44 protein-coding genes (1 of these 44 running past the window's edge) are annotated in these 57,671 nt (G+C 69.9%); 17 read left to right on the forward strand and 27 right to left on the reverse strand.

The window, feature by feature from the left end; translation table 11 throughout:
• The first annotated feature begins 2 nt into the window (after positions 1–2).
• Positions 3–1,100, forward strand: a complete 1,098-nt coding sequence (locus ABD256_RS38120; RefSeq protein WP_344430180.1) for an HNH endonuclease signature motif containing protein — start codon at positions 3–5, stop codon at positions 1,098–1,100.
• A gap of 205 nt (positions 1,101–1,305) precedes the next feature.
• Here ABD256_RS38120 and ABD256_RS38125 read toward each other — a convergent pair whose 3' ends face one another.
• On the reverse strand, positions 1,306–1,782 hold the full coding sequence (locus ABD256_RS38125; protein WP_344430182.1) for a MarR family winged helix-turn-helix transcriptional regulator: 477 nt from the start codon (positions 1,780–1,782) through the stop codon (positions 1,306–1,308).
• Positions 1,783–1,944: 162 nt separating this feature from the next.
• Here ABD256_RS38125 and ABD256_RS38130 point away from each other — a divergent pair, with 162 nt between their 5' ends.
• Together ABD256_RS38130 and ABD256_RS38135 are read left to right on the forward strand one after the other, a co-directional pair.
• Positions 1,945–2,247: a hypothetical protein gene (locus ABD256_RS38130; RefSeq protein WP_344430183.1), complete on the forward strand. Its 303-nt coding sequence runs from the start codon at positions 1,945–1,947 to the stop codon at positions 2,245–2,247.
• Positions 2,248–2,621: 374 nt separating this feature from the next.
• Positions 2,622–5,990, forward strand: a complete 3,369-nt coding sequence (locus ABD256_RS38135) for a fibronectin type III domain-containing protein (protein ID WP_344430185.1) — start codon at positions 2,622–2,624, stop codon at positions 5,988–5,990.
• Between the two features lie 60 nt (positions 5,991–6,050).
• Here ABD256_RS38135 and ABD256_RS38140 read toward each other — a convergent pair whose 3' ends face one another.
• Positions 6,051–6,920: an esterase/lipase family protein gene (locus tag ABD256_RS38140; protein ID WP_344430187.1), complete on the reverse strand. Its 870-nt coding sequence runs from the start codon at positions 6,918–6,920 to the stop codon at positions 6,051–6,053.
• 126 nt (positions 6,921–7,046) lie between these two features.
• On the opposite strand from ABD256_RS38140, the gene ABD256_RS38145 reads away from it, so the two are divergent.
• Positions 7,047–8,204 carry a PucR family transcriptional regulator gene (locus ABD256_RS38145; RefSeq protein WP_344430188.1) on the forward strand — a complete coding sequence of 386 codons (1,158 nt, stop codon included), beginning with the start codon at positions 7,047–7,049 and terminating at the stop codon, positions 8,202–8,204.
• Between the two features lie 21 nt (positions 8,205–8,225).
• Here ABD256_RS38145 and ABD256_RS38150 read toward each other — a convergent pair whose 3' ends face one another.
• From ABD256_RS38150 to ABD256_RS38160, 3 genes are all read right to left on the reverse strand, one after another.
• A complete protein-coding gene (locus ABD256_RS38150; protein WP_344430190.1) occupies positions 8,226–9,515 on the reverse strand; it encodes an acetyl-CoA hydrolase/transferase family protein in 1,290 nt (429 codons plus the stop codon).
• Between the two features lie 103 nt (positions 9,516–9,618).
• Positions 9,619–10,806 (reverse strand): glycoside hydrolase family 64 protein, encoded by a 1,188-nt coding sequence (locus ABD256_RS38155; protein WP_344430192.1) that lies wholly within the window; start codon positions 10,804–10,806, stop codon positions 9,619–9,621.
• Positions 10,807–11,059: 253 nt separating this feature from the next.
• The gene (locus ABD256_RS38160) at positions 11,060–11,887 is read right to left on the reverse strand and encodes an SDR family NAD(P)-dependent oxidoreductase (protein WP_344430194.1); all 828 of its coding nucleotides are present in this window, start codon (positions 11,885–11,887) and stop codon (positions 11,060–11,062) included.
• 32 nt (positions 11,888–11,919) lie between these two features.
• Here ABD256_RS38160 and ABD256_RS38165 point away from each other — a divergent pair, with 32 nt between their 5' ends.
• Both ABD256_RS38165 and ABD256_RS38170 read left to right on the forward strand, forming a co-directional pair.
• Positions 11,920–12,267 (forward strand): hypothetical protein, encoded by a 348-nt coding sequence (locus tag ABD256_RS38165; RefSeq protein WP_344430196.1) that lies wholly within the window; start codon positions 11,920–11,922, stop codon positions 12,265–12,267.
• 444 nt (positions 12,268–12,711) lie between these two features.
• The gene (locus ABD256_RS38170; protein WP_344430198.1) at positions 12,712–13,962 is read left to right on the forward strand and encodes a hypothetical protein; all 1,251 of its coding nucleotides are present in this window, start codon (positions 12,712–12,714) and stop codon (positions 13,960–13,962) included.
• Here ABD256_RS38170 and ABD256_RS38175 read toward each other — a convergent pair.
• Positions 13,946–16,009 carry a hypothetical protein gene (locus ABD256_RS38175; protein ID WP_344430200.1) on the reverse strand — a complete coding sequence of 688 codons (2,064 nt, stop codon included), beginning with the start codon at positions 16,007–16,009 and terminating at the stop codon, positions 13,946–13,948. The genes ABD256_RS38170 and ABD256_RS38175 overlap by 17 nt on opposite strands.
• A gap of 120 nt (positions 16,010–16,129) precedes the next feature.
• Between ABD256_RS38175 and ABD256_RS38180 the strand changes: the two genes are divergently transcribed.
• The 5 genes from ABD256_RS38180 (at position 16,130) to ABD256_RS38200 (ending at position 22,984) form a co-directional block, all read left to right on the forward strand.
• Positions 16,130–17,356 carry a PucR family transcriptional regulator gene (locus ABD256_RS38180; RefSeq protein ID WP_344430202.1) on the forward strand — a complete coding sequence of 409 codons (1,227 nt, stop codon included), beginning with the start codon at positions 16,130–16,132 and terminating at the stop codon, positions 17,354–17,356.
• A gap of 219 nt (positions 17,357–17,575) precedes the next feature.
• Complete coding sequence (locus ABD256_RS38185) at positions 17,576–19,921, forward strand: molybdopterin cofactor-binding domain-containing protein (protein ID WP_344430204.1); 2,346 nt, start codon at positions 17,576–17,578, stop codon at positions 19,919–19,921.
• Between the two features lie 8 nt (positions 19,922–19,929).
• Entirely contained in the window at positions 19,930–20,406 is a 477-nt protein-coding gene (locus tag ABD256_RS38190; RefSeq protein ID WP_344430206.1) for a (2Fe-2S)-binding protein, read from the forward strand.
• A gap of 74 nt (positions 20,407–20,480) precedes the next feature.
• Positions 20,481–21,767 carry a DUF1800 domain-containing protein gene (locus ABD256_RS38195; protein ID WP_344430208.1) on the forward strand — a complete coding sequence of 429 codons (1,287 nt, stop codon included), beginning with the start codon at positions 20,481–20,483 and terminating at the stop codon, positions 21,765–21,767.
• Between the two features lie 5 nt (positions 21,768–21,772).
• Positions 21,773–22,984, forward strand: coding sequence for a DUF1501 domain-containing protein (locus ABD256_RS38200; RefSeq protein WP_344430210.1), 1,212 nt, complete (start codon positions 21,773–21,775; stop codon positions 22,982–22,984).
• On the opposite strand, the gene ABD256_RS38205 is transcribed toward ABD256_RS38200, so the two are convergent.
• Both ABD256_RS38205 and ABD256_RS38210 read right to left on the reverse strand, forming a co-directional pair.
• A complete protein-coding gene (locus ABD256_RS38205; protein WP_344430212.1) occupies positions 22,945–24,285 on the reverse strand; it encodes a sensor histidine kinase in 1,341 nt (446 codons plus the stop codon). The two genes, ABD256_RS38200 and ABD256_RS38205, sit on opposite strands and share 40 nt — an antisense overlap.
• Positions 24,282–24,956, reverse strand: a complete 675-nt coding sequence (locus tag ABD256_RS38210; protein WP_344430214.1) for a response regulator transcription factor — start codon at positions 24,954–24,956, stop codon at positions 24,282–24,284. Before ABD256_RS38210 ends, ABD256_RS38205 begins: the two co-directional genes overlap by 4 nt.
• Before the next feature lie 170 nt (positions 24,957–25,126).
• Between ABD256_RS38210 and ABD256_RS38215 the strand changes: the two genes are divergently transcribed.
• The 4 genes from ABD256_RS38215 to ABD256_RS38225 all read left to right on the forward strand — a co-directional run bounded on the left by ABD256_RS38215 (position 25,127) and on the right by ABD256_RS38225 (position 30,036).
• On the forward strand, positions 25,127–25,534 hold the full coding sequence (locus ABD256_RS38215) for a hypothetical protein (RefSeq protein ID WP_344430216.1): 408 nt from the start codon (positions 25,127–25,129) through the stop codon (positions 25,532–25,534).
• Positions 25,535–25,810, forward strand: a complete 276-nt coding sequence (locus ABD256_RS44560; protein ID WP_425546588.1) for an HNH endonuclease signature motif containing protein — start codon at positions 25,535–25,537, stop codon at positions 25,808–25,810.
• A gap of 786 nt (positions 25,811–26,596) precedes the next feature.
• The gene (locus ABD256_RS38220) at positions 26,597–28,639 is read left to right on the forward strand and encodes a M4 family metallopeptidase (protein ID WP_425546589.1); all 2,043 of its coding nucleotides are present in this window, start codon (positions 26,597–26,599) and stop codon (positions 28,637–28,639) included.
• 113 nt (positions 28,640–28,752) lie between these two features.
• Entirely contained in the window at positions 28,753–30,036 is a 1,284-nt protein-coding gene (locus ABD256_RS38225) for a M20/M25/M40 family metallo-hydrolase (RefSeq protein ID WP_425546590.1), read from the forward strand.
• A gap of 103 nt (positions 30,037–30,139) precedes the next feature.
• Here the strand turns inward: ABD256_RS38225 and ABD256_RS38230 are convergent, their stop codons facing one another.
• From ABD256_RS38230 to ABD256_RS38255, 6 genes are all read right to left on the reverse strand, one after another.
• Entirely contained in the window at positions 30,140–30,964 is an 825-nt protein-coding gene (locus ABD256_RS38230; RefSeq protein WP_344430221.1) for a hypothetical protein, read from the reverse strand.
• 66 nt (positions 30,965–31,030) lie between these two features.
• Positions 31,031–31,204, reverse strand: coding sequence for a hypothetical protein (locus tag ABD256_RS38235; RefSeq protein WP_344430223.1), 174 nt, complete (start codon positions 31,202–31,204; stop codon positions 31,031–31,033).
• 32 nt (positions 31,205–31,236) lie between these two features.
• Positions 31,237–31,410 carry a hypothetical protein gene (locus tag ABD256_RS38240; RefSeq protein ID WP_344430225.1) on the reverse strand — a complete coding sequence of 58 codons (174 nt, stop codon included), beginning with the start codon at positions 31,408–31,410 and terminating at the stop codon, positions 31,237–31,239.
• A gap of 40 nt (positions 31,411–31,450) precedes the next feature.
• A complete protein-coding gene (locus ABD256_RS38245; protein ID WP_344430227.1) occupies positions 31,451–31,990 on the reverse strand; it encodes a hypothetical protein in 540 nt (179 codons plus the stop codon).
• Positions 31,980–32,933: an alpha/beta fold hydrolase gene (locus ABD256_RS38250; RefSeq protein ID WP_344430230.1), complete on the reverse strand. Its 954-nt coding sequence runs from the start codon at positions 32,931–32,933 to the stop codon at positions 31,980–31,982. The genes ABD256_RS38245 and ABD256_RS38250 overlap by 11 nt, the downstream gene beginning before the upstream one ends.
• 10 nt (positions 32,934–32,943) lie before the next feature.
• Positions 32,944–33,123 carry a hypothetical protein gene (locus ABD256_RS38255; protein ID WP_344430232.1) on the reverse strand — a complete coding sequence of 60 codons (180 nt, stop codon included), beginning with the start codon at positions 33,121–33,123 and terminating at the stop codon, positions 32,944–32,946.
• 173 nt (positions 33,124–33,296) lie between these two features.
• Here ABD256_RS38255 and ABD256_RS38260 point away from each other — a divergent pair, with 173 nt between their 5' ends.
• Positions 33,297–34,037: a polysaccharide lyase family 7 protein gene (locus ABD256_RS38260; protein WP_344430234.1), complete on the forward strand. Its 741-nt coding sequence runs from the start codon at positions 33,297–33,299 to the stop codon at positions 34,035–34,037.
• 14 nt (positions 34,038–34,051) lie between these two features.
• Here ABD256_RS38260 and glgC read toward each other — a convergent pair whose 3' ends face one another.
• The 7 genes from glgC to glgX (ABD256_RS38295) form a co-directional block, all read right to left on the reverse strand.
• Positions 34,052–35,269 (reverse strand): glucose-1-phosphate adenylyltransferase, encoded by a 1,218-nt coding sequence (gene glgC, locus ABD256_RS38265; RefSeq protein WP_344430236.1) that lies wholly within the window; start codon positions 35,267–35,269, stop codon positions 34,052–34,054.
• Positions 35,262–36,410: a glycogen synthase gene (gene glgA, locus ABD256_RS38270; RefSeq protein ID WP_344430266.1), complete on the reverse strand. Its 1,149-nt coding sequence runs from the start codon at positions 36,408–36,410 to the stop codon at positions 35,262–35,264. Before glgA ends, glgC begins: the two co-directional genes overlap by 8 nt.
• 163 nt (positions 36,411–36,573) lie before the next feature.
• Positions 36,574–38,757 carry a 1,4-alpha-glucan branching protein GlgB gene (glgB, locus tag ABD256_RS38275; protein ID WP_344430237.1) on the reverse strand — a complete coding sequence of 728 codons (2,184 nt, stop codon included), beginning with the start codon at positions 38,755–38,757 and terminating at the stop codon, positions 36,574–36,576.
• A gap of 4 nt (positions 38,758–38,761) precedes the next feature.
• Complete coding sequence (locus ABD256_RS38280; RefSeq protein WP_344430239.1) at positions 38,762–40,141, reverse strand: maltokinase N-terminal cap-like domain-containing protein; 1,380 nt, start codon at positions 40,139–40,141, stop codon at positions 38,762–38,764.
• The gene (gene treS / locus ABD256_RS38285; protein WP_344430241.1) at positions 40,138–41,946 is read right to left on the reverse strand and encodes a maltose alpha-D-glucosyltransferase; all 1,809 of its coding nucleotides are present in this window, start codon (positions 41,944–41,946) and stop codon (positions 40,138–40,140) included. The genes ABD256_RS38280 and treS overlap by 4 nt, the downstream gene beginning before the upstream one ends.
• 92 nt (positions 41,947–42,038) lie before the next feature.
• Positions 42,039–44,018: an alpha-1,4-glucan--maltose-1-phosphate maltosyltransferase gene (locus ABD256_RS38290; protein WP_344430243.1), complete on the reverse strand. Its 1,980-nt coding sequence runs from the start codon at positions 44,016–44,018 to the stop codon at positions 42,039–42,041.
• A 298-nt stretch (positions 44,019–44,316) separates the two neighbouring features.
• Positions 44,317–46,452 (reverse strand): glycogen debranching protein GlgX, encoded by a 2,136-nt coding sequence (gene glgX / locus ABD256_RS38295; protein WP_344430245.1) that lies wholly within the window; start codon positions 46,450–46,452, stop codon positions 44,317–44,319.
• A 168-nt stretch (positions 46,453–46,620) separates the two neighbouring features.
• On the opposite strand from glgX (ABD256_RS38295), the gene ABD256_RS38300 reads away from it, so the two are divergent.
• On the forward strand, positions 46,621–47,499 hold the full coding sequence (locus ABD256_RS38300; RefSeq protein WP_344430247.1) for an SAM-dependent methyltransferase: 879 nt from the start codon (positions 46,621–46,623) through the stop codon (positions 47,497–47,499).
• Positions 47,500–47,729: 230 nt separating this feature from the next.
• On the opposite strand, the gene treZ is transcribed toward ABD256_RS38300, so the two are convergent.
• The 6 genes from treZ to ABD256_RS38330 all read right to left on the reverse strand — a co-directional run.
• Complete coding sequence (gene treZ, locus ABD256_RS38305) at positions 47,730–49,436, reverse strand: malto-oligosyltrehalose trehalohydrolase (RefSeq protein ID WP_344430248.1); 1,707 nt, start codon at positions 49,434–49,436, stop codon at positions 47,730–47,732.
• Complete coding sequence (gene treY / locus ABD256_RS38310) at positions 49,433–51,739, reverse strand: malto-oligosyltrehalose synthase (RefSeq protein ID WP_344430250.1); 2,307 nt, start codon at positions 51,737–51,739, stop codon at positions 49,433–49,435. The genes treZ and treY overlap by 4 nt, the downstream gene beginning before the upstream one ends.
• Complete coding sequence (gene glgX, locus ABD256_RS38315) at positions 51,736–53,862, reverse strand: glycogen debranching protein GlgX (protein ID WP_344430252.1); 2,127 nt, start codon at positions 53,860–53,862, stop codon at positions 51,736–51,738. The genes treY and glgX (ABD256_RS38315) overlap by 4 nt, the downstream gene beginning before the upstream one ends.
• A gap of 83 nt (positions 53,863–53,945) precedes the next feature.
• Positions 53,946–55,880, reverse strand: coding sequence for a 4-alpha-glucanotransferase (gene malQ, locus ABD256_RS38320; protein ID WP_344430254.1), 1,935 nt, complete (start codon positions 55,878–55,880; stop codon positions 53,946–53,948).
• A gap of 45 nt (positions 55,881–55,925) precedes the next feature.
• Positions 55,926–56,294: a hypothetical protein gene (locus ABD256_RS38325; RefSeq protein WP_344430256.1), complete on the reverse strand. Its 369-nt coding sequence runs from the start codon at positions 56,292–56,294 to the stop codon at positions 55,926–55,928.
• 168 nt (positions 56,295–56,462) lie between these two features.
• A protein-coding gene (locus tag ABD256_RS38330) for a cytochrome P450 family protein (protein ID WP_344430258.1) crosses the window boundary here: on the reverse strand, positions 56,463–57,671 show its 3' portion. It continues 6 nt past the right edge of the window; 1,209 of the gene's 1,215 nt are visible here — the last part of the coding sequence; its start codon lies off the right edge, out of view — the gene reads right to left on this strand; it ends in the stop codon at positions 56,463–56,465.

The following is a 57,671-nucleotide window of genomic DNA, read 5'->3' on the forward strand; positions in this document are numbered from 1 at the left end:
AACTGGGGTATGCGTCCACGACGGCGTTGGTGGCGGAGATCGCGCGGACCTCGTCGGCGGCGGTGCGGAAGATGGTCGCGCGGGCGATCGCCCTCAATCCCAGCCACGGTGTCGGTGGCGTGGAGATTCCGGCAGCCGCACCGTTGACCGGGCAGGCGGCGGCGGAGGGTGCGATCTCGCCACAGCACGCGGACGCGATCGTGGCGGCCCTGCGATCCATCCCGGTCACCGTGTCGGTGGAGGAGCGGGAACGGACCGAGAAGACTCTGGTCGACCTCGCCCGCCACGCCGGTATGTCCGAGCTCGCGCAAGGATGCCAACGACTCCGGGACACGCTTGATCCCGACGGCGCCGAACCCCGCGAGACTCCTGAACCGGCGCGGTCGATGCGGTGGCACACCCGCAAAGACGGCTCCATCAAATTCGACGGCTACCTCGATCCCATTTCCGGGGCGAAGACCCTTGCCTTGCTGGAACCGCTCGCGAAGCCCCGCAAGGATGATCCGAGTGACAATCCTTTGGTGCGCGGGCAGGCTGAGCGCAACGGGGACGCGTTCATGGAGATGGTCACCCTCGCCGCCAGCCACCCCGAGTCCCCCAACCGCAGCGGCACCCGCGCGGACCTCATCGTCACCATCACCCTGAACGACCTCAAAGCGAAGCTCGGCAAGGCTTGCCTGGACATGGTCACCGACATCACCGCCAGCGAAGCCCGCATCCTCGCCTGCGACTGCAAAATCATCCCCGCCATCCTCGACACTGAGGGACAGCCCCTGGAAATGGGACGAGCCAAACGCCTGGTCACCGAAGCGATCCGATACATGCTCGCCATCCGCGACTGCGGATGCGCCTTCCCCGGATGTACCCGCAAACCGCGCCACTGCGAAGCACACCACGTGCTGCCGTGGCACGCCGGCGGCAAGACCGACCTGGGTAATCTCGTGCTGCTATGCGGCTACCACCACCGCCTGCTGCACAACAGCGACTGGACACTCCGCATGGTCAACGGCCACCCCGAATTCACCCCACCAGCATTCCTCGACCCCTGGCGAAGACCCAGAACCAACACCATCCACACCGCCCAACCCCGCGCCGCCTGACCGGGAGTCCCGCCATACCGGCCGGGGTTCCGGCAAAGTCGTGTCGTTGCGGGCGAGCACGGCTCTGTCGTGGTGATCATGTGGTTGTCGAAGCCCATGATCCGCGAGAGAGCCGTGCCCGCTGTTGCATCGTCTCCTACGCGAACACTGGACCAACGCCTCCCAGCGCGTCCACAATGGACAACCGGCTCCCGCTACCCACACCTCAGACCGGCGGGCGGACGCGACGGCCACGGATGGCGTCGACGGCGTCGAACCGGGTCAGGACCGCGGCCAGCAGAACGGCGGCTTCGGCGACGCGGTCCGCGCCGAACTCCGCCGCCAGTTCCTTGTCGAGTGCCGCGCGGTGGGCGCGGGTCGCGCGCACGGCATCCTCGCCGTGTTCGGTGAGGCGCACCAGTTTCGCCCTGGCGTCCGCTGGCGACGGCTCCCGGGTGAGCAGGCCGCGGCGCACCAGGTCGCCGACGGCCTTGGACGCCGCCTGCTGGGTCACCCCCATGCGCTCCGCGAGCGCGGTGATCGACACCGGGCCCTCGATCACGTGCTGGATCACCACGCCGTCGTTGACGCGGAGTTCGCCATAGCCCTCGGCCGTGAGGCGCCGTTGCACCTCCCAGGCCATGGCCCACCCGGCGAACAGGGCGACCAGGGACAGGTCAAGCGAGGTAGACTTCACAACCATGGTTGTGGAATTTAGCAGACCTTCGGCGACGCTTCTCGACGACTTCGTCCGCATCGCGCACCGGATCGTCTGGTGCACGCTGGTCACCGTGGACCGGCGCGGGCGGCCACGGTCGCGGATCGTGCACCCGTACTGGGAGCGCACCGCGGACGGTGTGACGGGATGGGTGTTCACCAGGCCGACCCGCTCAAGGTCGCTCATCTCGGGTCGCGGCCGTACGTTTCGTGCTCCTACTGGGATCCCGCGCACGAGGTCGCGGTCGCCGAATGCGACGCGGAGTTCGACGGCGGCGAATCGGTCCGCCGCAAGGTGTGGGAACTGTTCGCCGGCGCGCCGGAGCCGCTCGGCTACGATCCGCGGATCCTCGGTGGGGACGACCACCGCGACGAGAAGATCACCGTGCTGAAGATGATCCCGTGGCGGCTGAGCACCGCGAACCACGTATGGCAACGGGCAAGCGACTGACGACATGGTTGGTGATCGGCACACCGGCGGACATTAGCGAAAAGAACCCGTCTTCAAAGCGGGATCACCTCGGTACACCGCTGTTGGCCAGTAACCACCTTCCCCTCCCCACCTGCGAGGATTCGAGGGTCTCGACTCCGCCTGACAGTTCATCCACACCGATTCGGCCGCCGGTGACAAGTTTGGAGATATGCCGCGACCGCACGAGGAATTCCTTGCATATCAAGGTGTTCGAGTGCGTTAATTTGACGTCGTAGCATGCCCGTAACGCACATTTCACGTGTCCCCCACCGAATTCGAGCACCAGGTGATCGGTGACAGTTGTGCCCTTTTCACTCAATGACGCGTGTGTGTGAGCACTTGGAGGATGACCTGTGAAGCACAGAAAACGAACTCGAAGACTGGCCACGGGGGCGGTCGCCGTGGTGAGCACGGCGGCCATGGTGGTCCTGGGTCTCGCGGTCGGTTCCGGCACCAGTGCCGCTGCCCAGGGTGAGCTCGCGCAGAACTACTCCTGCACGTTCCCGCTCATCGGCAACCAGAACGTCTCGGTGAACATCAAGACCACCCAGCCGTCGACGATCGCCACGGGCAAGCTCACCCCCGCCATCGAGATCACCGCCGTGTCGAACGCGGGCAAGACCGCGACGCAGGGCCTCCGCCTCGTCGGCGCCGAAACCATCAAGGGCACCGCGAAGGCCACGTCGACGGTGACGATGCCGGGCACCCAGGGCAACCAGACCGTGAAGGTCAGCACCGACGTGCCCAACCAGCCGATCCCCGCGGTGGGCAACGATCTCGTCGTCAACGCCACCGGCAGCGCGCCGGCGCTCCGGTTCGACCAGCCAGGCACCGCGACGCTCGCGGTGACCGATCTCGAACTCGAAATGACCCCGCTCCGGGCCGACGGCACCCCGACCGAGCTCGGCACCTTCGTCTCGGACTGCACCCCGGCGCAGGGCCAGGACACGATCCTGCAGACCTACACCGTGACCGGTCCCGCCGTCGCACCGGAAGCCGTCGTCGGCACGGGCAACCACCCGCCGCTGCACCAGGTGTACAGCTGCCCGTTCCCGCTGATCGGCAACCAGGACGTCTCGGTCGACATCAACGCGACCCTGCCGGACAAGATCGCGGTCGGTGAGTTCACGCCCAAGATCGGCATCACCGCGGTGTCGAACGCGGGCAAGACCGCGACGCAGGGCCTCCGCCTCGTCGGCGCCGAAACCATCAAGGGTTCCGCGTTGGCCACCTCGCTGGTTTCCAGCCCGCAGGGCCACCTCGCGGTCGGCGTGCCCACCGCGATCCCGTCGCAGCCCATCCCGGCCGAGGGCAACGACCTGGTCGTCAACGCCGCGGGTGCCGCGCCGTCGCTGCGGTTCGACAAGCCCGGCACGGCGACGCTGTCGGTGCACGACCTCGTGCTCACGATGACCCCGCTGACCGCGTCCGGCGCGGAGACCGGCCTCGGCACCTTCGTCGCGGACTGCACGCCCGCGAACGGCCAGACCAATGTGCTGCACACCTTCACCATCACCGACGCCGCCGACACCACGGCACCTTCCGCGCCCGGTGCGGCGACCGTCGGCGAGGTCACCCAGAACAGCGTCGCGCTGTCCTGGGGCGCGGCCACCGACAACGTCGGCGTGACCGGGTACGACGTCTACCAGGGCAGCGCGCTGGTCAAGACCGTCACCGGCACCTCCGCCACGATCGACGGCCTCGCCGCGGACACCGACTACAGCTTCACGGTCAAGGCCAAGGACGCGGCTGGCAACGCCTCGCCCGCCACGGCTCCCGTCACGGCGCACACCCGGAAGGCGCCGGACACGCAGGCGCCGACGGCACCGGGAAACCCGCGCGCCACCGGCACCACCCAGGCCAGCGTCGCGCTGGCTTGGGACGCGGCCAGTGACAACGTGGGCGTCACCGGCTACGACGTCTACCAGGGAGACACCCTCGTCAAGACGGTCACCGAACCCACCGCCACCATCGACGGGCTCACCGCCGACACCGACTACACCTTCACCGTCGTCGCCAAGGACGCCGCGGGCAACAAGTCGGCCGCCAGCGCGGCGGTGACCGCGCACACCCAGGGCGCGCCGGACACGCAGGCCCCCTCCGTTCCCGGGAACCTGCACGCCACCGGTACTTCACAGGCCAGCGTCGGCCTGGCCTGGGACGCGGCCACCGATAACGTGGGCGTCACCGGCTACGACGTCTACCAAGGAGACACCCTCGTCAAGACGGTCACCGAACCCACCGCCACCATCGAGGGGCTCACCGCCGACACCGACTACACCTTCACCGTCGTCGCCAAGGACGCCGCGGGCAACAAGTCGGCCGCCAGCGCGGCGGTGACCGCGCACACCGCGACCACCCCGGACACCGAAGCGCCGTCGGCACCGGTCGCACTGTCCACTTCGGACGTGACGCAGTCCAGCGTCGCGCTGTCGTGGACCGCGTCGACCGACAACGTCGGCGTGACCGGCTATGACGTCTACCAGGGCGCGAACCTGGTCAAGACGGTCACCGGAACCACGGCCACCGTCGACGGGCTCACCGCGAACACTGACTACAGCTTCACCGTGGTCGCCAAGGACGCCGCGGGCAACAAATCCGAAGCCAGTGCCGCCGCTACCGCGCACACCCAGGCCGCACCCGACACGCAGGCCCCCACCGTTCCCGGGAACCCGCACGCCACCGGCACCACGCAAACCAGCGCGACGCTCGCGTGGACCGAGTCGACCGACAACACCGGTGTCACCGGGTACGACGTCTACAACGGCACCGCACTGGCCAAGACCGTCACCGGAACCACGGCCACCGTCGACGGACTCACCGCCGACACCGAGTACACCTTCACCGTCGTCGCCAAGGACGCCGCGGGCAACAAGTCGGCGGCCAGCGCCGCGGCCAAGGTCAAGACCCAGGCCGCACCCGACACGCAGGCCCCTGCCGCTCCAGGGAACCCGCGCGCCACCGACACGACCCAAACCACGGTCGTGCTGGGCTGGGACGCCGCGACGGACAACGTCGGTGTCACCGGGTACGACGTCTACAACGGCACCGCACTGGCCAAGACCGTCACCGGAACCACGGCCACCGTCGACGGACTCACCGCCGACACCGAGTACACCTTCACCGTCGTCGCCAAGGACGCCGCGGGCAACAAGTCCGCGGCCAGCGCCGCGGCCAAGGTCAAGACCAAGCCGACGGACACCTCGCCGGTCGTCAAGTACAGCTACGACCTGACCGGCAAGTCGCAGCTCAAGAAGCTCACCGGCCCGATCGACCTGCGCGGGGGCATCAACGCCGCGATCACCCTGTCGAACGGGACCTTCGACGCGGACCTCGCGCTCAATTCGGCGAGCGCGAACTTCACGCTCTGGGGCTTCGTCCCGGTCACCGCGAAGATCGAGTTCGCCCCGGTCGGCAAGACCGCCGGCACCCTGAAGGGCGGCGTGCTCAAGTCGACCTCGTCGGTAACGGTCAAGCTGCCGCGGATCAGCATCTTCGGCTTCCCGGTCTCGGCGAGCCCGTCCTGCCAGACGAAGACGCCCGCCCAGATCCAGCTCCAGTCGAAGCCCGGCTTCGACCCGCTGGCAGGCGGCAAGCTGACCGGCTCCTACACCCTGCCGCCGCTGCAGGGCTGCGGGTTCGTGAACGACATCGTCAGCGGCGTCGCCTCGGGACCCGGCAACACCATCGAAGTGAACCTCGCCCCGCGCCCGGTCGGCTGAGCGCCCGGACGTAGCGGAACCGGCCCCGTCGCTGCCAGCGGCGGGGCCGGTTCCATTCCCTCAGCCGGGGGAACCGAACGCGCACACCTTGATCGGGGTGGCGTTCCCCGGATCGAGCGCGTTGCGGACCAGGTGCCAGACGTTGAGGTCGTACGCCTCGCCGATGTGCCCGACCGGGTCGAGCGGGCAGGAGTCCTGGACGTACCGGTTCTCGACGCCCGGCTCGCGCACGAACGAGGTTTCCGGTGGCGTCACGATTTCGTCGAAGCGCGAGGTGATGATCGTGTACGCCACGCCGGGCTGTGCGATCGGGCCGGTGGTGAGCGCGGTGACCGCGGGCCCGCCGGGGAACTCGTCGGAGAGCACCGGGATGCCGAGCGCCTTCGCGATCGTGTCCAATGTGGACCGTCCGCCCGGAAGCAGCTTGTCGGCGAGCTTCACCAGCCCCGCCGCGTCGGTGCCGTGGGTCGGCGGCGCGATCGCCACCACGCGCTTGATGTGGTCGGAGATGCCGTGCATCTTCGTGACGTACAGGGACTGCAGGCCGCCTTCGGAATGCCCGACGATGTCGACCTTCGCCGCCCCGGTCTTCGCGCGCACCCGCTCGATGTAGTCCTTGATCTCCAGCGACGACTGCGCGACCGGCTTCAGCCCGCCGACGAGCGGGAAGCCGGGGTAGGCGCCGTAGGTCAGCGAGAACGTGCAGTAGCCCCGCGCCGCGAGATCGGCCTGCAGGAAGTTGATGTCCTCGTAGTACGTCGCGAACGTGCCGTGCAGCAGCACCACGGGCTCGGGATGCGCCGCGCTCGGGCGGCACGAGAAGTCGTTGTTGCCGCCGCCCGCCGCCTGCGCGGGCGCGGCCGGGAACAGCGCCGCCCCGACCACCAGCGCCGCGAGAAGCGTGCCGAACCGCCGCCGTGTTCGCGCCATTGCGAACCCCTTCCGCTCGGGTTTCGCCAAGCATGCGCCCGCCTGCCCCCGTTGTCTGCTGGCAACGGGCGCAAAGATTTTATTCACCCGTTTGTGCAAAGTGACAACCAGGCCGATAATGCCGGGATGACGGAAGCAGCGGCACTGCTGCCGAGGGCGCGCGAGCTGGCCACCGCGATGATGGCCAGGTGCGTCGCCGAAATCCCGGCGTACCAGCGCCTCCCGGCGAGCGTCCTCGAAGGCGATCTCGTGGCCAACGCGGCGGCGGTGGTCGAACTGGTCCTCACCACGATCGACGAGGACCGGTCACCCACCGAGGACGAACTGGCGATCGCGGTCACCTGGGGTGCCGAACGCGCCCGCGACGGGCTCCCGCTCGACGCGGTACTGCAGATCTACCCGCTCGGCGCGCAGGAGGCGTGGCGCCTCGTGGCGGGCGAGGGCACCGTCCGGCTGGCCGATCGCCTGTTCGGGTTCCTCGCCGAGGTCATGCCGAGGGTCGCCGCGGCCTACCTGCGCGAACGCGAGGACATCGACTGGGAACGGCGCGAACACCGCCAGAACCTCGCGGGCAACCTGCTCGCCGGGCGCCCGGCGCACCGTGCCGCGGAACGGGGCGGGCAGACGCTGGCCGAGGCGTACGACGTCGTCGTGATCCGGGTCCCCGTACCGCGCTCCGGCTCCGGAACCCGTGCCACCACTGATCTTTTCCGCGCCGTACGGTCCGAATTGGACACTCGTCGCGAGGTGCTCACCACGTTCGAAGGCGACAGCGGCGTCCTGCTGGTGCCCGCTGGCCCGGTTCGCGCGGCGGAGGAACTGGTCGCGCGCATCGACGCGGCGTCGCACGAGCGGTGCACGGCCGCGGTCGCCGCCGCGCCCGCGCACGCCGACATCCCCGGCGCGCACGCCGAAGCCGCCGAGGTGCTCGCGCTCGCCGAACGCCTCGGCAGGCCGCCGAAGCTGTACCGGCTCGCCGATCTCGCCATCGAGTACCAGCTCGCCAAGCCGAGCCCGGCCCGTACCGCGCTCGCCGCGCTGCTCGACCCGCTCGAACCGCATCCGCACCTGATCGACGCGCTGCGCGCGTTCGTCGCCACCGGGTACCACCGCGGCGAGGCGGCCGCGGCGCTCACCATCCACCGCAACACGCTCACCTACCGGCTCGGGCGCGTGCACCTCATCACCGGCTACGACGCCACCCGCCCCGCCGACGCGCGCCAGCTCGCGGCCGCGATGACGGCGTACGACATCGAAGCGCACGAATCCGGCAAACACCGCTGACCCTTGTCATGGTGCACAGGATCAGAAGAGGAGACCGGCCGCCCTGGCTTCGGCGGTGAGCTGGTCGCGGTGGCCGGGGTGCGCGATCGCGATGAGCGCCTCCGCGCGGCGGGCCAGGCTCCGGCCACGCAGCTCGGCGACCCCGTACTCGGTCACGACGTGGTCCACGGTGTTCTTCAGCGTGGTGACCACGCTGCCCGCGGTGAGCCTGGTGTTGATCCTGCTCTGCCCTTCGCGCGTGGTCGCGTGCAGCACGAGGAACGCCTTGCCGCCCGCCGAGTACATCGCCCCGCGCGCGAAATCGGCCTGCCCACCCGACGACGACCAGTACCGCCCCGCGATGGTTTCGCTCGCGGCCTGGCCCATCAGGTCGACCTCGCTCGTCGCGTTGATCGACACGAAGTTCGGCTCCCGCGCGACCACGCGCGGGTCGTTCACCCAGTCGACCGGCTCCATGGTCACCGAGGTGTTGTCGTGCAACCAGTCGAACAGCCGCCTCGTGCCGATGGCGAACGTCGCGACGTGCTTGTTGCGCTGCTGCCGCTTCCGCGTGCCGGTCAGCGCGCCACTGGCGACAAGATCGAGCACACCGTCCGAAATGGCCTCGGTGTGCAGGCCGAGGTGGCGGTGCCCGCGCAGCTCGGACAGCAGCGCGTTCGGGATCCGGCCGACGCCGATCTGGAGGCAGTCACCGTCGGAGATCCGTTCGGCGACCAGTCCGGCGATGCGGCGGTCGCGGTCGTCGGGGGTCGCGGGCGGCACCTCGTGCAGCGGGCGGTCGGCGCGGCACCAGCCCGCGAGCTGGCTGATGTGCAACTGGTTGTGCCCGAACGTCCTCGGCATGTGCTCGTTGACTTCGAGGAAGAACGGCACCTCGCCGATGAACGCCGCGGTGTAGTCCGCGTTGGTGCCGAGGCTGAAGTAGCCGTGTTCGTCGGGTGGGCTCGCGGCGGCCAGCACGATGCTCAGCTTCGTCGACTTCCTCAGCAGCAGCGGCATTTCGCTGAAGTGGTTCGGCACCAGATCGCAGGTGCCCGCCCAGAACGCCTCGCGCGATCCGGCGCCGAGGAAGTAGTCGACGTGCTCGAGCCGCCCGGGGAAGGCGCCGTCGATGTAGCGGCGCTTCCGGTACGGGTCCATCCGGTGGATGTGCACGCCGTCGAGCTGGTCCGCGTGCTCTTCGAGCGCGTCCAGCAGGGTGACCGGCTCGCCGAGCATCAGCGGCACGATCACGTCCGCGCCGGGCGGGATGTGCGCGAGCACGTCCTCGGGGGCGTTCGGTGCGGTCAACGACGGTTCACCGGCCAGCACGCGGTCCTCCTCGAGATCTCCTGCCCGCACTCTGCCCGTTCCGGGACGCGTTCGTGAACACGGGTGCCCCCGGTCGTGACCAGGGGCACCCGTGCGGGCGGGATCAGTTGAAGGGGTCGAGGGTGAGGTAGCCCTGCTGCGGGTTCCCGTCGTTGACGAGCGACTCGTGGTTGCCGACGTCGTCGAACGCGAACGCGTACGCCCTGCCGTCGGCCATCCGCTCGTGGATCTTCTTCGCGTACTGGTTGCTCACCGCGTCCTGGTAGAAGTTCGCCGCGCTGGTGTCCGGCTGGTTCGGGTTCGCCAGGAGGGTGGCCCGGTTGTAGCCGGCGCACAGCGTGCGCGAGATCGGCCCGCGCACCAGGTCGTTCGGCGCGTCGAGCAGCTTGTAGCAGCCGAAGACGCTGTCGGAGTCCGGTTTCTGGAAGCTCGTGACGACCGCGCCCGAGGTGTTCGTGAAGTTCATGACCGAGCCGGACACGCGGCCGAAGTACTTCGTGCCCGGCTGGTCCGCGAACGGTGTCACGGTGAGCGTGGAGTTCGCGTACTTCGCCCACACCCTGTCCACGTAGTCGTTCAGCACCGACGCGGGCAGCCCGCCGGCCTCGATCCCGTGCCCCGGCGCGAGCGCGCGCAGGACCGTCCCGTCCTTTCTGGTCTGGACCAGGTTGCCCCAGCCGCCAGCCTGTCCCCGCAACGAGCTGTAGAAGCCGTTGTACCCGCCCGGTTTCAGGTGCCCGGTGGTCTTCGTCGCGCCGCTCGCGGGCCGGATGCCGACCGCGTACGGTGCGGAGAACATGTCCACCTGCGTGCTGTTGAGCCAGAGCCCGGAGCCGTTGAGGGTGTATTCGGACCAGTTGAACAGGATGTCGCGGTTCGGGTCGCTCGGGTTCTGCACCGCGGGCTGCACGAGCCCGCCGGTGGTGAGCTTGAAGACGAGCTTCTGGCCGTAGGAGAAGTAGACCCGGCCGGAGAACTGGGGGATCCGGATCGTCTTGGACTGCCCGTTCGCGGGGCCGGGGATCGACGCGTCCGGCGCGGGTGCCGGCGGATTGCCACCGGCGGGCCACGCGTGGAACGCGCCGTTTTCGTCGGCCCAGCCCTGCTGCCCGGTGGACAGCAGGGTGCCGAGGTTGTAGACGTACACCGGGTCGGCTCGCCCGGAATTGTTGGTGATCTCCAGCGGGATCGTGGCGGGTACCGCCGCTTCGGCGGGAGCGGCGGCGAGTCCCGTCACGACGGTCGCGGTGGCCAGAAGTGACAGGAGCATTCTTCTTTTGTTGCCGGACACGCATTCCTCCTCGGAATGATCAGGACCGGCGCGGCTTTTCCAGGATTGCGGCGTGCTCGGCGGGTGTCAATTTCGGTTACCCGAATGCCGCAGTATCGGGGAAGAACGGGCAGTACCAGTCGGCGCCGTGGTTCACCGCGGGCCGTGATCGCCCGCGCCGGGCACGACGGGACGCGGTCGACGATCCGGCCACCTGAGCCCGGCCCCGGACACGGCTTTCCCCCTTCGGGCCCGGCCCCCGTGGCGAGCACTGTCACCAGACCGTATATCCGCCGTCCACCACCAGGTCGGAACCGGTGAAGTAGCTGCTGGCGCCGGAGGCGAGGAACACCGCCGCCGGCGCGATCTCGCTCGGCTCGGCGACCCTGCCCATCGGCGTCGACTCGAGCCAGGTCTTCTTCCAGTCTTCGTTCGACATGCCCTGCTTCGTCAGCTCAGTGCCGACGTAGCCGGGCGAAATGGAGTTCACCCGCACCCCGCCGCGCGCCCATTCGGCCGCGAGCGACTTCGTCAGGTGGATCACGCCCGCCTTGGACGCGTTGTAGGAGGCCTGCGGCTGCGGGTGGTTCGCGATGTGCCCGCTCATGCTGCCGATGTTGACGATGCTGCCGCCGCTGTCCTGCGCGAGCATGCGCTTGGCGGCGGCCCGGCAGCCGAAGAACACCCCGTCGAGGTTGATCGACAGCACCCGTCGCCACTCTTCGTCGGTGGTGTCCACGGCCGGCTTGTTGATGACCGTGCCCGCGTTGTTGACGTGCACGTCGAGCGAGCCAAGCTCGGCGGCGACATGCGCCACCGCGGCGTCGAGCGACGCGCTGTCGGTGACGTCCAGCCGCACGAAGCCCGCACCGAGTTCGGCCGCCGTCGCGGTACCGGTCTCCTCGTCTCGGTCGCCGATGACGACGTTCGCGCCCGCCTCCAGGAAGGCGGCGACGATGGCCTTGCCGATCCCCCTCGCCCCGCCGGTGACCAGTGCGTTCTTCCCGTTCAGTTCGAACCCGGGCATGCCGTGGGCCCCCTTTCCGCCGTGCTCGTCGCCCTCCAGCCTGCGGAAGGCCGCCCGCCCGCGCAACGTGGCCACCACGAGCCGCCGCCACGCGTTACCGTGGGTGCATGCCTGAGCCGATCCTGATCTCGATTTCCGCCGCACTGGCCGCCAAGGCGGCCACCGGGCTCTACGACCTGGTGAAGCGCAAGTTCGCGAAGGACCCCGAGGCCACCGCCGCGCTCACCGCGGCGACCGAGACCCCCGAAGCGCCCGAGCCGATCGCGGCGCTGGCGCAGCGGCTGGAGATCGCCGAGGCCGCCGATCCTTCCTTCGCCGAAGAGCTGCGGGCGGAATGGGAGAAGGCGTCCGTCGCGCAGCACGCCGAGAGCGGCGGCGTCGCCAACCAGGTCACCGGGAATGTGACCGGAAAGGTACTGCAGGCGCGCGACATCCACGGGAATGTGACCTTCTGATCTTGTAGCATCGCCGTTCGTGTCCGGCCCGCTCGCGCCCCGATGGCGCACCGTCACCAGCAGCCGGGCCGTACTGGCGGTGGTGCACAACGTGACCGCCGCCACGCGCCTGTTCGACGTGCTCCCCGTGTTCGTGGACGATCCCCGCGTCGAAGTGACGTTCACCTGCCCGAGATCGAGCGCGTTCACCGCGGGTATCGACGACTACCTTGCCCGGCAAGGGATCCGGCTCATGCCGTGGAGCGAAGCCGTGCGGTATCCGTTCGGCCTCGCCGTGTCCGCCAGCTACGGCGGCGACCTGCACGACCTGCGGGCTCCCTTACTGGTCGTTCCCCACGGAATGGGATACAATAAGTTTCTAGAAATCAGAAATCAGAAATCAGAAATCAGAAATCAGAAATCAGAAATCAGAAATCAGTGTTCGGTTTGTCGTCCCCGTGGATCATGCACGAGGGCGAGGTGGTTCCCGCGCATATCGTGCTGTCGCACGGTGAACAGCTCGACCGGCTCCGGCTCGCCGTGCCCGAAGCGGCCGAGTTCGCCGTGGTGGCCGGGGATCCGAGCCTGGACAGGCTCATCGCGAGCAAACCACTCCGCGAAACCTACCGGCAGGGCTTCGGACTCACGAGCGCGCAACGGCTCGTGCTCGTGTCGTCCACCTGGGGCGAAAACTCCTTGTACGGCACCGATCCCGAGCTGATCCGCAGGCTGGCGCACGCGCTCCCGATCGACTCCTACCGGATCGCGGTCGCACTGCACCCGAATGTCCACGAAGGACACTCGCGCTGGCAGGTCGCCCGCTGGCTGAACGCCTGCACCAGGGCGGGCGTGCTGGTGCTGCCGCACGAAGACCTGTGGCGGCAGGCGATCCTCGCCTCGGACGTGGTGCTCGGCGACCACGGCTCGGTCACGTTCTACGCCGCCGCCGCGGGAAAGCCGGTGCTGCTCGCCGCCGCACCGCACGCCGATCTCGATCCGCGGTCACCGGTGCACCAGCTCGTGACGACCGCGCCGCGGTTCGACCCCGCGGCCGACGCCGGGCAGCAGTTCGACCGGGCCGTGGCCGGGCACGACCCCGCCCGGTACCTGCCGATCACCGAACTCGCCACCGACCTGCCCGGCAAGGCGGCCACCGCGCTGCGGGAACTCTGCTACCGCGCGCTCGATCTGGCACCGCCCGCGCATCCCGCACCGTTGCACGTCCTCCCGGTGCCGGAGCTGCCGATTCCGCTGCCACGAGCGCAGCTCACCCGCGCCGAAGCCGTGCGCCGCACGGAGAAGGCACTCGTCGTCCGTATCGCACGGCACGCCGTGGACACCCTCTACGACCCGACGTGGTCCGCGGAGCCCGCCCAGCTCGTGGTGCACGTCGGCGAACCGGACGCGACGCTGCTCGAACTCGCCGACGTCGTGGTGCACGACAACCCGCGCGACGCGGGACGGTGGCTCACCGAAACCCTGCACGCGCTGCCGGGCTGCACGATCGCCGCCGCCGGGCTACCGGACGGGTCGTGGCTGGCGGGCGACACCACCGCACTGGTCAAGATCACCGCCGTGCAAGGAGATCCGCACGCGCTGGCCTCCGTGGTCGGCGAACTGCGCACCGAGCCCGGCGCGCCGTTTCCGGACGAGGTCACCGTGACCACCGACTCCGGCGCGACCGTGGCGAGCGCCCGGTTCACCCGGCTGCGCTGAGCCGGCTGAGGACAGCGCGCGCCTCGGCCGTGAATCCCCTCAGCCGCCAGATTTCGAGCGCCCTCTCCCACTTCTGACGAGCAGCGGCCCCGTCGGCGAGCTTGGCCAGCTCTTCCCACGCGCGAGCGTGTTCCCGGTGCTGCTTGGCGGCCCCGGCCTCCCGGACGACGGCGTTCAGCAGGTCCTCCGCGACCGCCCGGTCCCCGCGCTCGCCGAGCTTGATGCCGCGCCACAGGTCGACCTTGCGCAGGTTCGCCGCATCGCCCGCGAACTCGGCCCGCGCCTCATCGAGCAGCGGCAGCGCGATTTCGGGCGGGGAAGCCTTGGCCAGGTGGAACTTCGCCATCGCGATCCGCCGCCCGGCACCGATCCGCTCCGCCAGCACCAGGTTCCGATCGAGCAGTTCCCCTGCCTCGGCGAACCGTTCTTCGTCGATCCTGATCAGGCCGATCGATTCCAGTACGGTCGCCTGCGCCGCGAGCGACCCGGCTCGCTCGGCCGCTTCCCCCGCCTCGCCGAACACTTCGATCGCCCGCGCCCAGTTCCGCAACTGCCGATGACCGAACCCGAGCTGCGTTCCCAGCACCGCGCGCGCGAGGTCCGCGAGGTCCGCGAGGTCCGCGAGGTCCGCGAGGTCCGCGAGGTCGCTGTCCCAGGCACCAGCGGCTTCGACGCCGACGCCGTTCACCGCGACCATCTCGGCCGGGAACTCGCCGGTCTCGTGCACCGGCCACAATGCCAGGCACAGCTGGACGACCCATTCCGGGTCCTCGGCGGCGGCGGCCGCGGCGGCGAGGTTGCCCCGTTCGACCTCCAGCCAGCGCAGCGCTTCGTCCTTCGGCACCGGCGCGAACCGGCCCAGCGAGGGCCACAGCTCTTCGACCCAGCCCCGGCGGGGCTTCACCGCCTCGGCACACGCCAGTCCGCGAATCCGGTAGTGGGTGAGCAGGGCCCCGGTCAGCAGCGGGCCGTCCGCCGCCGCCGCTTTCGCCGCCGCGTGCTCGGCGATCAGGCCGCCGAGCCGGTATCGCTCGTCGTCCTCTTCCTGCACCAGGCTCGCCCGCACCAACTCGCGCATCGGCGCGGTGAGGTCGTCCACGGACACGTCCAGCGCGGCGGCGAGCGCGGCCACCCCGGCCGGGTCGGCACCGGGATGCGCCCCGATCGCGCGATAGCACCGCTGTGCCAGCGGTTCGAGCCGTTCGTAGGCGGTGTCGAACATCGCGGCCAGCGACAGCTCGGCAAGCGGCCCCTTCCGCTCGAGCTGGCGAACCAGCCGAGAGACCGGCCAGTCGAACTCGTCGATCAGCGCGACGGCGACGTTCAGCGCGGTCGCCGATCCGCCGCAGAACCGGACCAGCCCGGTGACCGCGTCCGGCTCGGCCGCGACCTTCTCCGGCTCCAGCGCCCGCTCCAGCAGTGAACGGGCGGCTTCTTCGGAAAGCGGCTCCAGGCGCACGTGTTTCGCGGAATGCCGCGCCTGGAGCTTGGTCAGGCTCCCGACCTGCACGACGAGCGCCGCCGAACCGGGCCCGGTGGGCAGCAGCGGTTCGGCCTCCGCCGAGCGGAGCGCGTCGTCGATGATCACCGCCAGCCGCTTCCGGCTGCTCCAGGTCCGCCACATCGCCGCCCGGCCGTCCACACTGGACGGAATATCGCCGCGGCCGAAACCGACGGCGGTCAACATGTCCGCCAGCGCCGAATTCGCCGAACCCGCGCCGCCGAGCCTCGTGTAGAAGAGACCGTCCGGATAGGAATTCCGGTGCCGGTGGCACCATTCGGTGGCGAGCGCCGTCCGCCCGCTGCCCGGCGCGCCCCCGATCAACGCGGTGCGCGGCCCGCCTTCCGCGTTCTCCGGCCGCAGGATCGTCTCCAGCCGCGTCAGCTGGCGCTCGTTGTTGACGTAGTGCACCGCCTTGGCGCCGAGCTGGTTCGGTGTTCGCGGCTCTTCCGGGCGCGCGCCGAGGTAGACGTCGCCGTAGATCTTCCCGGCCTGGAGCACGGACCCGGCTTCGCCGCTGAACTCGTTGTGGATTCCCTCGGCCACGAACTCTCCCCCACCGAAGCAATTTCCGGACGGGTCCGACCCTACCGCGAGGCGGTGACAATGTGCATCGGGTTCCTCGCGCTCAGTTCTCCCCGCGCACCTGTGCGATGCTGACCGGCCATGGACGACGGTGGCGCGCGGATCGCGGAGAAGCTGGCGTCGAGCGTGCTCCAGCGCGTCCCGGCGCTGACCGACGCGCTCGTGCGCGTCATCGAGCAGCAGAACCCCGGCTACCGCCGGATGAACGTGGTGCCGGACGAGGACCTGTGGCGTTCCTGCCACGACAACCTGACGCGCGTGCTGCAGTTGCTGGCGGGTCTCGACCGCGCGGAAGACGACGGCGAAGGTCCCGATTTCCACGACGCGGCGGACGCGACGGGGCAGCGGCGCGCGCGCCAGCGGCTGCCGCTCGACGACCTGCTGCGCTCGTTCCGCCTCGGCGGGCGGCTCGTGTGGCAGGCGCTGATCGAGCAGGCGCGGCTCGAAGGCACCGAGGCGGAAGCGCTGGTGGAGGTCGCGACGCGGGTGTGGGAGGTGATCGACGCGCTGTCGGCACAGGTCGCGGCGGCCTACCACGCGGCGGAGCGGCAGCTCGTGCGCGCGGACGAGCAGCGGCGGGCGACGTTGTGGGAAGGGTTGTTGCAGGGCAGGGCGAAGGACGCCGCGTTCGCCTACGAAGCGGCCCGGATCGTGCGGCTGCCGGTGGACGGCCCGTTCGTCGTGGTGTCGGCCGGCGACCGGAACGTCACCGACGGCCTGACCGAAGCACTCGGCGAACGGCTCGACGCGGCGGGCATCCGGTCGGCGTGGCAGGCGCGGTCCGACACGCTCGTCGGCCTGCTCGCCCTGCCCGCGTCGACGCCGACATCGACGGCCGAAGCGGTGGCCGTGCTGCGCGAACTGCTGGACGTGCCGGTCGGCATCTCGCTCGTCGTGTCGGGCCTCGCCGAGGTCGACCTCGGCTTCCGGCAAGCCACGCTCGCCAGGCGCACGGTGCCACCCGCGCACAGCGGAGCCGCCGGGCTCGCGAGCCTTTCGGACCGGCTGCCGGAGGCCCTGCTGCTGAGTTCGCCGGAGCTGACCGAGCCGCTCGTCCAGCGCTGGCTCGGCCCGCTGCTCGACCTGCCGGTGCGGGACCGGCGGCTGTACCTGCACACGCTGCGGACCTGGACGGAGACCGCGGGCTCGACGACGAGGACGGCCGAGGCGCTGCACTGCCACCGCAACACCGTGATCAACCGGATCCGGCGGCTGGAAGACCTGCTGGGGCACTCCCTGAGCGGCGACGACCTGCCCGTAGAGCTGGCGCTCGCCCTTCGCGCGCTGCCGTTCTACCCGCTCTCCTGACGCCCCTTCTTTTACGACGCATTGTGCACTCCGCACAACGGGGTTAGCCCAAACGTAGGCACCGTGGTCGTAGCTTTGGGGTAGTGACCTGTGTAACACTCCGGCCCGGAAAGGGGCGCACTCGCCGTGACGGATCGGTGACGCGCCCACCGGTCCCGAACCCACCACGGTCAGCCCCGCCACGCTCTGGAGACAGCGCCGTTTCGAGAGGACCCTTTGATGGTCGAGCACCACCGTGCGCCCGAACTGCAGGCGCCCACACCCCCCGAAGCCGAACCGGACGGGATGGGCCGCCGCCGCTTCCTCGGCTTCCTCGTCGCCGCCCCCACGCTCGCCGTCGCCGCCCAGGTCGGCGGCGCCGCGATCGACGCGCCGGCCGCCGACGCCGCGATCCCGTCGCTGCCGCAGCCCGCGGACCTCTTCGACCTCGGCGATCTGCAGAACCTGGCCGCGGCGCCCACCTCCGGCCTGATCTCGGTGCAGGTCAACGCGGACGGCACGGCCGCCTTCGCGCTGCCGAGGGCCGAGGTCGGCCAGGGCATGACCACCGCGGCCGCGATGATGATCGCCGAGGAAATGGACCTGCCACTGGAAAAGGTCACGGTCACCCTCGCCGACGCGCGGCCGGAGCTGCTGATGAACCAGCTCACCGGCGGGTCGAACTCGGTGCGCAGCATGTACACCGCGATCAGGACGGTGGCGGCGATCGCGCGCGAGCGGATGCTGGCCACCGCCGCGTCGCAGTGGGGCGTGCCCGTCGCGCAGCTCCGCGTCGACAACGGTGTCATCTCGCACCAGAACGGCAAGCGCGCGGGTTACGGCTCGCTCGCGCGCGCGGCGGCGGCCTCGCGGACGACCACGGTCACCGCGAAGCTGAAGGACCGCGGTCAGTTCAAGGTCCTCGGCACCCCGCGCAACCGGATCGACGCGCTGGAGGCGGTGACCGGCCGCAAGCAGTTCACGCTCGACCTCGACGTCCCGGACGCGAAGCCGACCATGGTCGCGCGCCCGCCGACGATCAACGGCACGCCGAAGGCCGTGCTGAACGCGGCCGAGGTCAAGGCGATGCCCGGCGTCACCGACATCGCGCCGATCACCTTCGGGGTCGCGGTGCGGGCGGAGACCTTCGGCCAGTGCATCGACGCGATCCGCGCGCTGAAGGTGACCTGGGGCAAGGGCACGGTCGACGGCGAGTCCGACGAAACCGTGTACAAGAAGCTCAAGGCGGCGACGCTGCCGATGGTGGTCCCCGGGCTGCTGACGAAGTCGATCGACGCCGAGTTCACCTTCGCCTTCGCCAGCAACAGCCCGCTGGAGACCGGCAGCGCGATCGCCGACGTGCGCGAGGACCGCGCGGAGATCTGGTCGTGCCTGAAGGTGCCGATCGTGGCGCAGGAGGAGATCGCGGCGAAGATCGGGCTGCCGCAGGGCGCGGTGAAGGTGCACGTGACCCAGGGCGGCGGCTCGTTCGGGCGGCACCTGTTCCACGACGCGGCGCTGGAAGCGGCCGAGGCGTCGAAGAAGATGGGCAAGCCGGTCAAGCTGATGTGGTCGCGCACCGACGACTTCCGGCAGGGCCGCGCGCACCCGATGTCGGTGTCGCGGGTCCGCGCCACCCACGCGCTGGGCAACGTGGTCAGCTTCGAGCAGCGGCACACCAGCGTGCAGACGGAGTTCAGCCACGGCCTCGGCGAGATGATCACCTCGACGGCCGCGAAGCTGCCGATCGCGGGGAACCTCACCTTCGCCGAGTCGATCTTCGAGCTGAGCCAGTCCTCGCCGTACAACTTCGGCGTCACCACGCAGCTCCTCAACGAGATCCCGTTGAAGTTCAACACCGGCAGCATGCGCAACATCTACTCGCCGAACGTGGTGACCGCGCAGGAACTCGTGGTGGATCAGCTCGCCGCGCAAATGAAGAAGGACCCGGTGCAGTTCCGCCGCGAGTTCCTCAAGGACGAACGGCTGCGCGCCACATTGGAGCGGGCGGTGCAGGTCGGCGAATGGGGCAGGAAGCTCCCGGCCGGGATGGCGCAGGGGATCGCGCTGCACTCGGAGTACCGGGGCGCGGTGGCGGTGCTGATCGAGATCGACTGCCGCCCGGAAACGGTCAACCGCAAGGTCGAAGAGGGCGTCACCGGGCCGAGGGTGACCAAGGCGCTGGTCGTGATCGACCCCGGGTTCGCGATCAACCCGCGCGGGCTGGAGGCGCAGATGATCGGCGGCCTCAACGACGGCATCGCGACGTGTCTCACGTCGAGCCTGCACATCAAGGACGGTATGCCGCTGGAAGGCAGCTGGGACAACTACTTCTACACCAGGGAGTGGAACACGCCGCTGGAGACGAAGGTCGTGATCATGCCCGACACGTCGTCGAACCCGTGCGGCGCGGGCGAACTCGCGGTGGCGCCCGCGTTCGCGGCCACCGCCTGCGCCTACGCGCGCGCGGTCGGGAAGATGCCGACCACCTTCCCGATCAACCACGGCACGATCAGCTTCGAGCCGATCCCGCTGTCGCCTTCGACCCCCGCCTCGCCCACCGACGGCCTCGACCACGCTTTCTAGGAGTTCCTGTGCCACAACACACTTTCAAGTTGAACGGCAAACAGATCACAGTGGACGCCGAGGACAGCGAGCGTTTGCTGTGGGTGCTGCGCGATCTGCTCGGCGTGAAGGGGCCGAAGTACGGCTGCGGGCTCGACGTCTGCAAGGCGTGCACGAGCCACATCAACGGCAAGGCCTTCAACCCGTGCTCGGTGCCGGTGTCGAAGATCAAGCCGAGCGACGAGATCACCACGATCGAGGGCCTGCCCGCGACCGTCGGCAAGGACCTGCACCCCATGCAGGAGGCGTGGCTGGAGCTGGACGTCGCCCAGTGCGGGTACTGCCAGCCCGGCCAGATCATGGCCGCGGTCGCGAAGGTCCGGCAGGCGAGGGCGGCCGGGCACGAGATCGGCGACGACGATCTCGACGAGATCCGCAACATCTGCCGGTGCGGCACCTACGCCCGCATCCGCGAGGCCGTCAAACAGGGCGCGAAGGACATGTGACTTCGCTGAAGATCGGCTGAAGAACCCGGCGGCGCGCTTTCCGCCGCGTTCCGCGATCGCCACCATCGGGTGTCATGGCGGCAATCACGGAACGCGGCGCCGTCCGGCGGCTGCACGACCGGTTCGGCTTCGGGCCGAGACCGGGCGAGCTCGACCGCGGGTTCGCCGAAACGCTGACCGGCCTGCTCACTCCCGGCACCGACGGCGGCACTCCGCCGCCACAGCTCGGCCCGCCGCCGGACCGCCCTGGCAAGAAGAACGGCGACGAGGCGGCGAAGAAGCAGGCCGCGGCAAAGCTGAAAGCGCAGGAGGCGCAGGCGGCGCGGTGGTGGCTGGACCGGATGGCCACGGCCGATCACCCTTCCGTCGAACGCCTGACCTGGTTCTGGCACGGACATTTCGCGACCAGCGAGCAGAAGGTGCGCAGCCCGGAGCTGATGCTCGCGCAGAACCAGACCCAGCGCTCGCTCGGGATGGGCAGCTTCACCGAGCTGGCGCGCGCGATGATCGTCGATCCGGCATTGCTGCTGTGGCTGGACGGAAACAAGAACAGGGCGGGCTCGCCGAACGAGAACCTGGCGCGCGAGTTCATGGAGCTGTTCGCACTCGGCGTCGGGCACTACACCGAGGACGACGTGCGGGAGGCGGCCCGCGCGCTGACCGGCTGGTCCGCGGACCGCGATGTCACGACGGCGAAACTGGTCACGAAACGCCATGACACCGCGTCGAAACACATACTCGGCCGCGACGGCGACTTCACCGCACAGTCCTTTGTGGACCTCGTGCTGGGCAGGCCGGAGTCGGCGCCGTTCGTGGTCGGCCGGATCTGGTTCCGCCTGGTGTCTTCCTCGCCGCCGCCCGCCGACGTCCTGAACCGGCTCGTCGCGGCCTACGGCGCCAAGCGGGACATCACGGCCGTGCTCAAGGCGATCGCCGCGGAACCCGCGTTCCGGGATCAGGCTTTGGCACTGGTGAAACAACCGGTGGAATGGCTCGCCGGTCTCCTGCGCGCACTCGGCGTCCGGCCTGGTTCGCTCGACGACAAGGAGCTTTTCGCCGGGTTGCGCGGGATGGGCCAAGTGCCGTTCCAGCCGCCCAGCGTCGGTGGCTGGGCCGCGGGCGGCGCGTGGCTGACTACTTCGGCGGGGGCGGCGCGGCTGCGGCTCGCCCGGCTCGTCGCCGGACATGCGAAGCCCGACGCCGTCGCGAACGCGCGCGACCGGGTGGCCGCGGTCGGCGACCTGCTCGGTGTGGACGCCTGGTCGGAGCGGACGAAGAACGCGCTCGCCGGTGTCACCGGGACCGTGCCGGACCTGATCGCGGTGGCGGCGTGCGCCCCCGAATACGCAGTGAGCGGGTGAGGGACATGACCAAGCTGACCCGGCGGCGATTCCTCGCCGCGAGCGGCGTGACCGCGGCGGGCGCGCTCGCGGCCGGCGCGACCCAGGTCGACTGGACGAGCCTGATGACGGCCGCCGCGCAAACGCCGCTGGACCCGAAGGACGGCGTGCTCGTGGTCGTCACGCTCTACGGCGGGAACGACGGGCTCAACACCGTCGTCCCGGCGGGTGACAACGCCTACCAGGACGCGCGGCCCGAACTCGCGTACCGGGCGGACGAGGTGCTCGATCTCGGCGAGGGGCTCGGCCTCAACCCCGGGCTGAAGGGGCTCAAGGGCCTGTGGGACGACAAGGCCCTTGCCATCGTGCGCGGCGCCGGGTACCCCGGCCCGGACCACAGCCACTTCCGCTCGATGGCGATCTGGCAGACCGCGTCGCCGGAGACCTCGGTCCCGACCGGCTGGCTCGGCCGGTGGCTCGACAGCACGGGCGACGACCCGCTGCGCGCGATGTCCGTCGAGCCCGTGCTGCCGCCACTGCTCGCCGGTGCGGGGACCGCGGCCGCGTCGTTGCCGGTCGGCGGCCTGGCGCTGCCGAAGGGCGCGCTCGGGAAGTCCTTCGAAGGACTGGGTGCCGCGCAACCGGGCGAGGGTTTCTGGCAGGCGAAGGCCGCGAAGTCCGTCGGGGACCTGCACAACGCGGCGCGGGTGCTCGGCGGCCCCGCGCACGGCCAGGAAAAGAAGCAGGGCAAGGGAAAGCTGACCGCGCAGCTCGACGTGGTCGCGAACCTGATCGAAGCGGGTGTGCCGACTCGCGCGTATTCGGTGTCACTCGGCGGTTTCGACACGCACGCCGACGAGCGCGGCACGCAGCAGCGGCTGCTGACCGAACTGGACGGCGCGCTGACCCCGTTCGCGCGCAGGCTGGCGAGCACCGATCGCGGCAGGCAGGCCGTGGTGCTGGTGTACTCGGAGTTCGGCAGGCGGGTGCGCGCCAACGCGAGCCAGGGCACCGATCACGGCACGGCGGGCCCGATGTTCGTACTGGGCAACGGTGTGCGGGGCGGGTTCCACGGCGAAGAGCCGAGCCTCACCGATCTCGCCGAAGGAGATCTCAAGCAGACCGTCGACTTCCGCGACGTGTACGCGAGCATGCTGGAAGGCGTGCTGGGCACCCCGGCGGACCGCGTGCTGCCCGGTCACTCCGGGCGGCTCGACGGGCTGCTGCTCCCTGCTTGAGAGTCCGGCTTGGACAGTCCATACAGGATGAAGGAAGCACCGCCGGAGCGCTCGTAGCGGAGATCGCCGCCGTGCGCGCGGGCGAACCCGCGCGCGATCGTGAGGCCGAGCCCGGCCCCGCTTTGGCCGCGGGCGTCGTCGAGGCGCACCAGCCGGTCGAAGATCCGTTCGACGTCTTCGGCAGGCACACCCGGCCCGGTGTCGGACACGGTCACACCGGACTCGGTCACGGTGAGGCTCAGCGTGCCCCGTCCCGCCATCGCGCGCACGGCGTTGTCCACGAGATTCGTCAATACCTGGGTGAGCCGATCGGAATCGCCGAGGACGACGGTGTCCGGTCCCGAGACCTCGACGGTGAGTTCGGGCGCGAGCAGGCGCGCCCGATCCGCCTGCGCCCGCGCCAGTGCGAGCAGCGCGACGGGCTCGGGCTCCAGCCGCACCCCGGCGTCGAGGTGGGCGAGGTCGAGCAGATCGCTCACCAGCTTGCCCGCCCGCTGGGACTCCCGTGCCAGCAACAGGTGCAGCCGCTCGGTGAGCGCGGGATCCGCGTCCGGTCCCTGCTGGAGCACCGCTTCGGCGGCGGCCTGCACGCCCGCGATCGGGGTGCGCAGCTCATGCGCGGCGTCCGCGACGAACCGGCGCGTCCGCTCCTCCGAAGCGCGCGCCGCCCGTTCCGCGCCCTCCAGCGCGTCGAGTGCGTCGTCGAACGCGCTCGCGGCCCTCCCCAGCTCGGTCTTCGCGCTCGACGGGGCCAGCCTGCCACCGCGCCGCCCGGTCACGATCGATCGCGCGAGTCCGGTCATGGCGTCCAAAGGGGACAGTGCGATCCGGACACCGACGAGCAGCGCGGCCGCGGTCACCGCGATCGCGGCCAGCCCGGTGAAGAACAGCACCCACCGCAACGTCGACTCCGCACCGGCGACGATCGACTCGTCGGCGGTGACCGTGAGCGCGGCGCCGTCGACCTTCCCCCGCCCGCTCAAGGTCGTCTTGACCTGGCGCAGCCTGGCCTCCGCCGGCCGCGGCGGCGCCCCGAGCACGGTGCCGTCGGTCAGCGTCAGCCTGCCCTCCACACCGCGCGTCTCCACGCGCCGCACCAGGTTCTGCGGCTGCGCACCCTGCTTGGCGAGCTGCTGCGCGAGCTGCACGCGCCCGGTGAGCAGCCCGTTGACGTCCCGCTCCGCCTGCGCGCGGAACACCGCGCTGACCACGAACCCGAGCACCACCAGCACCACGGCGAGCACGACCAGCGCGGTCACCGTCACCCTGCGGTAGAGGGAGGTGGTGCGCAGCCCGCTCATCCGACCTCGCCCCGGAGCACGTACCCCTGGCCGCGCACCGTGTGCAGGATCCGCGGCCCGTGCTGCTCCAGCTTCCGGCGCAGCGTGCTGACGTTGACCTCGACGAGGTTCTCGGCGTAGTCGTCGTACCCCCAGACCGCGGCCAGTATCTGCGTCTTGCTCCGCACCCGGTCGCGGTGCGCGGCGAGATGGCTCAACAGCTTCCACTCGGTCGTGGTGAGGTCCACCCGCTCGCCCGCGTACAGCGCCATCCCGGCCTCGGCGTCCACCACGAGATCGCCGATCTCGACGGTCGGCCTGGTGCGGCCGGTCCGGCGCAGCACCGCTGTCACCCTGGCCACCAGCTCGGCCAGCACGAACGGCTTGACCACGTAGTCGTCGGCTCCTTCGCCGAGCCCGCGCAGGCGATCCTCCACCCCGTCCCGTGCGGTCAGCATGACCACTCCCGCCGCGGAGTTCCGGCGGATCAAGGAAAGCAGTTCGAATCCGTCCCTGCCCGGCAGGAGCACGTCCAGTACCACGAGATCGGGGCGGAACCCGACGAGGTCCTGCTCGATCGCTTCACCGTCGGCACGGGCGCGCACTTCGAAACCGGCCGTGCCCAACGCGGCTTCCACCGAAACGCGGATCGCTTCGGCGTCCTCGATCAGGAGGATTCTTGGTGCTGTCACGCGGTCAGTTTAACCTCTGTGGTGTGTGTGGCGCTTCGTTGGCTTCCTGTTTCGATTATCTCCTTATTGTGAAACATATTCCGCTTCAGGAATGTCCATTGTGGATTTTTTATTTTGATTCACTTGGATGGATCAGTCGAACCTGTGTACGATCGCGGTAGAATTGTGTTGTGTCCGAGAACTCTTCCCTTGAAGCGCAGCGGGAGCTGTGGCAGCGCGGAGCGCGGGACAATGCCGCGCTGCTGCGGGAAGAGATGATGGTCTTGTGGCAGCAGGAAGCCCGGGTCTGTCGTGTGATCGCGCACCTGGACAACGATGGCTCACGTGAACTCGGATACCCCTCCACCACGGCGTTGGTGGCCGAGGTCGCGCGGACCACGTCGGGTGCGGTGCGGAAATTGGTGGCACGGGCGCTCGCGATCAACCCCAGCCAGAGTGTCGGCGCCAGGGCACAGTGGTGGCCGCGCAGACTTCATCGTCACCATCCCGCTCGCCACCCTCCAAAGTGGACTCGATCAGGCGTGTCTGGATCCGGTCACGGGTATCACGGTCAGCGAAGCCAGGATCATGGCGTGTGACTGCAAGCTCATCCCGGTGGATGCTGTTTCCCCCGCTGCCGGAGAAAGCCCGAACATTGCCAGGCCCACCACGTCGTGCCGTGGTGGGCAGGCGGCGACACCAAAGTCGAAAACCTCGTACTCCTCTGCGAACACCACCACCGCCTACTCCACAACAGCGACTGGAAACCCCGCATGGTCAACGGGCATCCGGAGTTCACGCCACCAGCACACCTGAATCCCTGGCGAAGACCCCGAACCAACACCATCCACACCGCACGACCCCGCGCCGCCTGACCAGAAACCCCGCCACACCGGCGGGGTACAGGTGGCTGCCCGCTATGTCCTCAAAGGACTCGCCGGGCCACCGCCACGGTCACCCCGCCCTCGAGGCACCAGACCGAAGGGGCACCAGAACGCGACCGGCGACTCCGCCAACGCGACCTCCGTCCGCACCCTCGACAGCAACGCACCGAGGCACATGTGCGGACCCGCACCCGAAGCCCATGCACGGGCGCCACGTACCGGTGGCGGCCCGGGGGCAAGCGCGCTGTGATCGTGGGGCTGCCTTCGCGGGCCAGCGGCGAAGGGGCACCACAACGTACCCGAGGCCCGGCCGTTCCGGGACGGCATCACGGCCCGTCGCGGCCGCCCGCTCGGCCAGTCGCGCCGCTTCGCGGGCACTGGGGATCAAGGAAAATTAATAACCGGAATGACGTGGCCTCGGCACCGATGCACGTATTAGCAGAAGACCATACGAAAGTCGCTCCCAGCAGCTCTGGGGTGGAAAACCGCTGCTGCGCAAGTGTTTGCGGGGGCACTACGGATAAATCCGCAGGCCACCACTACTCCACTCAGCGCATTGACGCCCCCCTTGCCGAATTCTTTACTCAAGCTCGTCCGAGGTCCCGTCCCTGCACCTCCTCGGGCAGTTCTCCCCCGCACACCGTGCTGCCCGGCGCGACGGCCCGTTTCCCCGTCTCGCCGGGTAGTGCGGCCTGCCTTGAACGAAAGGTATCCGCGATGACTCCCCAGCGTGGACTCAGATCAGGCTTGGCGGCGATAGCCGGCCTCGCTATGACCATGGTGTTGCCGGTGATCCCGGCCAGCGCCACACCGGCCGCCCCTCCCGCGCAGCCCGTCAGCCCCGAGGCCGCCGCGATCACCGCGGCCGACCAGGCCGCCGCCATCGGCGTCGACAGGCTGAGCAAGGGCACCGACGAGGCGTTCCGCCGCCTCGGCGTCACCCCTGGTGGCGCGGGCCTGTTCTACGTGTCCTACGAGCGCACCTACCGCGGCCTCCCGGTCATCGGTGGCGACGCGGTCGTGGTCGCCGACGGCGCCGGACGCGTCCGGGACACGAGTGCCGCGGAGACCGCCGACATCAAGGTCGGCACGAAGCCGGGGATCAGCGCGGACCGCGCGGCCGCCGTCGCGCGCGGCCAGTTGTCCACTGTAGACAGTGTGTCGTCGCCGCAGCTCGTGGTGGTGGGCGGGGCCACCCCGAAGCTCGCCTACGAGGTCGTCGTCAAGGGACGCGGCGCGAACCTGCCGAGCAACCTGCACGTCTTCGTCGACGGCGCGACGGGCGCGGTGCTCGACAAGCGCGACGACGTCAAGGCCGAAGCACCGCACGCCACGGGCACGCCCGCGAGCACGCCTCCGGCGCCTTTCGGCAGCGGTAACAGCTTCTACGTCGGCAACGTCACGATCGACACCACGGGCTCCGGCAGCTCGTACTCCATGCGCGACCCCGGGCGCAGCGGCATCAGCTGCGGGCGCGAGGGCGGCTCGGTGTTCACCGGCAACGACGACGCGTGGGGCAACGGGTCCGGCACGGACCTCGAAACCGGCTGCGTCGACACGCTGTACTCGGTGCAGCGCGAGTGGAACATGCTGAAGGACTGGCTTGGCCGCAACGGCATCGACGGCAACGGGCGCGGGTTCCCCGCCTCGGTCGGCCTGAACGACGTCAACGCGTACTGGGACGGCTCGTCCACGCACTTCGGGCACTCGCAGGACAACCGGCGCCAGGCCACCTCGATGGACGTCGTCGGCCACGAGTTCGGCCACGGCATCTTCCAGACCACGCCGGGCGGTGCGGGTTCCGGCAACGAGAACGGCGGCCTGAACGAGTCGACCGGTGACATCTTCGGCGCGCTCACCGAGGCCTACGCGAACAACGCGAAGGACACCCCCGACTACGAGGTCGGCGAAGGCGTGAACCTGGTCGGCCAGGGCCCGATCCGCTACATGTACAACCCGTCGAAGGTCGGCGACCCGAACTGCTACTCGTCGTCGATCCCGAGCACCGAGGTGCACGCCGCGGCAGGCCCGCAGAACCACTGGTTCTACCTGCTGGCCGAGGGCAGCAACCCCGGTGGCGGCAAGCCGACCAGCCCGACCTGCAACAACAGCACGGTCACCGGCATCGGCATCCAGTCCGCGGGCAAGATCTTCTACAACGGCCTGCTGAAGAAGACCTCGTCGTGGCGGCACAACTCGGCGCGCAAGGCCACCCTGGAGGCCGCGCTCTCGCTGTTCCCCAACAGCTGCACCGAGTTCAACGCGGTGAAGGCCGCGTGGAACGCGGTCAGCGTGCCGCCGGTCAGCGGTGAGCCGACGACCTGCAACCAGCAGCCCGGCAAGAACGACTACTCGGTCAGCCTGAGCCCGTCCTCCGGCACCGTGAAGCCCGGTGAGTCGGCGACCGTCACGGTGGGCACCACGACCACCAACGGCACCGCACAGGCGATCAAGCTGACCGCCACCGGCCTGCCCAGCGGCGCGACCGCGAAGTTCGAGCCGGAGTCGATCACCTCGGGCGGCTCGGCGAAGCTGACGATCACCACCGCGGCCAACACCCCGAACGGGAGCAGCAAGGTCACCGTCAACGCGGACGGTGCCGAAGTGGACCACACCGTGCAGTACGACCTGACCGTCGGCAGCGGCAACCCGCCGACGGGCTGCGACGGCGTCGAGGCGTGGGACGCGAACACGCTGTACGTGCCGGGCGACGAGGTCTCCCACAACAGTCACAAGTGGACATCGAACTGGTACTCCAGCGGTGCCGAGCCGGGCGCGCCCGGTTCCTGGTACGTCTGGAAGGACGGCGGCGCCTGCTGATCCCCCACTGAACACGGTGCGGCGGCGCTGACCCCGATCGGCGCCGTCGCACCGCTCCATCCCCGAATTAAGGAGCACTGATCGTGCGAGCTTTCAAAGGCTTCGCCGCCGGTATGGCGCTGGCGCTGGGGCTGGGCATAGGGCAGGTCGCGACCGCGGCCCCCGCGCCGCCGGTGGCCCCCGCACCGCACGCGATCGCCGCGCCCGACATCTCACTCGCCAATGTCAGGGCGCACCTGAGCCAGCTGGAGACCATCGCGCGGCAGTACGGCGGCAGCCGCACCGCCGCGAGCGGCGGTTACGCCGCTTCGGTGTCCTATGTGGAACAGAAACTGAAGGCAGCCGGGTTCACCACGAGCCGCCAGACGTGCACGAGCTGCTCAGGGCAGAGCCAGAACCTGATCGCGGAATGGCCGCACGGCGACGCGAACCAGGTGATCATGCTCGGCGCGCACCTGGACAGCGTCAGCGCCGGCCCCGGTATCAACGACAACGGATCCGGCAGCGCGGCGATCCTCGAAACCGCGCTGACGCTGGCGAAGACGAACCCCGAGATAGCGAAACGCGTCCGGTTCGGCTGGTGGGCCGACGAGGAGTCGGGGATGCGCGGCTCCCGGCACTACGTGAACAACCTGCCGTCGGCGGAGCGGTCGAAGATCAAGGCCTACCTGAACTTCGACATGATCGCGTCGAGCAACTGGGGCCATTTCGTCTACGACGACGTGGCTTCGATCAAGGCGGTGTTCGACGAGTACTTCGCGACCCTCAACGTGCCGACCGAAGGCGACAGCGAGGGCGACGGGCGCTCGGACCACGCCTCGTTCAAGAGCGCGGGCATTCCCGTCGGCGGCCTCGCGACGGGTGCCGGCGACATCAAGTCCGCGGCACAGCAGCGGAAGTGGGGCGGCACCGCGGGTGCGGCGTTCGACAACTGCTACCACCGCGCCTGCGACACGCTGTCGAACCTCAAGGACGTCCCGATGGACCGCAACAGCGACGCGATCGCCTACGCGGTGTGGAAGCTGGCGGGCGCCGGCACCACGACGCCACCGGGCGACCGGGTCTTCACCAACGACACCGACTACGCGATCACCGACTACGGCACCGTGAACAGCGCCGTTTCGCCGACCACGGCCGGTGCCGCGACCTCGCCGGTGCAGGTGAAGATCACCGCTTCGCACACCTGCGCCGAGGACCTGCGGATCAGCCTGACCGGCCCGTCGGGGCGCAGCTATCCGGTGAAGGAGACCGGGAACGCGCCGTGCACCCAGTTCGGCAGCAGGGACTTCTCGGTACCGGTGACGGGTGAGAACGCGGGCGGTGCGTGGACGCTCGTCGTCTACGACGCGTACGCGGGCGACACCGGCACGCTCGACACCTGGACCCTCACCGTCTGACGTTCCGGCGTCGGACCGAGGGGGGAGGAAAGTCCCTGATGGCCACCATGACGGCGCTGGTCGCCGCCGAGGTGGCCATCAGGGCATTCAGGCTCGGGTCCGGTCAACCGCCCTCGGCGGGGCGCCGGCTGCGTTCGGAGAGGACGTGCAGGATGGCCGGGTGCGTGGCGCCGAAGGCGAGCACGAACCGGTTCAGCCCCATGAACTGGCCGATCCCCAGGTGGAACGAGGTCATCATGCCGAGGTACGCGCGCGCCGCGGGCGGCGGCAGCACGAACACCAGCGGGAACCCCAGTTCGGCGGCGATGGTTCCCCACGAGACGAGCTTGCCCAGCACGGGGTACCGCGTGACGAGGCGGTGCACGCGCGGATCGCCGTAGTTGCGGGTGCGGATGATGCCTTCGAAGGCGTCCCCGGCGAGCCAGACCGGGGACACCACCTTGACCAGTCCCGAGGCGAGGTAGGAGATCGTGGTCTCCAGCGCCAGGGTGCGCAGGGTGAGGTCGCGCGCCTTCTCGCGGTCCTTGAGCGCGGCCGTGGCGGCGAAGGTGACGTTGATGACCTGCTGAAGCTGGTCGGCACCGTCACCGCCGAACGGGTTGCGCATCCGGCCCGCGGCGCCGGTCGCCGCCAGCGTCGCCGCGCCCGCGAACTGGACGCGGCGAGAACGCGGCCAAGCGATCGTGGCCGCCGAGGCCGCCGCCTGCGCCGCGTACAAGCCGACGCTCGCGCCCTTCGACGACAACGCTTCGACGAGCCGGGGGAACCGCTTCGCGAACTTCGGGTGGATCTTGTCGAGCTGCGTGCTGAGCAGCTCACCCTGCTCGAACCGGGCGGACTGGCTGAGCATCTCCAGCGCCGAAACGAGGGTGCCCAGCGATGCCACCCGCCTGGCGACGACCTCGTGCTGGTGGCGTCCGATGACCATGGGATTCCTTTGCTGGAAGGAAAGCCGCGGCGACGGGACGAGCCCGCCGCCGCGGCAGCACGGGGCTCAGCCCGCGGCGTTGGTGTACGTGGTGCCCGCGGCGGACACCCAGATGCCGGTCGGCACGGTCACGGCGGTGACGGAGAACGCCGGGAGCGCGTCCGCACCGCTGCCGATCAGTCCCGGCGCGACGGCGCCGAGCCGGTCGTTGGCGTAGCTCGAAATCAGGTCGTCGTGCATTTTCTCTCTCCTTTTCGCAGGGGCCGGAAGTTTTACGAGTTGACACAAACCCACTTGGTCGCGACCAAGATCGGCATATAGTCCTGCATGATCGTGAGTTCGGTCCCGGCATAGACCGGGGCCTCGTCGCGACCCCTCGCCACCAGACCTGGCGCGACAGCGGCCAGGTTTTCGTTGGCGTAGCCCGCGATCACGTCGTTGCGCATGTTTCCTCCTGTAGTGAACGCTTCCCTCAGCGCTCTTCCATCAGCTCACGCCGAGCCTTATTTCCCGTGAGGCGAAAACGGGAATGACGTCCCGTTCGCCGCCGGAAACGGGAAACGATTCCATCAACAGGAACTGGGTCGCTTCGGCCTGGTCGACGTGCGCGAGGTGCGCGCGGACGAATTCGGCCAGGCAGCCGTAACCGAGCGACTTTTCGATGCGGTCCAGGTCCCCGCCCACCGCGCCCGCGAACGCCGTGATCGACTGCAGCGCGTCGAACAGCGCCTTCGGGCTGCGGTTGCGCGCGTTCCACACCAGTGCGTACCAGGGCCGGTCACCGGTCACCGGGACCTGCTCCCACGGCGTGGTGCCCGAGGCCGAGACGTCGCGGTAGAGCAGGTGCACGTCCTTCGTGCCGGGGTTCGGCCCGAAGAACCGCCAGTTGGGCACCGGGATCCGCCACGGCCCCTTGCGCAGCAGCCCGTCGAACCGGGGATCCGGTAGCTGCGCCGCCGCGGTGGCCACCAGCCAGGCGGCCAGCCCGGTGGTCACGGCCGCGGTCTTCCACCGCTCACCGCGCATCGCGCACCTCCTCCGCACCGGACCGCGCGATCACCCGCGCGACCTCCGCGGCGTACTCGCGGGCCGCCAGTACCGACTCGTGTTCCGCGCCCTGCACGAAGTGGTGCTCCGAGACGGCGGAAAGCTCGAGCAGCTCGGCTTGCGCGGCCCGGTGCGCCGCCGAGCTGGCGAGGCCGTTGGACACGGTCACCACGTCCACCGGCACACCGACCTCGCCCAGCTCGGGGAAGTCCTGCGACGCACGGTATTCGCGGTGCGCGGTCGCCCACGACCGGTACTCGCTCAGGAAGGCGCGATGGCTCCGGTTGACCTCGTCGGGATAGGTGCGCCGCCGGTTCGAGGCCGGGCTGAGCGCGTTCAGCCCGGTCAGGGCGTAGATCCGTTCCATCACCATCGTCTGGCGGGCCCAGCGGTCGGTCGTGGTCCCGGCGGCGCGGTGCACCTGCCGGATGTTGGTCGCGTCCACCAGCACCAGCCGCCGGATGCCGAGGTCGGTGCCGCGGTGGAACGCCGCGTAGGCCGCGGCGAGGTAGCCGCCGAGCGAATGGCCGGCCAGTACCACCGGAAGCTCGCCGATGTGGGTGTCCCGCAGTTCGTCGACGAGGTCGAAGTGCTCGTGGAGACCGAACTCGTAGCGCGGGGTGCTGAGCCCGTAGCCGGGCCGGTTGTACCGGAAGTAGCCCGCGTCGCCGGGCAGTTCGGCGCACACCCAGTCCCAGTACTCGTGGGGCATGCCGAGACCGGATTCGAACAGGACGACGTAGCCGGCGTCATCGGGCACCCGTGCGGAGAACTCCACGAGCGTGCCGTCCGCGCGGCGGTGCACCGGGTGGCGCCGGGCCCGTTCGCCCCTGCCGCGGCGCCGGATGGTCATCCCGGAGGCGACGCTCAGCCCGGCCAGCGCCGACAGGCCCGCGGCGACCTGCCGTTCCAAAGAGGACACCGCTCGGCCGTCAGATTACGGTGATGATGCAGGTGAACGAACTGTTGACCGACGTCGCGGGCACCAGGGTGGGGAAGTCGACGCAGTACGGTGACGCCAGGTCGGTTCGCTCCGGCCCGGATTCCACCATCCCGGCCCGTACCGAACCCAGGTTCGTGTTCGCGTAGTCGACCACCGAGTCGAAAGACATGGATTCCCTTTCGCCGAGCCGTGAAACAGCCTTCGACGGGAAGTTAGCAGCGCGTCGCGGTGGCCCGGATCCATCATTTTGCTGGTCTCCCCGCACCGGTGGGGCGGCCGGAACCGGCCATCCGCGATTGACGACGGTGACCTGCCACGACACGATCGTCGCGGGAGGTCACCATGAAGAGTCCGCTGTGGATGGTCGCGGTGCTCGCCGGGAGCGCGATCGCGGCACCCGGTACCGCCGTCGCCGCCGAGTCCTGCGGGGTGCCCGCGAGCATCCTGGACCTGGAGAACTGGAAGGAAACCCTGCCGACCGGTTCGGCGGGCCATCCCGACGAGATCAAGCAGCCGAAGCTGGCGAACTACGCCAAAGCGCCGTGGTTCACCGCGAACCCCGGGTGCGACGGCGTGCGGTTCCGCGCCGCGGTGAACGGAGTGACCACGGGTGGCAGCGGGAACCCTCGGTCGGAGCTGCGCGAGATGGACGGGTCCGACGGGGCGAGCTGGTCGACGACCTCGGGCACGCACACCATGGTGATCGACGAAGCGATCACGCACCTGCCGAACGGCAAGCCGCACGTCGTCGCGGGGCAGATCCACGACGACGAGGACGACGTGACGGTCTTCCGGCTCGAAGGCACCCAGCTCTACGTCACCAAGGGTGATGACACGCACTACCAGCTCGTCACCGGCAGCTACCGGCTCGGGACGAAGTTCCAGGCGAAGTTCGTCGCGGGCGACGGGAAGATCAAGGCGTACTACAACGGCGAGCTGAAGGCCACCGTCGACGCCGAGTCCTCCGGCGACTACTTCAAGGCGGGCGCCTACACGCAGGCGAACTGCGAAAAGTCCTCCCCGTGCGAGGACTCCAACTACGGCGAAGTAGTCGTCTACGGCCTGAAGGTCACGCACTCCTGAATGCGGGTGCCCGCTCAGATCGCGCGGGCGCCCTTGCCCAGTACGACGATGCCGCCTTCGCTGACGTGGTAGTGCTCGCGGTCGCGCGCGAGGTCGACGCCGATGTGCGCGCCGGGTGGCACCACCACGTTCTTGTCCAGGATCGCCCGCCGCACCACGGCGCCCTTGCCGACGCGGGCGCCGTCGAGCAGCACCGAGCCCTGCACCACGGCGCCGTTCTCCACGATGACGTCCGGGGACAGCACCGAGTCGACCACCTGCGCGCCGGAAATGATGCAGCCGTTGCTCACGATCGACTGGTTCGCGGTGCCGCCTTCGACGAACTTCGCGGCGGCGCGCTGCGCTGGGTGCGCCAGTATCGGCCACCGGCGGTTGTAGAGGTTGAAGATCGGGTAGGTGGAGATCAGGTCCGTGTGCGCGTCGTAGTAGCTGTCGATGGTGCCGACGTCGCGCCAGTACCCGTGATCGCGTTCGGTTTCGCCGGGCACCTCGTTGCCGGTGAAGTCGTAGACGTGCGCCTTGCCGCTTTCCACCAGCGCCGGGATGATGTCGCGGCCCATGTCGTGGTGCGACGACGGGTTCCGCGCATCGGCCTCCAGCGCGTCGAGCATGACCTGCGTGGTGAACACGTAGTTGCCCATGGACACATAGGACTCACCCGGCGAGTCCGGCAGGCCGGGCGGGTCAGCGGGCTTTTCGAGGAACGCGTCGATCGCCGAGCCGTCGGCGGTCTGGATGACGCCGAACGAACTCGCCTCCTCCCGGCGCACCCTGATCCCCGCGACCGTGACGCCCGCGCCCGCTTCGATATGCGCGTCGATCATCTGCCGCGGGTCCATCCGGTAGATGTTGTCGGCGCCGAACACCGCGATGTAGGCGGGCTGCTCGTCGTGGACCAGGTTCAGGCTCTGGTGGATCGCGTCGGCGCTGCCCTGGTACCAGCGCGGGCCGAGCCGCTGCTGCGCGGGCACCGGGGTGACGTACTCGCCGGTCAGCGCGGACAGCCGCCAGGTGGTGCTGATGTGCCGGTCGAGCGAATGCGACTTGTACTGGGTGAGCACGCAGATCCGCCGCACGCCGCCGTGCACGAGGTTCGACAGCACGAAGTCGATCAGCCGGTGCACCCCGCCGAACGGCACCGCGGGTTTCGCGCGGTCCGCGGTCAGCGGCATCAGCCGCTTGCCCTCGCCGCCGGCGAGGACGATGCCCAGTACGTCGGATCCCTCAATCACGAAGACCTCCGTAGATACCGGCCGTCCGCTCGGCGATCGCGGCCCAGCCGAACTCGCCGACGGCGCGCGCACGCCCGGCGAGGCCCATCTCGACCGCCCGCACGGAATCGCCGACCAGCTCGTTGATCGCGGCCGCGAGCCCGCCTTCGAACGCGGCCGTGTCCTGCTCTTCGTAGTGCACGAGCAGACCGGTCTTCCCGTGGTCGACGACCTCGGGGATACCGCCGACGTCACTCGCGACGACCGCCGTCCCGCACGCCATCGCCTCCAGGTTCACGATGCCCAGCGGTTCGTAGACCGACGGGCAGGCGAACACCGCGGCGTGCGTCAGCAGCCGCACGACCTCGTCGCGCGGCAGCATCTCGGGAATCCAGTGCACCCCGGTCCGGCTCCGCTGCAGATCGGCGACCAGCCCGCGGAACTCGGCGTCCAGCTCGGGGGTGTCCGCGCCGCCCGCGCACAGCACGAGCTGGGTGCCCTCGTCGAGCGCGGCGCCCGCGCGGACCAGGTGCGGCACGCCCTTCTGCCGGGTGATCCTGCCGACGAACAGCACGTACGGCCGCTCGGGGTCGATGCCGTGCTTCGCGAGCACGTCCGTGTCGTGCCGGGGCTGGTACAGCTCGGTGTCGATGCCGTTGTGGACGACGTGCACGCGGTCCGGGGAAACCGCGGGGTAGGCGTCGAGGACGTCCTGGCGCATGCCGCCGCTGACCGCGATGATCGCGTCCGCGAACTCGTACGCCTCGCGCTCGATCCACGACGAGATCCGGTAACCGCCGCCGAGCTGCTCGGCCTTCCACGGGCGCAGCGGCTCCAGCGAATGCGCGGTCACCACGTGCGGGATGCCGTGGTGCAGCTTCGCGAGATGCCCGCCGAGGTTCGCGTACCAGGTGTGGCTGTGCGCGAGGTCGTGCCCCTCCAGCGCCGCCGCCATGGACACCGCGATGTCCATCGTGGAGAACGCGGCCCTGGCGTAGCCGTGCGCGTCGGTGTGCCCGTGCGCGCCGTCGCGGTCCGCGCCCCAGCAGTGCACGTCGAGATCGACGAGCGCGCGCAGTTCCCGTGCGAGGAACTCGACGTGCACCCCGGCGCCGCCGTAGACGTCCGGCGGGTACTCCCGGGTGAGCAGGCCGATCTTCATGTCCCGCACCCTACGCACTCCCGTCACGCGAACGCAGTCTGGCGGATGGGCTATATCCAATGAGACCAAAAGTAAGCCGCCCAAGGAAGGCAGCCTGTCCCGCGTAGGTTGCTTACTTTTGGTCGGTTTGGTATCTACGAGCGCTGTAGTGGACAGAATTCGGTCAGGACGGCAGTTCCTCCGCCAGCCAGAGCACTCCGGCGGGCGGGAGCTGGAGCACGGCCGAAGCGGGCTGCCCGTGCCACGGTTCGGCCAGCGCCTCCACCACGCCCATGTTCCCCACCCCGGAGCCGCCGTAGGCCTCGGCGTCGGTGTTGAGCACCTCGCGCCAGTTCCCCGGCGAGGGCAGCCCGACGCGGTAGTCGTGGTGCGGCATCCCGGCGAAGTTCGCCACGCACGCCAGCCGCGAGCCGTCCTTGCCGATGCGCAGGAAGCTCAGCACGTTCCCGTTCGCGTCGTTGGCGTCGATCCACTGGAAGCCCTCGTAGGTGGTGTCCTGGCTGTAGAGCGCGGGCAGCGACCGGTAGGCGGTGTTCAGCTCGCGCGTCAGGTCCCGCACGCCCCGGTGCAGCGGCTCCTCCAGCAGGTGCCAGTCGAGCGAGCGCGACTCCGACCACTCCGCGTGCTGCCCGAACTCGCCGCCCATGAACAGCAGCTGCTTGCCGGGGTGCGCCCACATGAACGCCAGCAGCGAGCGCAGTCCCGCCGCCTTGTTCCAGTCGTCGCCCGGCATCCGCTCCCACAGCGATCCCTTGCCGTGCACCACTTCGTCGTGCGAGAGCGGGAGCACGAAGTGCTCGCTCCAGGCGTAGACCAGCGAGAAGGTCATCTCGTTGTGGTGGTAGGCGCGGTGCACCGGCTCGTGGCCGAGGTAGCGCAGCGTGTCGTGCATCCAGCCCATGTTCCACTTGAAGCCGAACCCGAGCCCGCCGAGATGCGTCGGCCTCGTCACGCCCGGCCACGCGGTGGACTCCTCGGCCACCATCACCACGCCGGGGTGTCGCTTGTAGACGGTCGCGTTGAGCTCCTGCAGGAACCGGACGGCATCGAGGTTTTCCCTGCCGCCGTACTGGTTCGGGAGCCACTCACCGTCCTTTCGGGAGTAGTCGAGGTAGAGCATCGAGGCGACGGCGTCCACCCGCAGGCCGTCGAGGTGGTACTCCTCCAGCCAGAACAGCGCGTTGGCGACCAGGAAGTTGCGGACCTCGTTGCGCCCGAAGTCGAACACGTAGGTGCCCCAGTCCGGCTGCTCGCCGCGACGGGGGTCCGCGTGCTCGTAGAGCGGGGTGCCGTCGAACCGCGCGAGCGCCCACGCGTCGCGGGGGAAGTGCGCGGGCACCCAGTCCATCAGCACGCCGAACCCGCGCTGGTGCAGAAGGTCCACAAAGGACCTGAAATCGTCTGGCGAGCCGAACCGCGCGGTCGGCGCGTAGTACGAGGTCACCTGGTAGCCCCACGAGCCGCCGAACGGGTGCTCGGTGACCGGCAGCAGCTCGACGTGGGTGAACCCGGTCTCTTCCAGGTAGTCGGCGAGCTGCTCGGCCAGTTCGCGATAGCCGAGACCGGGCCGCCAGGATCCCAAGTGGACCTCGTAGACGCTCATCGGCGCGTCCGCCCAGTTCGTCACCTCGCGCTCGGTCGTCCACGCGTCGTCGCCCCACACGTGCGACGAGCTGGTGACCACCGAGGCGGTGGCGGGCGGTTTCTCGGTGGCGTAGGCCATCGGGTCGGCCTTCTCGTGCCAGTTGCCGTCCTGGCCGAGGATGCGGAACTTGTAGCAGGTGCCGTCGCCGACGCCGGGCACGAAGATCTCCCACACCCCGGACGAGCCGAGCGACCGCATCGGATGCGCGCGGCCCTCCCAGCCGTTGAAGTCGCCGATCACCCGCACGCCGCGCGCGGTCGGCGCCCACACCGCGAACGACACGCCCTCGACCGTCCCGTGTGGAGTGTCGTAGGACCGCACGTGCGCGCCGAGCACGTCCCACAGCCGCTCGTGCCTGCCCTCGCCGATCAGGTGCAGGTCCAGCTCCCCCACCGTGGGCAGCCAGCGGTACGGGTCGTCGGTGGACTCGGAGTACCCGTCGAAGGACACCGCGAGCCGGTAGTCGCCGGGGTGCTCCGGCAGCGCGCCCGCGAACAGGCCGTCGACGACGTGGTCGAGCGGGAACGAGCGCGAGCCCGCGACGACCGCGACCGCCGTCGCACCCGGCCGCAGCACCCTGGCCACCACGGTGCCGTCGTCGGCGTGCACGCCGAGCACCCCGTGCGGATCGTGGTGCGACCCGGCCAGCAGCCGGTCGATGTCCTCGGCGGGCGGTGCCGATTCGGGCAGGTCCGTGCTCATGTGACTACTCCCCACCCTGGGTGATCCAGGCGATCGAAGACAGCGGCACGCCGAGCCAGTCCGGCCGGTTCGCGTGCTCGTAGGCGACCTCGTAGACGGCCTTGTCCAGCTCGAAGGCCCGCAGCAGCGCGCCGTGGTCGCGAGGGTCGCCGATCGGCTCGTCGGCCACCTTCGCGTAGCCGTCGCAGAAGGCGGCGCGGTTGCGGCGCGCCCATTCGAGCGCGCGCTCGGTGAGCAGCGGGTCCGCGTCCTGGCCGACGAGAAGCTGCTGCGCGGCGTAGTCGAAGGAGCGCAGCATGCCCGCGACGTCGCGCAGCGGCGAGCGCAGCGCGTGGCGCTCCTCCACCGGCGCGGCGGGCTCGCCCTCGAAGTCCAGCAGCAGCCAGCCGTTGACGGTGCGCAGCACCTGGCCGAGGTGCAGGTCGCCGTGGATGTACTGCATGGTGATCGAGTTCGCGGGCGCTGAGCGGATCGCTTCGAACGCGGCGCGCAGGCCGGGCACGTGCGGCACCAGCTCCGGCACCCGCGCGGCGACGTCGTCGAGCCGCTCGGTCATCGCCCCGACGGTGCGGGCGAGCTCGTCGTCGTCGATCGGCTCGGTGTCGAGTGCGCGGGCGAGATCGGCGTGCACGGTCGCGACCGCCCTGCCGAGCCGCTCCGCCTCGCCCGCGAAGTCGCCACCCACCTCGTCCGGGCCGAGCTCGGGCTCCGCCATCAGGTCGCGCACGCTCGTGGTGGCCATCGCCCACCCGTCGACGGCGTCGGAGAGGAACTGCTGGAGCATGCCGATCGTGGCCGGTTTCCCGGCCAGCTCCCCGGTGATCGAACCGAGCGTCGGCGCGATGTGCTCGCAGCCCGCCGCCTGCAGCGCGCGGTGCAGCAGCAGGTCCTTGTTCTCCCCGGGGCTGAGCTTGCGGAACAGCTTGAGGATGTACTGGCCGCCGTAGACCAGCGAGGTGTTGCTCTGCTCGGAGGTGATCGGGCGCGCCCGCAGGTCGCGGCCGAGTTCGACGCCCGGCTCGCGCGCGAAGTCCAGCGAACCGACCCGCTCGCCGCGCACCATCAGGTCGAGCAGGACCGCGGTCAGATCGGCGTCCCCGGTGGCCTCGTACCCGCCCAGCGCGCCGATCCAGCTCGCCGCGGGCACCTCGGGCGGATGCGAGCGGCGCCCGACGAGGAGCTGGTACGGCTCGCGCCGGTCACCCTGCGCGACCTCGACGACCACGTGCAGCAGCAGCGGGTCACCGTCGAGCAGGACCGTGGTGCCGAGCGGCGTGACGCCGGTGATCGGCCGGTCCTTGCCCGCGAACCACCGCTGGCCGGGCAGCCAGCCGGGAAGTTCGGCGGCCAGCCCCGCCACGAACCGCTCGATATCGGCGCTCACCTCGTATCACCCTCCTCTTCCGGCTCGACCAGCTGGAACCAGTAGAACCCGTGTCCCGGCAGCGTGAGCAGGTAGGGCAGCTCACCGATCTCCGGGAACCGGACCCCGCCGGTGAGCTCCACCGGCGTGCTGAACCGGTGCGCGCCGAGGTCGAGCTCCACCGGCTGCGGGAACCGCGACAGGTTGTTGACGCACAGCACCACATCGTGCCGCCCGTCCGGCCTGCGCCAGTGTCGCTTGTAGGCCAGCACACTCGGGTTCGACCCGCCGAGGTCGATGAACTCCCCTTCCGCGAAGGCGTGGTGCTGCTTGCGCACCTCGATCATCCGGCGCGTCCAGTTCAGCAGCGAAGACGCGTTGTTCGACTGCGCCTCCACGTTCAGGCCCTGGTACCCGTACACCGGGTCCATGATCACCGGCAGGTAGATCCGGCCGGGATCGCACATCGAAAACCCGGCGTTGCGGTCCGGGGTCCACTGCATGGGCGTGCGCACCGCGTCGCGGTCGCCGAGCCAGATGTTGTCGCCCATGCCGATCTCGTCACCGTAGTACAGAACCGGCGAGCCGGGTAGCGACAGCAGCATCGCGGTGAACAGCTCCTGCTGGTTGCGGTCGTTGTCCAGCAGCGGCGCGAGACGGCGGCGGATCCCGATGTTCGCCTTCATGCGCGGGTCCTTCGCGTATTCCGCGTACATGTAGTCGCGTTCTTCGTCGGTGACCATCTCCAGCGTCAGCTCGTCGTGGTTGCGCAGGAAGATCCCCCACTGCGTGCCGCTCGGGATTTCCGGTGTCTTGGTGAGGATCTCCGAGATCGGGAACCGCGACTCCCGCCGCACGGCCATGAAGATGCGCGGCATCAACGGGAAGTGGAACGCCATGTGGCATTCGTCGCCGCCGACGAGCGGGTCGCCGAAGTACTCCACCACGTCCGACGGCCACTGGTTCGCCTCGGCGAGCAGGATCCGGCCGGGGTACTCGTCGTCGACGACCTTGCGGCAGCGCTTGAGGAATTCGTGCGTGCGCGGGAGGTTCTCGCAGTTCGTGCCCTCCTGCTCGAACAGGTACGGCACCGCGTCCAGCCGGAACCCGTCGATCCCGAGGTCGAGCCAGAACCGCAGGACGTCCAGCATCGCCTCCTGCACATCGGGGTTCTCGTAGTTCAGGTCCGGCTGGTGGGTGAAGAACCGGTGCCAGTAGAACTGCCCGCGCACCGGGTCGTAGGTCCAGTTCGAGGATTCGGTGTCGACGAAGATGATCCGCGCGTCGGCGTACCGCGAATCGTCGTCGCTCCACACGTAGTAGTCGCTGTAGGGACCGTCCGGATCGGACCGCGACTGCTGGAACCACGGGTGCGCGTCGGAGGTGTGGTTCAGCACCAGGTCGGTGATCACCCTGATCCCGCGGCGGTGCGCCTCGTTGAGCAGGTACACGAAGTCCTCGACGCTGCCGAACTCCGGCAGCACCGCGCGGAAGTCGCTGATGTCGTAGCCGCCGTCGCGCAGCGGCGAAGCGTAGAACGGCGGCAGCCACAGGCAGTCGACGCCGAGCCATTCGAGGTAGTCGAGCCTGCCGGCGAGACCGCGGAGGTCGCCGGTGCCGTCGCCGTTGGAGTCGGCGAACGCGCGCACGAGCACCTCGTAGAACACCGCGCCCTTGAACCACTCCGGGTTGCTCGGCGCCTGCTTTGCCGACTTGAAGTCCCCGGCCTGCGGTTCCACCAGCATGCCGTCTTCGGTGATCGCCTCACCGGTGTGCGGCACGCCCTCGAGGCCGAGCGCCGCGTCGGGCCGGAGTTCTTCCGGCATGATCTCCACCTCGTCCCAGGTTCCGGGTACGTCCGATCGTCCCCGCGGGATGGTGCGCCCGCAGGGTGGCTGGCAGTGTCATCGGTCGGGTGCTAACCCGCGAGGCGTCTGCGAACCGCGACTATGTGCGCGACCGCGCGCCACGGTTCCAGGCGGACGTAGTTCGCCTGCCCCCAGTCCCAGGTGTCGCCGGTGACCTCGTCGTGCGCGATCAGCCGCTCGTGCCACTCGAAGCCGAGCGAGGGGAGATCAAGCCACACGGTCCCCTCCTGCGACGCGTAGGGATCGAGCGTGACGACGGTGATCACGGTGTCGCCGGTCGCCGGGTCCTGTTTGGAATAGGCGAGCAGCGCGTCGTTGTCGACGTGGTGGAAGCGCAGCGTCCGTAGCTGGTGCAGCGCCGGGTGCGCGCGGCGCACGGCGTTCAGCTTCGTCAGCCACGGCTCCAGCGAGCGTCCTTCGGCCAGCGCCGTCGCGAAGTCGCGCGGGCGAAGCTGGTACTTCTCGGAGTTCAGGTACTCCTCGCTGCCTTCGCGCACCGGCACGTGCTCGAACAGTTCGTAGCCGGAGTAGACGCCCCAGGTCGGCGAAAGCGTCGCCGCGAGCGCGGCCCGCAGCGCGAACATGCCCGGCCCGCCGCGCTGCAGCGACTCGTGCAGGATGTCCGGCGTGTTCACGAACAGGTTGGGGCGCCCCACATCCGCGTGCTCGACCAGATCGGTGCCGAACTCGGTCAGCTCTTCCTTGCTGGTGCGCCAGGTGAAGTAGGTGTAGCTCTGGGTGAAGCCGAGCTTGGCCAGTCCCCACAGCCGCGCCGGGCGGGTGAACGCCTCGGCGAGGAAGAGGACGTCGGGATGGGCGTCCTTGACCGAGGAGATCAGCCACGCCCAGAAGTCCGGCGGCTTGGTGTGCGGGTTGTCCACCCGGAAGATCCGCACCCCGTGGGACACCCAGTGCAGCACGACGCGGAGCACCTCGTCGTAGATCGCGCGCGGGGCGTTGTCGAAGTTGACCGGGTAGATGTCCTGGTACTTCTTCGGCGGGTTCTCGGCGTAGGCGATCGTCCCGTCCGGACGGGTGGTGAAGAACTCGGGGTGCTCGGTGACCCACGGGTGATCCGGCGCCGCCTGCAACGCGAGGTCGAGCGCGACCTCCATGCCCAGTTCCCCCGCGCGGGCCACGAAATCGTCGAAGTCGTCGAGCGTGCCCAGTTCGGGGTGCACGGCGTCGTGACCGCCCTCGGCCGACCCGATCGCCCACGGCGACCCGACGTCGTCCGGTCCCGCGGTGAGGGTGTTGTCGGGGCCCTTGCGGTGCGCCCGGCCGATGGGGTGAACCGGCGGCAGGTAGACGACGTCGAAGCCCATGCCCGCGACGCGTTCGAGTTCCTTCGCCGCGGTCGCGAACGTGCCGTGCACCGGCCGCCCCGCCTCGTCGGTGCCCCCGGTCGACCGCGGGAAGAGCTCGTACCAGGACCCGAACGCGGCGCGCTCGCGGTCGACCAGCAGCTTGAGCGGCTTGCCCTTCGTGATCAGCTCCCGCACCGGGAACTCGTGCATGACCCGCCTGGTCTCTTCGGACAGCGCCGGCCCGACCCGCTCGCCGAGATCGCGCCCGCCGTCGCGCAGCGAGGCGGCGGCACCGGCGAGCATCGCGCGCTCGAGCCTGCGTTCCGGCCGCCGGGAGACCCGCTCCAGCAGGCGCGCGCCGTTCTCCAGGTCGTTGGCCAGTTCGGCGGCTTCCTGCCCGGCCGCGACCTTCACCTCGACCGCGTGCACCCACGTCGCCCACGGATCGCCCCACGCGTCGACCCGGTAGGTCCACAGGCCCTCGGCGTCCGGGACGATCGTCGCGGCGAACCGGTCGAGTCCGGTACCGGTCTCCGTCATCCTGGTCTGCCTGGCGACCCTGTCGTCGGGACCGCGCCAGGCGATCGTCGCCGACACCGCGTCGTGTCCTTCTCTCCACACCGTCGCGGACACCGGGAAGTGTTCTCCCACAACGGCTTTGGCCGGATGGCGGCCACAGCTCACGGTGGGGGTCACGTCGTCGATGCCGAGCCGGCCGGTCATGGGCAACGCCCCTCTTGTCGGTGCTTTGCGCGGTGTGGACGCGGGCTCAGTGTGCCTGATTCGGTCAAGATCATCGACAGCGGGTGCCGCTCCCGATTCTCACCGGAACTACCCCACCGCGCACTTTCCGAAACGCCACGCGCCCTCCCCCCGCACGCCATCTCCACGCCACCCGACGCTCGCTTCCCGTGCCCCCGAAGGACGCCTTCCGGGAACCTGACGCCGCGAACTCGGCCCGCACTGCCGACGGCACGCCGACCCCATGCCCCGAAGGGAGCCTTCACGGCGCCCGATTCCCTCAAGGCTCCCTGCGCGGCGCCCTGAGCAGCAAGAGCGAGCGGGCTTGCAAAGTCACGCGGCTCTTCGGTTCCAGCGTGCCGGGATTGGCCGGGCTGCCGTCCGCCGTGCTGGTGTCGAGCGTGGGTTTGAAGGTCTCGCCGAATTCGCGTCCGGGCAACACGATCTCGACGGGTTCCGCGCCCGCGTGCACGAGCAGCAGCCACGAGTGGTCGGTGACGAGTTCGCCTTCGCGGTTGCGCGCCTGGCTGTTGGAGCCGTCGATCCACATGCACAGGGTGCGGCGGTCGTCGAACCAGTCGCCCTCGCCGAATTCCTCGCCGTCGGGGCGCAGCCAGATCAGGTCGGGGTCGCCGCTCGGCGTGGTGCGGCCTTCGAAGTACTCCGGCTGCCGCAGCGCGGGGCTGTTCGCGCGCAGCCGCACCACCCTGCGGGTGAAGGCCAGCATCGACTCGGCGGCGGGCGAGGAGGACCAGTCGAGCCACGAGGTTTCGTCGTCGAGGCAGTACGCGTTGTTGTTGCCGGACTGGGTGCGCCACAGCTCGTCGCCCGCGGTGAGCATCGGCGTGCCGGTGGACAGCAGGAGCGTGGCGAGGAGGTTGCGCGCCTGCCGGAGGCGCAGCGGGACGATGCCAGTGTCGTCGCCGTCCTCGATTTCGCCCTCCGCGCCGTGGTTCCACGAGCGGTTGTCGTCGGTGCCGTCGCGGTTGTCCTCGCCGTTGGCCTCGTTGTGCTTGTGGTCGTAGGACACCAGGTCGCGCAGCGTGAACCCGTCGTGCGCGGTCACGAAGTTGACCGACTGCCACGGCCGCCGCAGGTTGTGGTCGTAGAGGTCGGACGAGCCGGACAGGCGGTAGGCGAGGTCGCGGACGTCGGTGGCGCCGCGCCAGAAGTCGCGCAGGGTGTCGCGGTAGCGGCCGTTCCACTCGGCCCACTGCGCGCCGAAGTCGCCGACCCGGTAGCCCTCGCCGGTGGCGTCCCACGGTTCGGCGATCAGCTTGCACCGGGACAGCTCCGGGTCGGTGGTGATCGCGGTCAGCATCGTGGAGTCGCGGTCGAACATCTCGCCGCGCGGGCGGCCGAGCGTGCTGGCGAGGTCGAACCGGAACCCGTCGACGCCGAGTTCACCTGCCCAGTACCGCAGCGAGTCGGTGACGAGCCGGACGACCGTCGGCGAACCGGCGTCGAGCGTGTTGCCGCAGCCGGTGATGTCGGCCAGGTGCCCGCGCTTGCCGTGCAGGTAGTAGGCCGGGGCGTCGAGCCCGCGGAAGCTCAGCGTCGGCCCGTCGGCGCCGCCCTCGCAGGTGTGGTTGTACACGACGTCGAGCAGCACTTCGATGTTCGCCGCGTGCAGCGCCGCCACCATGGTGCGGAACTCCTCGACCTCGCGGCCGGGCTCGCTCGCGTACGCGGCGTGCGGCGCGAAGAACCCGAGCGGCGAGTAGCCCCAGTAGTTGTGCCTGCCCGCCTGCACCAGTGAGGGCTCGTCGGCGAACGAATGCACCGGCAGCAGTTCGACTCCGGTCACGCCGAGCCGGGTGAGGTGCTCGATGGCCACCGGGTGGGCGATCCCGAGATAGGTGCCGCGCAGGTGCTCCGGGATGTCGGGATGGCGCTGCGTGAATCCCTTGACGTGCAGCTCGTAGAACACCGACTCCTCGAACGGCACCTCCGGCTTGACCCCGGTGTCCGGGCCGCCCGGCGAGCTGACCACCGACAGCGGCACGCTGCCGAGCGAGTCCGTTGTGGACGGACGTCCGCGCCGGGGGTCGCCGGTGAAGCCCTGCGCCGCCCGCAGCTCGGTCATGCGCCCGGTGATGCGGCGCGCGTACGGGTCGACGAGCAGCTTCGCCGGGTTGCAGCGCAGCCCGAGCACCGGGTCGTACGGCCCGTGCACGCGGTAGCCGTACCGCTGGCCGGGGGTCACGCCCGGCACCAGCCCGTGCCACACGCCGAACGTGCGCTCGGTGAGTTCGATGCGCCGCTCGGACCCGTCGTCGGAGATCAGGCACAGCTCGACGGCGTCGGCGGCGGCCGAGGTCACCGCGAAGCGCACACCACCGGCCTCGGGATGCGCGCCGAGCGGGAACGGGCGCCCGGCGAGGACCTGGGTGTCAGCGGTCGGTCGAATGGCCATCCCCTGATCTTCCCAGGCCACCCACCCGTTCGGGTGGCCCGCACCCGGACCGCCCGGCGCGTGCCCCGATCGGTACCCGATCCGCCCACTACCGGCGGTACACGGGTGGCGGCTTTCCGGCAGACTGGTCCGGTACTGCGTTCGGCCGAATGAGGGAGGGTGCGGCGGATGACCACGCTGGACGGTCCGGTGCCCACGTTGTCGAAGGAAGTCGCCGACCGGCTGCTGGCGGAGTCGACGAGCAAGGTGCACGAGGGCCGCGCCTACGACTACTACCTGGGCGGGAACTCGAACTACGCGGTGGACAGGGCGTTCGCGCAGGAGCAGATCGCCCGGTTGCCGGACATCCCGTGGGCGGCGCGGCAGAACCGGCGGTTCCTCCGCCGCGCGGTCCAGCACATGATCAACCAGGGCATCCGCCAGTTCGTGGACATCGGGTCCGGGCTGCCCACCGAGGGCAACGTGCACCAGCTCGCGGAGCAGTACGCGCCGGGCGAGTGCCGCGTCGTCTACATCGACCACGACCCGGTCGCCAGCGCGCACGGCTACCTGCTGCTCCAAGCCGGCGGGCAGCTCGCCCGGAACCGCCCGATCAACGGTGACGTGCTCGACCACCGCAGGCTGTGGCAGGCGATCCTCGACACCGGGCTGATCGACCTCGACCGGCCGGTGGGGCTGCTGCTGGTCGCACTGCTGCACTTCGTCGCCGACGACGCCCTCGCGAACGAGTCCGTGGCCTACTACCGCGACAAGGTGCCGCCGGGTTCGCAGCTCGCGATCTCGCACGCGAGCGTCGACGGGATGCCGCAGGCGGCGATCGAGGCGTTGCAGGCGGTGCTGAAGAACTACAAGCGGGCCACGTCGTCCGCGCACGCGCGCGATCGCGCGCAGGTGAAGGAGTTCTTCGGCGACTGGACGCTGCTCGATCCGCCTGGGATCGCGTGGACGCCGGACTGGTCGCCGGAGGGCCTCGAGGAGGACTCGATCGTCGGCGACGTCGAGTCGTACCGGTCCCAGGTGATCGCGGGTCTGGCGACCAAGCCCTAGCCCGCTTGGACCAGTGGCGTCCGGCCATGGCGGGATGTCCCGTCGCAGGGCCGCGTATGAGCACGCTCGGCCACATCACCGCCGCGTAGGCGTCGCGCCACGTCGTCAGGTGCGACAGCAGGGGCGCCCCGAGCATGCCGAGCAGCGCCAGCCCCATCAAACCGACGTACCACCACGGCAACCGCGCCCATGGGGCAGCTCGCGAGGAGCGCGTGTTTTTCGAGCCGCGCCTAGCGCACCAGGGCGAACGTCCCCGGCGGCAGGTCGGCCGTGGTGTCGCCGACCACGGGCGAACCCCAGGCCAGGAGTGTTTCCGAGGCCTGGCCGCCGAGCGGAACGGTGACCGGTTCGCCGCCGAAGTTGCAGGCGAGCCGCAGCGGTCCCCGGCGCAGGACGAGCCAGGAGCCCGCGGAGTCGACGTCGACCTCGGTCAGCCGGGGGTCGGCCAGTGCCGGGTGCTCGCGGCGCAGCGCGATCAGGCGCCGGTAGAGGTCCAGCATCTCCCGGTGGCCCGGCCTGGCCGGTTCGGACCAGTCGAGGCGCGAGCGTTCGACGGTCGCCGGGTCGATCGGATCCGGCACCTCGGCCTCGCCCCAGCCGTGGCGGGCGAACTCGCGGCGGCGCCCGGTGCGCACGGCCTCGGCCAGCTCCGGGTCCGGGAACGACGCGAAGAACTGCCACGGCGTGCTCGCGGCCCATTCCTCACCCATGAACACCATGGGCGTGAACGGCGAGCAGAACACGACGGCCGCGCCGCAGGCGAGCACGCCGGGCGGGACGGTCGCGGACAGCCGGTCGCCGGTCGCGCGGTTGCCGATCTGGTCGTGGTTCTGCAGGTAGGCGAGAAAACGGTGCCCTGGCACGGTTTCGGTGTCCACCGGGCGCCCGTGCGCCCGCCCGCGGAAGGACGACCAGGTCCCGGCGTGGAAGAACACCTCGCGCAGGGTCTTCGCGAGCGCGCCGGGTGCGGCGAAATCGGTGTAGTACCCGGTTTTCTCGCCGGTCAGCGCGACGTGCAGCGCGTGGTGCAGGTCGTCGGACCACTGCGCGTGCAGGCCGTACCCGCCCGCTTCGCGCGCGGTGACGAGCTTCGGGTCGTTGAGGTCCGACTCGGCGATGAGCGTCAGCGGGCGGCCCAGCGCGGCGGACAGCGCGTCGACCTCGGCCGCCAGCGCTTCGAGGAGGTGCGTCGCGCGCCGGTCGGCGAGCGCGTGCACGGCGTCGAGGCGCAGCGCGTCGACGTGGAAGTCCCGCAGCCAGCCGAGTGCGTTGTCGATGACGTACCGGCGGACCTCGTCGGAGCCCTCGCCGTCGAGGTTGAGCCCGGGGCCCCAGTCGTTGCGGCCCGCGAAGTACGGCCCGAACCGGTCGAGGTAGGCGCCGGAGGGCCCGAGGTGGTTGTAGACGACGTCGAGCACGACCGCGAGCCCGCGCGCGTGGCACGCGTCGACGAACCGCTTGAACCCGTCCGGCCCGCCGTAGGGCTCGTGGACGGCACCCCACAGCACGCCGTCGTACCCCCAGCCCGCGGTGCCGTCGAAGGAATTCACCGGCAGCACCTCGACGTGCGTGATGCCGAGGTCGACGAGGTGGCCGAGCCGATCGACCGCCGCGTCGAAGGTGCCGCCGGGGGTGAAGGTGCCGATGTGCAGCTCGTAGAGCACCGCGCCGGGTAGCTGCCGTCCCGTCCAGGCCCGGTCGGTCCACCGGAAGGCGTCGTGGTCGTAGACCCGCGACGGGGCGTGCACACCACCGGGCTGCCGTCGCGAACGCGGATCGGGCAGCGGTACGTCATCGTCTCCGAGCAGGAACGCGTACTCGGTGCCGGCGGCGTCCGAGTGCCACCAGCCGCCGTCCGCCGCGGTCATCTCGTGGTCGATACCGTCGACGCGCACGCGCGCGCGTTCCGCCAACGGCGCCCACACGCTGAAGCTCATGGCTCTCCCCGTACCAGCAACGCGACCGGGTACCGGCCGAGCACAGTGGACAGTGCGGCACCGGCTCGGCGCCCGGTGAGGACGTCGGTCCACGTCCCCTCCGGAAGCGGGAGCGCGGTGTCGCGCCACCCGCCCGAGGCTTCGAGGCCGACCGGCAGCCGCGTCACGACGACGATGAGGTCCTCGGACCGGTGGAACGCCAACGCGTGCGAGGCGGCGGCGCCTTCGGCACGCAACGCGCGGTAGCCCCGGAACAGCTCGGGCCGATCGCGGCGCAGCGTCAAAGCCCTGTGCACCACCAGAAGCTTCACGGCACCGGTATCGTCCACTTCGGGCAGTTCACCCGCGACGACGCGCGAAAGGATTTCCCGCCGGGTTTCGTAGCCGACGGCGCGCCGGTTGTCCGGGTCCACAAGGGACAGATCCCACAGCTCGGTGCCCTGGTAGACGTCCGGGATCCCCGGCGAAGTGAGCTGGAGCAGCTTCTGCCCGAGCGAGTTGGACCAGCCGTGCCCGCGGACGCGCGCGACGAACGCGGCGATCTCGGCGGCCAGCTCGTCGTCGCCGAGCACTTCGCCCGGCCAGGCCGCGACGGCGCGCTCGAACTCCTCGTCGTGGTCCGTCCACGTGGTACGGAGCTTCGACTCCTTCGCCGCCTTGTCCAGGTAGTCGTGCAGGCGCTCCGGGGTGATCGGCCACGCGCCGACGAGGGTCTGCCACGCGAGCAGGTTCAGCGAGGGCTCGTCGATCCCGCGCCGCGCGGTCCACCGCTCGACGGCTTCGGCGAACTCGCCGGGCAGCTCCGAGAGCACCGCGAGGCGCGCCCGCACGTCCTCCGACCGCTTGGTGTCGTGCGTGGTCAACGTCGTCATGGTGGCGGGGCGGCCCGCCTCGCGCGCGGCGGCGAGCGCGTGGAACTCCTCCACGCCCACCCCGAACCTCTCCGGTGCGCCGCCGACCTCGTTGAGCGCGGCGAACCGGGTGAAGCGGTAGAACGTGGTGTCCTCGGTGCCCTTCGCGACGACCATGCCGGAGGTCTGCTGGATGCGGGTGGCGAGTTCGCCGCGGGGATCGGCGCGGACCGCGACGTCCAGCGCGTCGAGCGCGGCGTTCACGTCCGGGCGCGCTTTCCGCGCCCGCGCGACGGCGGCGGCCCAGTTCGGCTCGCCCTCCGGCAGGTACGAGCGGTAGACGCCGAACGCGATCATCACCTCGGCGACGGCGGACCTGGCGGCCCCGGTGTCCACAGCGGACAGGAGCGCGGCGATCCTGCGCACCTCGGCGACGAGGATGCCGTCGGTGACCAGCCGTCGCGCCGTTTCCTCCACGTCGTGGTAATCGGTGTGCACGCCCAGTTCCTCGGCCAGCGCGGTGAAGTCCGGTTCCGAGACGGGATCGACGAACACGCCTGCGAGTTCGCGCAACGCGTCGTACCCGGTCGTCCCGTCGACCGGCCAGGTCTGCGGCAGATCCTCGTTCGGGTGCAGGATCTTCTCCACCACGAGCCACGCGTCCGGCGCGGCCTCGCGGAGCCGTCGCATGTAGGCACCGGGGTCGGCGAGCCCGTCGGGATGGTCGATGCGCAGCCCGGTCACCTCGCCCGCGGCCACCCAGCGCAGCACTTCGCCGTGCGTGGCCTGGAATACCCCGGGATCCTCGACGCGGACCGCGGCGAGGGTGGTGATGTCGAAGAAGCGGCGGTAGTTCAGCTCGGTGTTGCCGCGCCGCCAGTCGATCAGCTCGTAGTGCTGGCGCGCGTGCACCTCCTGCGGTGTCCCGTTTTCCGTGCCGGGCGCGAGCGGGAACCGGTGGTCGTGGTAGACGAGTTCATCGCCGTCGACCGTCAGTTCCGCGACCGCCGCGTCGTCGCCGAGCACCGGGAGCAGCAGCCTGCCGCGGCTCCAGTCGATGTCGAAGTAGTGCGCGTACGCCGAATCCCGGCCGTGGCGCAGCACATCGGACCACCACCGGTTCGCCGCGGGCACCTCGACGGACATGTGGTTGGGCACGACGTCCACCACGAACCCCATGTCCGCGTCCCGCAGTCGCGCGGCGAGCGCGGCGCGCCCTTCCTCCCCACCGAGTTCCGGCCTGGCCCGCGTCGGATCCACCACGTCGTAGCCGTGCGTCGAGCCGGGTGTGGCGTCCAGGATCGGCGACGTGTAGAGCGCGCCGACGCCGAGTTCCCTCAGGTACTCGACGATCCCGGCCGCGGCCGCGAAATCGAATTCGGGCCGGAGCTGCACCCGGTAGGTCGAAGCGGGCCCGCGCGATGTCTTCGGTTCGTTCGCAAGGTCGCTCACTCCGGAGCACCGCCGACGCGCTGGAGCACCACGAGCGATCGCGCGGGCAAGGTGATCTCCGCACCGGCGTCGAGCGGCTCGTCCTTTTCGGGGTCGATCAGGCCGGTCGAGGTGTCGATCACGATCGACCAGGCGCTGCCGTACCCGTTGCCGGGCAACGTCATTTCGATGTCCTCGTAGTGCGCGTTGAACGCGAGGAGGAACGAGTCGTCCTCCACCCGCATGCCGCGCGGATCGAGATCGGGAATGCCCTCGCCGTTGAGGAACGCGACCACGGACTTGCCGAACCCGTCGTCCCAGTTCTGCTCGGTCATCTCCTCACCGGCGGGGGTGAACCACGCGATGTCCCGCAGTTCGTCGCCCTTGCGGATCGGTTTGCCCTGGAAGAACCGGCGGCGGCGGAACACCGGGTGCCGCTTGCGGAACGCGGTGAGCGCCGCGACGAACTCCACCAGCTCCGCGTTCGCCGACGCCAGCTCCCAGTCCATCCAGGACAGTTCGGTGTCCTGGCAGTAGGCGTTGTTGTTGCCCTGCTGGGTGCGGCCGAACTCGTCGCCGTGCAGCAGCATCGGCACGCCCTGCGACAGGACCGTGGTGGCCAGCAGGTTCCGGCGCTGCCGCGCGCGCAGCGCGAGCACTTCCTCGTCGTCGGTCGGCCCCTCGGCGCCGCAGTTCCAAGAACGGTTGTCGTCGGCGCCGTCGCGGCCGTCCTCGCCGTTGGCCTCGTTGTGCTTTTCGTTGTAGGACACCAGGTCGTTGAGCGTGAACCCGTCGTGCGCGGTGACGAAGTTGATCGAGGCGAACGGGCGGCGGCCGTCGTCCTGGTACAGGTCGGACGAACCGGTGATCCTCGACGCGAACTCGCCCAGGGTGGACGGTTCACCGCGCCAGAAGTCCCGCACCGTGTCGCGGAACTGGCCGTTCCACTCCGTCCACAGTGGAGGGAAGTTGCCGACCTGGTAGCCGCCTGGCCCGACGTCCCACGGCTCGGCGATCAGCTTCACCTGGCTGACGATCGGGTCCTGCTGCACCATGTCGAAGAAGGTGGAAAGCCGGTCCACGTCGTAGAACTCGCGCGCCAGCGCGGAAGCGAGGTCGAAGCGGAACCCGTCCACGTGCATTTCGGTGACCCAGTACCGCAGCGAGTCCATGATGAGCTGCAGCGTGTGCGGGTGGCGCACGTTGAGCGAGTTCCCGGTGCCGGTGTAGTCCATGTAGTACTTGGGCTCGTCCTCGACCAGCCGGTAGTACGCCTCGTTGTCGATACCGCGCATGGACAGCGTCGGCCCGAGGTGGTTGCCCTCGGCGGTGTGGTTGTAGACCACGTCGAGGATCACTTCGATGTTGGCCTCGTGGAAGGCCCTGACCATGCCCTTGAACTCCTGGACCTGGCCGCCCTGCGAGGTCATCGCGGCGTACGCGTCGTGCGGCGCGAAGTACCCGATCGTGTTGTAGCCCCAGTAGTTCCGCAGCCCCTTCTCGGCGAGCCCGTGATCGGTGACGAACTGGTGCACCGGCAGCAGCTCGATCGCCGTGACGCCGAGCTTCGTCAGGTGCTCGATGACCACCGGGTGCGCGAGCCCGGCGTAGGTGCCCCGCAGCCGCTCGGGTACGAACGGGTGATTCACGGTCATGCCCTTGACATGCGCCTCGTAGATCACCGACTCGTTGTACGGGGTTTTCGGCGCGCGATCGTTGCCCCAGTCGAAGAACGGGCTCACCACCTGCGAATACGGCACGTGGCCTGCCGAGTCCGCGTCATTGCGCTCGTCCGGCGCGTCGAACTTGTAGCCGAACAGGCATTCGTCCCAGTCGACGCCGTGCGAAACGGCCTTGGCGTAGGGGTCGATCAGCAGCTTGTTCGGGTTGCAGCGCAGCCCGCGCTCGGGATCGTACGGGCCGTGCACGCGGAACCCGTACCGCTGACCGGGGCCGACGCCGAGCACGTAGCCGTGGTGGACGAACCCGTCGACCTCCTCGAGCTTCGCGCGCGTTTCCTTGCCGTCGTCGTCGAAAAGGCACAGCTCGACGTACTCCGCCGCCTCCGAGAACAGCGAAAAGTTCGTGCCGACACCGTCGTAGGTGGCCCCGAGCGGGTAGGTCGTTCCTGGCCAAGGCCGCACGGGACGCTCCTCCGGATTTTCGTGGTGGTCGGTCCCCACGCTAGTGGAGCCGGGCGGGTTCGGGCTGTGCCGTCCGCGCACCTTCACCCCTGCCGCCGCGGGCGCGCGGCGGCGAGCGGCGCGATCGCGGCGCGCACGCGTGCATCGGTGAAGAGCCCGTCGACGCTGACGGGGAGCGGAATACGCCAGTTAGGGTACTCATCGACGGTACCGGGCAAGTTCGGCTGCCGCTGTTCGCCGACCACATCCGCCGGGGAAGTCAGTACCAGCCGTGACGCGGCCGAGGCGAGCAGCGCGTGCAGGGCCACCACCGGGTCACCGCCCTCGATCCCCTCACGCGCAACAAGATCGAACAGCGCCCCGCGCTCCTCGGCGGCGGATTCGTACTCCGCCTCCGCCGGGCCGTCGAGCAGGCCGAGCCCGGCGCGCACGCGCACGTGTTCGGCGGCCAGCCAGCCGGATACGGTCGGCAGGTCGTGCGTGGAAATGCTGGCCATCGCGGCGGGATCCCATTCCGACGGCCGCACGTAGGGCTTGCCGGGCGCGTCCCAGTCGCGCTGGAACCACAGCACCGCCGAGCTGAGCATGCCGCGTTCGTGCATGGTCTCGGTCACCGTGTCCTCGACGGTGCCGAGGTCCTCGCCGACCACCACGGCACCCGCGCGGTGCGCCTCCAGCGCGAGCACGCCGAGCATCGCCTCGGCGTCGTAGTGCACATACGTGCCGCGGCCCGCTGGCTCACCCGGCGGGATCCACCAGAGCCGCCACAGGCCCGCGATGTGGTCGACGCGGATGCCGTCGGCGTGCCGCAGCACACCGCGCACGACATCGCGGAACGGCGCGTACCCCGCCTCGGCGAGCTTGTCGGGGCGCCACGGCGGCAGGTTCCAGTCCTGGCCCTGCTGGTTGAACGCGTCCGGCGGCGCGCCGACCCGCACGTCCGCGGCGAAGACCTCCCGCAGCGCCCAGGTGTCGGCGCCGCCGGGGTGCACCCCGACCGGCAGGTCGTGCACGATCCCCACCGGCATCGACGCGGCACGGCGCGCCGCGTCGAGCTGCTCGTGACACAGGTCCTGCAACCAGGCGTGGAAGGCGACGCGGTCGGCCAGCTCCTCGCGCGCCGCGGCGACCGCGGGACCGGCGGGATCGCGCAGGTCCTCCGGCCAGTCGCGCCAGTCCGCGCCGTGCACCTCGGCGAGCGCGCAGAACGCCGCGAAGTCGAGCGTGTCGGCGTCGGACTCCGTCCGCCGGTGCAACGGCCACAGCAGTTCGAGCGCGGCCCGCTTGGCCGCCCACACGGCGTCGTAGTCGATCAGCTCGGTGCCGGCGGGAGGCGCGAGCGCGACGACCTTCGCCCGCAGCTCTTCGTCGGCACGCGCGAACTCGCCGGTATCGGTCACCCGCAGGTAGATCGGATTCGCGAACCGCCGCGTCGCGGGCGAATACGGCGACCGCTCGACCGGGTGGGCCGGCGCGAACGCCTGCACCGGGTTGACGAGCAGCACGCCGGCGTCGAACTCGGCGGCCGAGCGGGACGCGACGGTCGCGAGATCCCCGAAATCGCCCATCCCCCACGATCCGGCCGAACGCAGCGCGTAGAGCTGCAGCATCCAGCCCCACGCCGCGGGCACCTCCGGCAGCTTCGCCGGCACCACGGCGAGCACGGCCTCCGCCTCGGCGGTGACCACCCGATGCCACCCGAGCGGCAGATCCACCGGCAGTTCGGCCCCGGTCTCCCGGCGCGCCCCGTCTTCAAGATGCACGACCGCAGGCCCGCCGAGGTCGTAACCAGCGCCTTCGCGAACCACGATCGTCGGAGGCAGTGTCTCCTTCCGTCGCGCGTCCTCGGCCGCCTTCAACGCGCCTCGAACCGCATCGGGCGTCGACGCGTCGATCCCGAACTGGGCCAGCACGGCCACCACGACGTCGTCGTCGACCTCTACTACGACCTGCTCGGAGTTCTCGTATCGGGTCGCCACCCCGTAGGCGTCGGCGAGTTCGGCGAGTTCGCTGTCCACGCGCCCAGCATGGTCGTTCGCTGGGGGTGGCGCCAAGTCGGGTGCCTAGTTGTTCTTCCTGTACTGGAAGTCCAGGAAGGATCCCTGGGTACTCACGTCCGTGAAGTCCGAGTTGTTGGTGTAGTTCCGCCCGTCGTCGAAACTGCCGCTGTTGTTTGTCGACGTGACGTGCAGGTAATAGTTTTCGCCGCGGTACCGCTGCCCCTTCCAGCAACTGTTGGCGAAGACCATGGGACTGGAGAATCCGCCACTGTCCGGGAACACGGCCGCCACGACGTAGTCGCCGACTCCGTTGTTGCACAGGTTGAACAGTGTCGCGTCGGCCGGCGCGGCTGCCGCCTGCCCGCCCATGCAAAGACCACCGATTACCAGTGCGGTCGCGCCCGTGGCAACTTTTCGTGTCAGCGAAAACATTGAAGGTTTGTCCCTTCCATCGGAAGTGAGTCCAGTTGGTGCGTAGTGACAATCGCATTCTTCCAGCGAACGATGCCACCACGCGCCAGATCCGCCGCACATTGCCCGTTCCGAACACGGAAGAGTACCCGAGCGCGCCAGTGCCGCTGCCACCAGAGATTGACCCCCTCAGTACACGACCGGCAGCTCCGCCAACCGCAACGTGCCGGGATCCGTGGCGCGCCAAAGGTTTTCCGGGTTTTCCGGGTTTTCCGGGTTTTCCGCCAAGGAGAGGTTCGGGAAGCGGTCGAGCAGGGCGGCCAGCGCGACCTCTGTCTGCACCCTCGCCAGCGACGCGCCAAGGCAGACGTGCGGGCCGTAGCCGAAGCCGAGGTGCTGGCGCGGCGGGCGGGTGATGTCCAGGCGATCGGGGTCCTCGAACGCGCGCGGGTCCCGGTTTGCCGAGGCGATCACGGCGGTCACGCGGTCGCCTTCGCGAATCTGCGTGCCGGACACTTCGGCGTCTTCCCGTGCGTATCGCGGGATGGCGAGCATGTTGGGGCCGCACAGGCGGATCAGTTCGTCGACGGCGGTCGGCATCAGGCTGGGGTCCGCGCGCAGCTTTTCGAGTTCGCCCCGGTGGGTCAGCAGGACTTCGAGGCCGTTCGCGATCAGGTTGGCCGGCGTCTGCCCGGCCAGGACGAGTTGCCAGACCAGTGTCACCAGCTCGACGTCGCTGAGCCGGTCGCCGTCCTCGGCCTGTGCGCGGATGAGATCGTCGAGCAGGTCGTCGCCCGGTGCCGCACGGCGGCGTTCGACGGCCGCCTTCGCGCCGTCGATGATGCCGGGAACCGCTTCGCCGAAGGCATCGCCGGCGCCGGCGAGGACGGCAGCACCGTATTCGCGCCACCTCGGACGATCGATCTCGGGGATGCCGACCAGCTCGCAGATCACGTCCATCGGCAACGGCCTGGCGAACGCGTCGAGCAGATCGACCGGCCCCTCCGCGGGCAGACCGTCGAGCAGCGCGGCCACGATGCGCTCGACGCGGGGGCGGAACTCCTCCGCGCGGCGCGGGGTGAACGCGGGCGCCACCAGCCTGCGGATCCGCCGGTGCTCCGGACCGTCCAGTTCGGACATCGTGCGCAGGTGGACAAGGCACTCGTCCGGGATGGCGGGATGCCGCAGGAAGCTGCCGGAGTTGATCGCGAACCGCGGGTCACCGAGCACCGCCCTCGCCTCGTCCTGCCTCGTCGCCGCCCACAGCGGCCCGAGCCCCGGCACCCCCAGCCGCATCATCGGCCCCTTCGCGTGGGCACAGCCGTACGCGGCGAGCGGATCGGCCAGCACCTCGGGATCGGCGAGGTCCAGCTCGGGCACTTCGCCTGCCATGGCGTC

It is taken from the genome of Amycolatopsis minnesotensis, from assembly GCF_039529815.1.
Taxonomy (GTDB): Bacteria; Actinomycetota; Actinomycetes; order Mycobacteriales; family Pseudonocardiaceae; genus Amycolatopsis; species Amycolatopsis minnesotensis.

Coding starts and splice junctions, on each gene's coding strand:
- glgB (WP_344430237.1), bottom strand. CDS start 38,757: ATGAGCACGGACCTGCCCGAATCGGCACCGCCCGCCGAGGACATCGAC.
- ABD256_RS38255 (WP_344430232.1), bottom strand. CDS start 33,123: ATGTCTTTCGACTCGGTGGTCGACTACGCGAACACGAACCTGGGTTCG.
- ABD256_RS38200 (WP_344430210.1), top strand. CDS start 21,773: ATGACCAAGCTGACCCGGCGGCGATTCCTCGCCGCGAGCGGCGTGACC.
- ABD256_RS38290 (WP_344430243.1), bottom strand. CDS start 44,018: ATGACCGGCCGGCTCGGCATCGACGACGTGACCCCCACCGTGAGCTGT.
- ABD256_RS38300 (WP_344430247.1), top strand. CDS start 46,621: ATGACCACGCTGGACGGTCCGGTGCCCACGTTGTCGAAGGAAGTCGCC.
- ABD256_RS38125 (WP_344430182.1), bottom strand. CDS start 1,782: ATGGTTGTGAAGTCTACCTCGCTTGACCTGTCCCTGGTCGCCCTGTTC.
- treZ (WP_344430248.1), bottom strand. CDS start 49,436: ATGAGCTTCAGCGTGTGGGCGCCGTTGGCGGAACGCGCGCGCGTGCGC.
- ABD256_RS38165 (WP_344430196.1), top strand. CDS start 11,920: ATGCCTGAGCCGATCCTGATCTCGATTTCCGCCGCACTGGCCGCCAAG.
- ABD256_RS38230 (WP_344430221.1), bottom strand. CDS start 30,964: ATGGTCATCGGACGCCACCAGCACGAGGTCGTCGCCAGGCGGGTGGCA.
- ABD256_RS38220 (WP_425546589.1), top strand. CDS start 26,597: ATGGTGTTGCCGGTGATCCCGGCCAGCGCCACACCGGCCGCCCCTCCC.
- treS (WP_344430241.1), bottom strand. CDS start 41,946: ATGCCGGAAGAACTCCGGCCCGACGCGGCGCTCGGCCTCGAGGGCGTG.
- ABD256_RS38185 (WP_344430204.1), top strand. CDS start 17,576: ATGGTCGAGCACCACCGTGCGCCCGAACTGCAGGCGCCCACACCCCCC.
- ABD256_RS38195 (WP_344430208.1), top strand. CDS start 20,481: ATGGCGGCAATCACGGAACGCGGCGCCGTCCGGCGGCTGCACGACCGG.
- ABD256_RS38130 (WP_344430183.1), top strand. CDS start 1,945: ATGGGTGTTCACCAGGCCGACCCGCTCAAGGTCGCTCATCTCGGGTCG.
- ABD256_RS38145 (WP_344430188.1), top strand. CDS start 7,047: ATGACGGAAGCAGCGGCACTGCTGCCGAGGGCGCGCGAGCTGGCCACC.
- ABD256_RS38205 (WP_344430212.1), bottom strand. CDS start 24,285: ATGAGCGGGCTGCGCACCACCTCCCTCTACCGCAGGGTGACGGTGACC.
- ABD256_RS38260 (WP_344430234.1), top strand. CDS start 33,297: ATGAAGAGTCCGCTGTGGATGGTCGCGGTGCTCGCCGGGAGCGCGATC.
- glgA (WP_344430266.1), bottom strand. CDS start 36,410: ATGAAGATCGGCCTGCTCACCCGGGAGTACCCGCCGGACGTCTACGGC.
- ABD256_RS38225 (WP_425546590.1), top strand. CDS start 28,753: ATGGCGCTGGCGCTGGGGCTGGGCATAGGGCAGGTCGCGACCGCGGCC.
- glgX (WP_344430245.1), bottom strand. CDS start 46,452: ATGGCCATTCGACCGACCGCTGACACCCAGGTCCTCGCCGGGCGCCCG.
- ABD256_RS38170 (WP_344430198.1), top strand. CDS start 12,712: ATGCACGAGGGCGAGGTGGTTCCCGCGCATATCGTGCTGTCGCACGGT.
- ABD256_RS38235 (WP_344430223.1), bottom strand. CDS start 31,204: ATGCACGACGACCTGATTTCGAGCTACGCCAACGACCGGCTCGGCGCC.
- ABD256_RS38140 (WP_344430187.1), bottom strand. CDS start 6,920: ATGGCGCGAACACGGCGGCGGTTCGGCACGCTTCTCGCGGCGCTGGTG.
- ABD256_RS38245 (WP_344430227.1), bottom strand. CDS start 31,990: ATGCGCGGTGAGCGGTGGAAGACCGCGGCCGTGACCACCGGGCTGGCC.
- ABD256_RS38240 (WP_344430225.1), bottom strand. CDS start 31,410: ATGCGCAACGACGTGATCGCGGGCTACGCCAACGAAAACCTGGCCGCT.
- ABD256_RS38325 (WP_344430256.1), bottom strand. CDS start 56,294: ATGTTTTCGCTGACACGAAAAGTTGCCACGGGCGCGACCGCACTGGTA.
- ABD256_RS38180 (WP_344430202.1), top strand. CDS start 16,130: ATGGACGACGGTGGCGCGCGGATCGCGGAGAAGCTGGCGTCGAGCGTG.